This is a genomic window from Hydrogenophaga sp. FW305-3-2-15-A-LB1 (genome assembly GCF_058787875.1).
The window spans coordinates 1-43,269 of the sequence record NZ_JBYTAE010000026.1; the positions used below are offsets into that span (position 1 = coordinate 1).

Genomic DNA, 43,269 nt, shown 5'->3' on the forward strand with positions numbered 1-43,269 from the left:
CTCCTCCTTTACTTCGCTGCGCCCCTCACCCACCCTTCGCCGACCTCCGTGCGCGCATGCACAGATGTGCATTCAAACACCACCCTGGCTCGGTGATGCCCGGTGCTCTGCGCAGCGGGGTAAAGGAGGAGGCGGCACCAGCCGCCGGGGGACACCCGCGGAGCAGAGTGCCGGGCGTCGCCGGGCCCGCGAGGTCATCGAAAGAGACAAGAAGACATGAAGACAACCCAAACAAGGAGCGATACATGTCACTGACGACATACCGCGAGACAGCCCACACCAACAACTACGAATTCACCAGCGGTGCGGGCTACGTGCTGCCCGAATACGAATTCGTGCCCCCACCCGAACTGAACAGCGAAGCCCGGGTCCGCCACCCCATCGTCATCGTGGGCGGCGGCATCACCGGCCTCACCCTCGCCTGCTCCCTCGCCCGCCTGGGCGTGAAAGCCGTGCTCATCGACGAAGACAACACCGTCGGCGTCAAAGGCGCCTCCTCGCGCGGCATCTGCTACACCCAGAAATCGCTCGAAATCTTCCAGCGCCTGGGCATCTTCGAACGCATCGCCGCCAAAGGCACCCAGTGGAGCGTCGGCCGCACCTTCGCCGGCGACGACGAGGTCTACAACTTCGACCTGCGCCAACAAGGCAACTTCCACCTCTCCAGCCAGCCGCCCTTCATCAACATCCAGCAGTTCTACATCGAAGCCTTCCTCGTCGACCGCGTGCAGGAACTCGGCGCCGTCGAACTGCGCTGGCAGAACCGCCTCACCGCCTTCGAGCAAACCGCCGACGCCGCCACCCTCACCGTGGAAACGCCCGCCGGCAGCTACCGCATCGAAGCCGAACACGTCATCGACGCCACCGGCTCCAACAGCCCGCTGCGCAAATGGCTCAACGTGCCCTTCGACTCGCGCCGGGGCGACGACCGCTGGTGCATCGCCGACGTGCGCTTCACCACCCACCCGCCGGCCGAACGCCACACCTGGATCGAAGCCCCGTTCAACGAGAACCGCGCCGTCTGGCAACACCTCATGGCCGACGACGTCTGGCGCATCGACTACCAGATGGCCCCCAACGCCGACCCCGCCTACGTGAGCCGCGAAGACGTGGTGCGCGAGCGCCTGGCGCGCCAGTTCGGGCCCGACGTGGGCGTGGAGATCGTCTGGGTCGGCCCCTACGCCTACCGCAGCGAGTGCGTGCACGCCATGCGCCATGGGCGCGTCTTCCTCATGGGCGACTCGGCCAAGGTGGTCAGCCCCTTCGGCGCGCGCGGCGGCAACACCGGCGTGGCCGACGCCGACAACCTGGCCTGGAAACTCGCCGCCGTGCTGCGCGGCAAGGCCGACGCGGCCCTGCTGCAGAGCTACCAGGACGAGCGCCTGGAAGCCGCGCAGCAGAACGTGTGCGTGACCAACCGCACCGCGCGCTTCCTGCGCCCGGCCGACGGCAGCGAGCGCCTGTTCCGCCAGGCCGCCATCAGCCTGGCCAAGCAGTACCCGTTCGCGCGCAGCCTCATCAACACCGGGCGCATGGCCGTGGCCAACCCCTACAGCCAGTCCAGCGCGTGCACCTACGCAACCGGCAGCGCCGCCGGCCAGTCGGTGCAGAACGTGCCCTTCCAATGGGCCGACGGCACCCCCGGCCAGGTCAACGACCTGCTGAACTGGGCCCAGGGCGATCTGCTGGTGCTGGTGTTCGGCGACCTCGCGCCCGCCGCGCTGCAGCGCCTGCGCCGACTCTGCCTGGATGCGCCGGTGCGCAGCGTGCAGGTGCTCGGCACCGACGGCGTGCCCGCCCAGGCCCTGGAACACGTGCGCGACCCCAAGGGCCACCTGCAGGGGGCCTGCCATGTGTTCGGCCACGCCTGGGCGCTGGTGCGCCCCGACGGCTACCTCGCCGCCACCGGCGAAACCATCAACGCCCGGCTGGTCACGGCCATCGAGCGTTCCCTCGGCCTGCGCGGAGACAAAACCCCATGAGACAAGACCTGCATTTCCAGGACGCCGACGCGTTCTACGAACAGCTGCTGGACGCCCACGCCGGCCTCAGCCGCGAAGACGCCGAACTGCTCAACGCCCGCCTGATCCTGCTGCTGGCCAACCAGATCGGCGATGCGAAGGTGCTGAAAGCCTGCATCGAAGCAGCGAAGAGAACGCCTAGCTAAAATCAGGGTCTTCCCCCTGCTCTCCCAGACGGCATCCTGCGGGATGCCGTTTCCATTTTTGGCGCGCCCATGACCGACACCCTGAACCAGCCTGGCCTGCAATCCCTGGCCAAATCGTTCGAACCCGCTCCGCTCGAAGCCCGCTGGGGCCCCGAGTGGGAACAGCGCGGCTACGGCGCCGCCGGCTTCCGGGGCACGGGAGTACCGGAGGCCGGCGCGCCTTCGTTCGCGATCCAGCTGCCGCCGCCGAACGTGACCGGCACCCTGCACATGGGCCACGCGTTCAACCAGACCATCATGGACAGCCTCACGCGCTACCACCGCATGGCGGGCGCGAACACGGTCTGGGTGCCCGGCACCGACCACGCCGGCATCGCCACCCAGATCGTGGTGGAGCGCCAGCTGCAGGCCCAGGGCATCAGCCGCCACGACATGGGCCCGACCCCGGCCGAGGCGCGCAAGAACTTCGTCGCCAAGGTCTGGGAGTGGAAGGAACAGAGCGGCAACACCATCACCACGCAGATGCGCCGCATGGGCGACAGCGTGGACTGGGGCCGCGAGTACTTCACCATGGACGACAAGCTCAGCACGGTCGTCACCGAAACCTTCGTGCGCCTGTACGAACAGGGCCTGATCTACCGCGGCAAGCGCCTGGTGAACTGGGACCCGGTGCTCAAGACCGCCGTCTCCGACCTGGAGGTGGAGAGCGAGGAGGAAGACGGCTTCCTCTGGCACATCGCCTACCCGCTGAGCGACGGCAGCGGTTCGCTCACCGTGGCCACCACCCGCCCCGAGACCATGCTCGGCGACGTGGCCGTGATGGTGCACCCGGAAGACGAGCGCTACACCGCCCTGATCGGCAAGACGGTGAAGCTGCCGCTGTGCGACCGCGAGATCCCGGTGATCGCCGACGCCTACGTGGACCGCGAGTTCGGCACCGGCGTGGTCAAGGTCACGCCCGCGCACGACAACAATGACTACGCCGTCGGCCAGCGCCACGGCCTGCCCCTGATCGGCGTGCTCACGCTGGACGCGGCCATCAACGAGAACGCCCCGGCCAAGTACCGTGGCATGGACCGCTTCGTGGCCCGCAAGGCCGTGGTGGCCGACCTGGAAGCCGCCGGCCTGCTGGTGGAAACCAAGAAGCACAAGCTCATGGTGCCGCGCTGCGCGCGCACCGGCCAGGTGATCGAGCCCATGCTGACGGACCAGTGGTTCGTCGCCATGTCCAAGGTGAGCGAATCCGATCCCACCGGCAAGAGCATCGCGCAGAAGGCGATCGACGCCGTCGCCTCGGGCGAGGTCAGCTTCGTGCCGGAGAACTGGGTCAACACCTACAACCAGTGGATGAACAACATCCAGGACTGGTGCATCAGCCGCCAGCTCTGGTGGGGCCACCAGATTCCGGCCTGGTACGACGAGGCCGGCAACGTGATCGTGGCGCGCAACGAAGCCGAGGCACAGGCCAAGGCGCCGGGCCGCACGCTCACGCGCGACCCGGACGTGCTCGACACCTGGTACTCCTCGGCCCTGGTGCCTTTCAGCACCATGGGCTGGCCGAACCAGAAGGACGGCGCGACCGAAGACTACAACCTCTACCTGCCCAGCACCGTGCTGGTGACGGGCTACGACATCATCTTCTTCTGGGTCGCCCGGATGATCATGATGACCACGCACTTCACCGGCCGCGTGCCGTTCAAGCACGTCTACATCCACGGCCTGGTGCGCGACGCGCAGGGCCAGAAGATGAGCAAGAGCGAAGGCAACGTGCTCGACCCGGTGGACCTGATCGACGGCGTCGCGCTTGCGCCTCTGCTCGAGAAACGCACCACCGGCCTGCGCAAGCCCGAGACCGCGCCCAAGGTGCGCAAGCAGACCGAGAAGGAATTCCCCGACGGCATTCCCGCCTACGGCGCGGACGCGTTGCGCTTCACCTTCGCGGCGCTGGCCTCGCTGGGCCGCAGCATCAACTTCGACAGCAAGCGCTGCGAGGGCTACCGCAACTTCTGCAACAAGCTCTGGAACGCCACGCGCTTCACGCTGATGAACTGCGAAGGCCACGACTGCGGCCTGCAGGAACACACCAAGGCCGAATGCGCCGTGGGCCAGCCCTTCCACGGCTACCTGAGCTTCAGCCAGGCCGACCGCTGGATCAGCTCGGTGCTGCAGAAGGTCGAGGCCGAGGTGGCCAAGGGCTTCGCCGAGTACCGGCTCGACAACGTCGCCAACGCGATCTACGACTTCGTCTGGAACGAGTTCTGCGACTGGTACCTGGAGATCGCCAAGGTGCAGATCCAGACCGGCGATGCCTCGCAGCAGCGCGCCACGCGGCGCACGCTGATCCGCACGCTCGAAGCCATCCTGCGCCTGGCGCACCCGATCATCCCCTTCATCACCGAAGAACTTTGGCAGAAGGTCGCGCCCGTGGCCGGCCTGCCCGGCGCGTCGGTGAGCATCGCGCGCTACCCCGAGAGCCAGCCGGCCAAGATCGACGAGGCCGCCATCGCGCACGTGGTCAAGCTCAAGGCCCTGGTCGACGCCTGCCGCACGCTGCGCGGCGAGATGAACGTGTCACCCGCCACGCGCCTGCCGCTCTACGTGCTGGGCGATACCGCCTTCATGCAGGCCGCCGGCCCGGTGCTGCAGGCCCTGGCCAAGCTCAACGAGGTGCGCGTGTTCGAAGACGAGGCCGCCTGGGCCGCCGCCGCGCAGGCCGCGCCCGTGGCCGTGGTGGGCGAGGCGCGCATGTGCCTGTTCATGGAGATCGACGTCGCCGCCGAGAAGGCCCGCCTGGGCAAGGAAGCGGCCCGCCTGGAAGGCGAGATCACCAAGGCCACGGCCAAGCTGTCGAACGAAGCCTTCGTGGCCAAGGCACCGCCGGCCGTGATCGAGCAGGAGAAGAAACGCGTGGGCGACTTCAGCGCCACGCTGGACAAGGTGCGCGAGCAACTGGCCCGTTTGGGCGCCTGAGGTATCGGGTCAAGAGGCACCGCGGAACCGGCTTTGCCGGGCCGCTGGTGCCGCCCCCTGCCAGGGGGACGCGCGAAGCGCGGCGGGGGGTCAACCCCGATGCATCGCGATCGAACTCCACTGCGACGGTGACACCGCCTGCGGATCGCTCGTCGTGTCCTGGTAGTCGACGTTGTCGAGCGCCGAGAAGTCGCTCACCCGGTTCTCGTTGTGCTGCGCGGACTCCGGCGACAGGGTCTCGTGCATGCGGTGCGCCACGTACCAGCTGGCGCGCAGCTTGGCCTCACGGGTGTGCGAACCCAGGCGCGGCGTGAGGTGCAGATTGGGAATGCCGTGCAGCGGCGTGCCTTCGGCCGCGAACTGCGGGTTGGCGCCATCCAGCAGACAGGCGTCGATGCGGCCGTCGCACAGCGCCAGGGCCAGGGCCTCGGCATCGAACAGCGAGCTGCGGCTCACGCCCACCCAGAGCTGGCCGGGCTTGCAGTGGTTGAGCATGCGCTCGTTGATCCAGCCCCGGAAACGCGAGGCGTAGACCATCTGCAGCGAGATCGCGTCCGAGTGGGCCAGCAGTTCCTGCAGCGACACGGGTTCGACCTTGAGCTTGTCCCAGATGTCGGCGGCGTGGTGCACGGCCGGGTCGTAGCCCAGCAGGCGCACGCCCAGGCTGCGCAGCATGGGCGCCAGCGTGTGAGCCACCGGTGCCAGGCCCAGCAGTCCGACGGTGCTGCCCGAGAGTTCGCGGCCCATGCGCACCTGGGCGATCTTGCGCCCCAGCAACGCGCTGACCATGCCCCGGCGGTACAGCATCAGCAGGCCGTACAGCAGGTACTCGGCGTTCGAGCGCACCGTGGCGCTGCGCGCCTGCAGCACGCGCACGTTGCGCCGCGCGCAGGCGTTGAGATCGGTGTTGTCGCTGGAGATCTGCATGCGCGCCACGATCTCAAGCTTGGGCGCGAAATCCAGGAATTCGCTGGAGACCACCACGTGCGGCGGCAGCACGATGGCGCGGGTCTTGTAGGTGCTCTTGCGCAGCTCGGCGGGATCGTCGGCCAGCTCGGGCCGGAAACTCACCTCATGGCGTTCCTGCAACCAGGCCAACGCTTCGGGCACGAGCGGATCAAGCAGCAGGACTTCCATGGTGTTGGGGCAGGGCGGTGTGGAGATGAAGAAATCTGATCGCGCCTGCCTGTGCTCAGCGGCGCTTGAGCAGGGTGATGTGGTCGCCGCCCACCGTCTCCTGCTGCATCAGCAGGTTGCCCGTCTGCTTGGCAAAGGCCTGGAAATCTCGCACCGAACCCGCGTCGGTGGAGATCACCTTGAGCGTCTGGCCGCTGAGCATGTCGGCCAATGCCTTCTTCGCTTTGAGGATGGGCAAGGGGCAGTTCAAGCCGCGGGCATCGAGTTCTTTGTCGGCAGTCATGGGGTGGGGGGTATTCCTGGGTTGTCAACATTCTAAGCGGCCCACAGCGCGCGGCGGCCCCCGCGCGGGGCCCAAAGCACGCTAGCCGGCGCCGTCGGCCGGACCCGCGGCGGGTTTCTGTGACAAATCTTCCATGAAGACAGGCTCATGCCCCTGCTGGCGCAGCCATTGCGCCAGGGCCAGCCCGGTGCCGGCCCGCCAGCAGCGCACCTGTTCGGGCCGCATCAGCTTGTAGTCGACCAGCTCGGGCGAGAGCCGCACCTCGCCGTGCGCGCGCGCGTGGTAGGTGATGATGACCTGGTTCATGCGCTGGAAATCGTGCACGCCCACCAGCTCCAGCGCATCCACCTCCAGCGAGGTTTCCTCGGCGATCTCACGCCGGATGCCCTCTTCGGGCGTCTCACCGGCCTCCATGAAGCCGGTGATGAGGCCGAACATCTTGCCCGGCCAGGCCGCGTTGCGCGCCAGCAGGATGAGCCCGTCCATCTCCACGATGGCCGCGAGCACCGGCGTCGGGTTGTTCCAGTGGGTGAAGCCGCAGGCCGGGCAGCGCAGCCGCTGGGTGAAGCCGCCGTCTTCTTCCATGCCGATCAGCGCGAGCGGCGTGGCGCACACGGGGCAGAACCGGAATTCGGTGCTCATGGTCGGCCGCTGGCGCTCAGGCCGGGAAAACGCCGGTGGAGAGGTAGCGGTCGCCCCGGTCGCAGACCACGAAGACGATGGTGGCGTTCTCGACCTGGCTGGCGATCTGCTGCGCCACCCAGCAGGCGCCCGCCGCCGAGATGCCGCCGAAGATGCCCTCTTCGCGCGCCAGCTGTCGGCACATGGCCTCGGCGTCGCCCTGGCCCACGTACACCAGCTCGTCCACCGTGCTCGGGTCGTAGATCTTGGGCAGGTACTCGGTGGGCCACTTGCGGATGCCCGGGATGCGCGAGCCCTCGCTCGGCTGGGCGCCGATGATGCGCACGGCCGGGTTCTTTTCCTTCAGGAAGCGCGACACGCCGGTGATGGTGCCGGTGGTGCCCATGGCGCTCACGAAATGGGTGATGCGCCCGCCGGTCTGGGCCCAGATCTCGGGGCCGGTGGTTTCGTAGTGGATGCGCGGGTTGTCGGCGTTGGCGAACTGGTCGAGCACGCGGCCCTTGCCATCGGCCTGCATCTTCTCGGCCAGGTCGCGCGCGGATTCCATGCCGCCGCTCTTGGAGGTGAGGATCAGCTCGGCGCCGAAGGCCTTCATGGTCTGGGCGCGCTCGATGGACAGGTCCTCCGGCATGATCAGCACCATGCGGTAACCCTTGATGGCCGCGGCCATGGCCAGGGCGATGCCGGTGTTGCCCGACGTGGCTTCGATCAGGGTGTCGCCGGGCTTGATGTCGCCCCGTTCCTCGGCGCGCTTGATCATCGAGACGGCGGGCCGGTCTTTCACGGAACCGGCGGGGTTGTTGCCCTCCAGCTTGCCCAGGATCACGTTGCCTCGCGCCTGGTTGGCCGCCGCGCCAATGCGCTGCAGCGCCACCAGCGGCGTGTTGCCGATGGCGTCTTCAATCGTCGGGTAGTTCATCCCACCACTGTGCCATAATTTCGAGTCTCCCTTCTGGCAGCCCGGGTGGTGAAATTGGTAGACGCGCCGGACTCAAAATCCGGTTCCGAAAGGAGTGTCGGTTCGATTCCGACCCCGGGCACCACGACACAATCCCAAGCCGTGCAGGCAAGCCGCACGGCTTTTTTGTTGCCCGCCGCTCAGGCCAGGCCCTGCGCCACCGTGGGGTAGCGCAGGCGCAGGCCCAGCTCGCCCTTGAGGCGCTGGTTGCGCAGCCGGCGCGACTCGCTCATGAAACTCAGCAGCACCAGTGGCAGCTGGTCGCCCGCGCCCTCGCGCGCCAGGCGCGGCGGCCGGGGCAGGCCGTACAGATCGGCCGCGAGGTCGAAGTAGTCGCCCATCTTGAGTTCGGTGTCGTCCACCACGTTCACGTTGCGCTGCGGCCGGCCGCGCCAGAGCGCGAGCACGCAGGCGCGCGCCAGGTCGTCGGCGTGGATGTGGTTGGTGTACACGTCGTCCTCGGCGCGCAGCACCGGCGTGCCGCGCAGCAGGCGCTCGCGCGGCGTGCCACCGGCCCGGTCAGGCGCGTAGATGCCGGGAATGCGCAGCACCGTGGTGCGCACGCCGGTGGCGCGGCCCAGCCAGTGCACGGCGGCCTCGGCGTCCACCCGGCGCCAGGCGCGCGGCGTCTTGGGGTTCGCGGGCGAGGCTTCGTCCATCCAGCGGCCCTGGCCGTCGCCGTAGACGCCGGTGGTCGACCCGTAGACCACCGAGGCGGGCAGCGAACGCTGCGCCAGGACCCGGGTGAGCGCGCGGGTGCGCGGGTCCAGCCGCCAGTCGGCCAGCTCTTCCGAGGGTGGCGGCGCCAGGTGCAGCACGCGCGTGGCCAGGCCGGCCAGGCGGCGCAGGCTGCGCGGGTCGTCCAGGTTGCCCTGCAGCGGGGTGATGCCCAGGGCCCGCAGCTCGGGGCCGCGCGCGGCGCTGGAGGTGAGGGCCAGCAGGCGCGCGCGGGCACCGCCGCCCAGCACGCGCGCTGCGCGCTGGCCCACGTCGCCACAACCCACGATGAGAACCCGTTCACGCCGGAAGCGTGCGGGCAAAGCGCCGAGAAGGCTCATGCGAAATCCGGATTTGAGACAATGGCGGGTTGCCACACGGGGGGTCGCCCCCGTCGGCCTTTCCCGTTCCAACACGTGCCAGTATGACATTCACCATCACCGTCGAGCCCAGTGGGCGCACCTTCACCGCCGAGCCCGACGAGTCCATGCTCGCCGCCGGCATCCGCCAGGGCATCGGCCTGCCCTACGGCTGCAAGGACGGCGCCTGCGGTTCCTGCAAGTGCAAGCTGGTCTCGGGCAGCGTGACGCATGGCCACCACCAGCCCAAGGCGCTGAGCGCCGACGAGGAAGCCGCCGGCTACGTGCTCACCTGCTGCGGCGTGGCCCACAGCGACGTGGTGCTCGAATCGCGCCAGGTCACCGAGGCGGGCGCCTTCCCGATCAAGAAGATGCCGGTGCGCGTGAGCACCCTGGAGCGCGCCTCGCACGACGTGATCGTGCTGCGCCTGCAGCTGCCGGCGAGCGACGCCTTCCAGTACCACGCGGGCCAGTACGTCGAGTTCCTGCTGCGCGACGGCGACCGCCGCAGCTACTCCATGGCCAACGCACCGCACACGCAGGCCACGGCGCCCGCGCTGGAACTGCACCTGCGCCACATGCCCGGCGGCAAGTTCACCGACCACGTGTTCGGCGCCATGAAGGAAAAGGACATCCTGCGCATCGAAGGGCCCTACGGCAGCTTCTTCCTGCGCGAGGACAGCGACAAGCCCATCGTGTTCCTCGCCTCGGGCACGGGCTTCGCGCCGATCAAGGCGGTGATCGAGCACATGCAGTTCAAGGGCATCAGCCGGCCCGCCACGCTGTACTGGGGCGGCCGCCGCCCGGCCGACCTGTACCAGAGCGCCTGGATCGAGGCGCGCCTGGCCGAGATGCCCAACCTGCGCTACGTGCCCGTGGTGTCCGACGCCCTGCCCGAGGACGCCTGGACCGGCCGCACCGGCTTCGTGCACCAGGCCGTGCTGCAGGACTTCCCCGACCTCTCGGGCCACGAGGTGTACGCCTGCGGCGCGCCCATCGTGGTCGAATCGGCGCACCGCGACTATGTCGCCCAGGCCGGCCTGCCCGACGAGGCCTTCTTCGCCGACTCCTTCACCAGCGCCGCCGACAAGGTGGATTGAGCCTTCATAAAAAACCGGAGACACCCCATGCTGAACCGCCGCCAACTGATCACCCGCTCCGCCCTGGCTTCGGCCAGCCTCGCCCTGCCCGGCTTCGCGTTGGCGCAGACCACCAACACCGCGCGCATCGTGGTGCCCTTCGCGGCGGGCGGCCCGATCGACGTGACGGCGCGCATCGTGGCCGAAGCGGTCAAGGGAACGCTGGGCACGGTGATCGTGGAGAACCGGCCCGGCGCGGGCGGCAACATCGGCGTGAGCGCGGTGGCCAAGGCGCCGGCCGACGGCCTCACGCTGGGCATCGCCACCACGGCCTCGCACGGCATCAACCCCTGGCTGTTCAAGCAGCTGCCCTACGACCCGGCCAAGGACTTCGCCGCCATCACGCAGATGCTGCGCGTGCCCAACGTGCTGGTGATGAACGCCGAGACCGCCACGCGCCTGAACATCCACTCGGTCGCCGACCTGATCGCCTACGGCAAGGCCAACCCCGGCAAGCTCAACTACGGCTCGGGTGGCAACGGCAGCGCCGGCCACCTCGCGGGCGAGCTGCTGAAGAACCAGGCCGGCATCTACGCCGTGCACATCCCCTACAACGGCGGCAACCCGGCGCAGCTGGGCCTGCTGTCGGGCCAGGTCGACTTCAACATCGACAACCTCGCCACCGCCGCGGCCAACATCCGCTCGGGCAAGCTCAAGGCCCTGGCCGTGACCACGGCTCAGCGCAGCAGCGTGATGCCCGATGTGCCCACCGTGGCCGCCACCCTGCCCGGCTTCGAGATCGACACCTGGTGGGGCCTGATCGCCCCGGCCGGCACGCCGGCCGAGACGGTGCGCAAGCTCAACACCGCCTTCAACGCCGCGCTGAACTCGGCCGAGGTGAAGACGCGCTTCGCCCAGCTGCTGGCCGAGCCCGCGCCCAGCACGCCCGAGCAGTTCGACGACTTCATGAAGAACGAGCGCGCGAAGTACCAGCGCATGGTGAAGATCTCGGGCGCGACCGTGGACTGACCCCCATCACGTTCACAACGAAAAAGCCCCGCCGAAGCGGGGTTTTTTCGTTGGACGCGCGGCGCCCTTACTTGCGCGCGGCGACAGCCTTCTCGGCCTTGGTCACCAGGTCGGCACCGATCTGGTTCTTCCACTTGTCGTAGACCGGGCGCGTCACCTTGACGAACTCGGCGCGCTGCTCCGGCGTCAGCTCGGTCACGGTCACGCCCATGTCGCTGAGCTGCTTGATCAGCGGCTTGCCCGGCTCGACCAGGCCCTTGCGGGCCAGCGCCTTGCCTTCCTTGCCGGCGTCGATGGCGGCCTGCTTGACGATGGCGCGGTCGGCCTCGGTCCAGCTGGCCCAGATGTCCTTGTTCACCACGAAGATCAGCGGATCGGCCACGTAGCCCCAGAGCGTGAGGTGCTTCTGCTCCACGGTGGGCAGCTTGGCGGCGAGGAACACCGACAGCGGGTTCTCCTGGCCGTCCACGGCGCGGCTGGCCATGGCGGGCTGGGCGTCGGCCCAGCTCATCTGCGTGGGGTTGGCGCCCAGCGCGGTGAAGGTGTCCAGGAACAGCGGCGAACCCACCACGCGGATCTTCAGGCCCTTGAGGTCGGCCGGGGTCTTGATGGCGTGCTTCGAGTTGGAGATCTCGCGGTAGCCGTTCTCGCCCCAGGCCAGCGGCACGGCGCCGGCCTTTTCGATGTCCTTGAACAGCTGCGTGCCCACTTCGCCGGTGGTGAGCGCGTCGATGGCCGCGAAGTCGGGCATCAGGAAGGGCATGGAGAACAGGTTGAGCTGGCGCACCTGGGGCGACCAGTTGATGGTCGAGCCCACGGCGAGGTCGATCACGCCCTGGCGCAGGCCACTGAACTCGCGCGTCTGGTCGCCTTGCAGCAGCGACACGCCGGGGTACAGCTTGATGTTGATGCGGCCCTGGGTGCGCTCGCGCACGAGGTTGGACCAGATCTCACCGCTCTTGCCCCAGGGGAAGGCCGTGCCCAGCACCAGCGACATGCGGTACTCGGCCTTGTAGGCGCTGGTGCTCTGGGCAAAGCCCTGCGTGGTCACGGCCAGCGCGGCGGCGGCCAGCGTGGTGGTCAGGAAGGTGCGCAGTTTCATGAGTTTGTCTCCTTGGTTGAAATGGAAAATCAATAGCCCAGTCGGGCAGGCAGCCACAGCGCGAGCTGCGGGAAGGCGATCACCAGCACCATGACGAGGAACATGGCCAGCAGCATGGGCCCGACCCAGCGGATGGTGGACTCCATGCGCACCCCGGCGATGCGGCACGAGACCATGAGGTTCACGGCCAGCGGCGGCGTGAACTGGCCCAGCGCGACCTTGAGCGTGAGGATCACGCCGAACCACACCGGATCCCATTGGTAGTGCTCCATGATGGGCATGAGCAGCGGCACGAAGATCAGGAAGATCGAGATGCCGTCGAGGAACATGCCCACGGTGATGAGCAGCAGGATCAGCAGCGAGAGCACACCGTACTCGCCCAGGCCCGAGTTCACGATGGCGTTGGCCACCGGGTCGATCACGCCCAGCGTGGACAGCGAGAACGCGAAGATGCCCGCCAGCGAGACCACCAGCAGGATGATGCCGGAGAGCTCACCCGCTTCGCGCAGGATGGGGAACAGGTCGCGCACCTGGATCGTGCGGTGGATCACCATGCCCACGAACAGGCCGTAGAACACCGCGACCACGGCCGCTTCGGTCGGCGTGAACCAGCCCGCGCGCATGCCGCCCAGGATCAGCACCGGCGCGGCCAGGCCCCACAGGGCTTCGCGCAGGCTCTTCCAGAACGGCGGGCGCGGCATGGCGGCTTCGAGCGCGCCCATCTTGTGTTTGCGCGCCAGCCACACGGCCGGCACGATCAGCGCGATGCCGGCCAGCACGCCGGGCACCATGCCGGCGGCGAACAGCGCGGGCACCGAGGCGCCAGGCACCAGCACCGAGTAGATGATGAAGGCCACCGAGGGCGGGATCAGGATGTCGGTGGCGGCGGCCGCGCCGACCACGCTGGCCGAGAACGAACCCGGGTACCCCGCGCGCGCCATGGCCGCGATCATCACGCCACCCACCGCCGCCGCGTTGGCCGGGCCCGAGCCCGAGATGCCGCCGAGGAACATGGCCACCACGATGGCCACCAGCGGCAGCATGCCCGGGCCGCGCCCGACGATCGCGACCGCGAAGTTCACCAGCCGCAGCGCCACGCCCGAGCGGTCGAAGATGGAGCCGACCAGCACGAACATGGGAATGGCCAGCAGCGGGTACTTGCCCAGGCCGGCGTAGAAGTTCTGCGGCACGGCCAGCAGGCCGAACCACTGGGTGTTGAAGTCGGCCATGGCGATGGCGGCGGCGCCGGCCAGGCCCAGGGCCGCAGCGATGGGCACGCCGGCGAACATGGCGCCGAGGAAGAGCAGGAAGAGCAGCGCGGCGATCATGGCTGTTCTCCGGCGCGGCGCAGGCGGTTGAAGCGGCCCAGCGCGCGCAACGCGATCGCCAGCGAGAGGATGGGCAGCCACATCGAGTACCACCACTGCGGCAGGCCCAGGCCCGGCGAGACTTCCTCGTAGATGTAGTGGTCCCAGACCATGCGCACGCTCAGGCCCGCCATCAGCAGGAACAGCAGCACCATGGCCATCGCGCCCCACAGCGCCAGCCGGTGGCGGCGGCGCGGGGAGCCGGCGTCGGCGAAGAACTCGATGCGGATGTGGCGGTGCCGCGCGACGGCGGCCGAACTCGCCACCAGCGTGAGCACGATCATGAGGAAGATCGAGAACTCTTCGGTCCAGGCGAAGGACTGGTCGGTGAAGTAGCGCGCGATCACGTTGCCGAAGGTGATCAGGGCCAGCAGCGCCATCGAGATGACGGTCAGCCAGTCTTCGATGCGCAGCGGCACCCGGGTGTTTTCATCGTCCGGGTTGGCGGGCGTGGCGGCATCGGCGTCGTCGGCGCGCGCGTCGCGTGGGGGGTCGGTAGGTGCGGACATGGGATGTGGGAACGGCAGGCCGGCGGCCCGGCGGCCACGGCGAAAGAGCCAGGGATCATAGACGTTTTCCCCTTTTGACCCCTGTCCTGCGGGTGCCACCTCCCCATGAAAAACGGCACCCGAAGGTGCCGTTGCCATCAAAGTTGAAGCGCTCAGCCCAGTGGAACCGGCACGAAGATCTGGCTGCCGTCGCGCTGGATCAGCAGCGCCAGCGACTTGGTGGACTTGCCCAGCATGGCGCGCACCTGCTCCACGCTCTGCACCTTGGCGCCGTTGACCGCGAGCAGCACGTCGCCGGGCTGCACGCCGGCCAGCGCCGCCGGACCCTGGGCGTCTTCGACCACGAGGCCACCGTCCACCCCGACTTCGCGCTTCTCCTGCGGCGCCAGCGGGCGCAGCGCCAAGCCCAGGCGGCCCTGGTCGGCCGCCTTTTCATCGCCGGCCGTCTTCACGGCCTTGGCCGCGGCGTCGCCCAGTTGCGCCGTCAAGCTCACCGGCTTGCCCTGGCGCCACACGTCCAGCTTCACCTTTTCGCCGGGCAGGGCCTGGCCAATCAGGGCCGGCAGGTCGCCCGAACTCACGATGGGCTGGCCTTCCATCTGGCGGATCACGTCGCCCACCTGCAGGCCGGCCTTGGCGGCCGGGCTGCCCGGCTCCACGCTGGAGACCAGCGCGCCTTCGGGCTTGTCGAGCTGGAAGGACTCGGCCAGGGTCTGGTTCACCTCCTGCACCGAGACGCCCAGGCGCGCGTGGCTGGCCTTGCCGTGGGCCACGATCTGGTCTTTGACCTTGAGCGCGGTCTCCATGGGGATCGCGAACGACAGGCCTTGGTAACCGCCGGTGTGGCTGTAGATCTGCGAGTTGATGCCCACCACCTCGCCGCGCGCATTGAACAGCGGGCCGCCCGAGTTGCCCGGGTTCACCGCCACGTCGGTCTGGATGAAGGGCACGAAGCTGTCGTCGGGCAGCGAGCGGCCCTTGGCGCTGACCACGCCGGCGGTCACGCTGTTCTCGAAGCCGAACGGCGCGCCGATGGCCAGCACCCACTCGCCCACCTTCAGGTCCTTGGTGCTGCCCAGGGGCACCACGGGCAGGTCCTTGGCGTCGATGCGCAGCACCGCCACGTCGGTCTTGGGGTCCGAGCCCAGCACCTTGGCCACGAACTCGCGGCGGTCGGTGAGCTTGACGGTGACGCGCTGCGCGTTGCGCACCACGTGGGCGTTGGTCAGCACCAGGCCATCGGCGCTGATGATGAAGCCCGAGCCCTGGCCGCGCGAGGGCGCTTCGGGCGCACCACCCTGGCCGGGGCCCTGGAAGCGCTTGAAGAATTCGAAGAAGGGGTCGTTGGGGTCGATACCGGGCGGCAGGCGGTTCTGCGCCTGCTGGCCGTCTTCCGGCCCGGCCTTGCCGATCACGCTGATGTTGACCACGGCCGCGCCGTGGCGCTGCGCGATCTGCGAGAAGTCGGGCACGGCGGCGGCCGTCACCAGGGGCGCGGACTGGGTGACGACCGGTGTGGCCGCCGTGGCATGGGTACCGGAGACCAGCCCCACGCTGGCGCCGCCGACGATGCCCGCGGCCGCCAGGGACAGCACCAGGCGCGTCGCGGTGAGAGACAAGGTTTTCATGAGAGCTCCTTCAGCAAGGACAGGTTGAACATGTCCTTGAATATGGGCCCTCAGAGTTAGACGGTTCTTAAAGGCAGCCGCACCGCGATGCGCAGGCCGCCGAGGCGGGGCGAGCGGTCCAGCGCCAGCGCGGTGCCGTGCAGTTGCGCGATGGCGTTCGCGATCGCCAGACCCAGCCCGCTGCCGGTGGCGGTCGAGCCCGGCACGCGGTAGAAGCGGTCGAGCACGCGCGCACGGTCGGCCTCGGGGATGCCGGGGCCGCTGTCTTCCACCAGCAGCACCAGCTGGTCTTGGTCGCGCCGCACCGCCACGTCCACCGTGCCGCCTTCGGGCGTGTACTTCAGCGCGTTGTCCACCAGGTTGCCGAGCAGGATGCGCAGGGGCTCGGCGTGGCCGTTCACCGGCCCTTTGTCGGCCTCGCCCAGGCCGAGGTCGATGCGGCGCGTGGCCGCCAGCGGCGCCGCGTCGGCCACCACCTGGGCCGCGAGTTCGGCCAGCGACACGGGCTGCGCCGGCTCACCGCTGGAGGGCTGGGCCTGCTGGCGCGCGAGCACCAGCAGCTGCTCCACCAGCCGCGTGGCGCGGTCGATGCCGGCCAGCAGGCGCTCCGTCGCCAGTTGGCGCGTGGCGTCGTCGGGCGCGCGCTGCAGGCCCTGCACCTGCAGGCGCAGCGCGGCCAGTGGTGAACGCAGCTCGTGCGCGGCCTCGGCCACGAAGTTCTTCTGCGCGTCGAAGGCCTGGCGCACGCGGCCGAACAGCAGGTTGAGCTCGTGCACCAGCGGGCGGATCTCGTCGGGCAGGCCGGCTTCGCTCACCTCGGCCAGCTCATCGGCCTCGCGCGCGGCCACCTGGCGCCGCACCCGGGCCACGGGCGCGAGCGAGGCGCTCACCACCGCCCAGGCCACCAGCATCAGCAGCGGTGCCATCCAGGCGATGGGCAGCACGGTGCGCCAGGCCAGCGCGCGCGCCATGGTCTGGCGCGGCCGCAGGTCCTGCGCCACCTGGATCACCTGCGTGCGCGACTGCATGGAGTAGACACGGTAGGGCTTGCCGTCGACCTCGATGTTGGAGAAGCCCAGCACCGCGCGCTGCGGCAGCGCCGCGCCCGTGCCGGACTGGAACACGCGCAGACCTTCCTGCGTCCAGACCTGCACGAAGAAGTCGAACGCCTCGGCCGGCAGCGGTGGGTCGTCGCCCGGCGGCGCGGGCAGACCCGGGGGCATCACACCGGCGCGCAGGGCCTGCGCCATCTGCTCCATGTGGTAGTCGAAGATGCCGTCGGCCTCGGCGCGCGCCTGGCGGTACACCACCGCCACCTGCAGGCCCGCCGCGAGCACGATGGCCAGCAGCAGCAGGCCGATCAGGCGCGCGCGCAGCGAATGCGTGGCCAGGCGCTGAAGGTTCATGCCTTGGGCACCATGTAGCCCACGCCGCGCACGTTCTGGATCAGGCCGGCGCCGAGCTTCTTGCGCACGCCGTGGATGTAGACCTCGACCGCGTTGCTGCTCACGTCGTCCTTCCAGCCATAGAGCTTTTCCTCCAGCTGCGCGCGCGAGAGCACGCGGCCGGGCCGCGCGATCAGCGGTTCGAGCACGGCCCATTCGCGCGCCGAGAGCACCACCGGCTCGCCCTGCGCCGTCACCTCGCGCGTGGCGGTGTTGATGCTCACGCCCAGGTGCTCGTAGACCGGCTCGGCCCGCCCCGAGGCGCGGCGCAGCAGCGCGCGGATGCGCGCGAGCAGCTCGTCGAGGTCGTAGGGCTTGAGGATGTAGTCGTCGGCACCGGCGTCCAGGCCCTGCACGCGCTGCTGCACCGAGTCGCGCGCGGTGGCGATGAGCACCGGCACGCGGTTCTTGCGGGCCCGCAGTTCGCGCAGCACCTCCAGGCCGTCGCGGCGCGGCAGGCCGAGGTCGAGCAGGATGAGGTCGTAGCTCTCGGCCTGCGCCGCCGTGGCGGCCATCTCGCCGTCGCGCACCCAGTCGACCGCGTAGTGCTCCGCCCGCAGCAGGTCCAGCACCGCCTCACCGATCATGGTGTCGTCTTCGACCAGCAACAGCCTCATGGCAATGCACTCTCCAGGTCCGTGGGTTGTCGAACACCCCGGCGGGGCGCCCCGCGTCCATGGTGCGGGGCTTGGCTTAGGCCGATCTTAGGCGCCCGCGAGCAGCTTCTTCAGATCGCCCGCCAGCGCGGCCGCGCCGCTGCCGTAGCGGTTGTACAGGCGGATGCGACCCTGCGGGTCGTACACGTAGCTGCCGGCCGAGTGGTCCATGGTGTAGCTCGTGGGCGTGGGGCCTTCGACCTTCTTGTAGTAGATCTTGTAGCTCTTGGCCAGCGCGGGCAGCTCGCCCGGCGCCGCGTAGAGGGCCAGGAAGCTCGGGTCGAAGCTGGCCACGTACTGCTTCATGACCTCGGGCGTGTCGCGCTCCGGGTCCACGCTGACGAACAGGCCCTGCAGGCGCTCACCGTCGGCGCCGAGCAGGCGCTTGGCCTCGGCCAGCTCGGTCATGGAGGTGGGGCAGACGTCGGGGCACTGGGTGAAGCCGAAGAAGATCACGACCGCCTTGCCCTTGAAATCGGCCAGGGTGCGCGGCTGGCCGTTGTGGTCGGTGAGCGAGAAACCGGTGGCGTAGTCGGCGCCGGTGATGTCGATGCCGGCGAACGCGGCCGGCGCGTCGGCCTTGTCGCTGCAGGCGGTGAGGGCCACGGTGCCCAGGCTCAGGGCGAGAAGTTGTCGACGGTTCATGGCTCGGGACTCAGATATAGTGATCGATCAGCAGCGCGGCGAAGAGCACCGCGAGATGAATGAGGGAGAAACGGAAGGTCTTGCGCGCGAGCGCATCGGAGTAGTTGCGCCAGAGCGCGAAGGCATAGCCGCAGAAACCGATGCTCAGCACCACCGCGACCACGAGGTAGATCCAGCCGCTCATGCGCATCACGAAAGGCATGAGGCAGGCGGCGAACAGCACGAAGGTGTAGAGCAGGATCTGCAGGCGCGTGAACTCGGAGCCGTGCGTGACCGGCAGCATGGGCAGGCCGGACTTGCGGTAGTCCTCCACCCGGTACAGGGCCAGCGCCCAGAAGTGCGGCGGTGTCCAGAGGAAGATGATGAGGAACAGGATCAGCGCCTCGGGCGACACCACGCCGGTCATCGCGGCCCAGCCCAGCACCGGCGGCATGGCGCCCGAGGCGCCACCGATCACGATGTTCTGCGGCGTGAGCGGCTTGAGGATCACGGTGTAGACCACCGCGTAGCCCACGAAGGTGGCGAAGGTGAGCCACATGGTCAGCGGGTTGACCCAGAGGTAGAGCACGGCCGAACCGGCGACGCACAACACGGCCGAGAAGGTGAGTGTCTTGCCGTTGGTGAGCTGGCCCTTGGCGGTGGGGCGCCAGGCGGTGCGCTTCATCTTCGCGTCGATGTGCTGCTCGACCACGCAGTTGAAGGCCGCGGCGGCACCAGCCACCAGCCAGATGCCGAAGCAGGCGATGGCCGCGAGCTGCACCTGGGCCCAGGTGGGTGCGCCGGGCACGGCCAGCACCATGCCGATGAGGGCGCAGAACACGATGAGCTGGATCACGCGCGGCTTGGTCAGCGCGTGGTACTGGCGCCAGACCGAGGGCAGCGCGGCGGCAACAGGAGGGGTGGGCGCGGTGCTCATCGGATCGGTGTGGACAGGTGCAGGGAAGTGGCGGACGAAGCGGCATCGCGCTGGCGGGCGCGGCGCGTGCCGCAGAGCGCGCCGGTGAGCACGATCACCAGCGCGGCCGCGCCGCCGGTGTGGCCCACGGCGGCCAGCAGCGGCCAGTCGAGCACCACGTTGGTCAGGCCGCTGGCGAACTGCCAGGCGGCCAGCAGGAGCAGCGCGCGCGCGGCGGGTCGCATGCCGTCCACCGACCACAGGCGCCAGCCCAGCCAGAGCATGGCGGCCAGCACGAGGTAGGCCATGAGGCGGTGCACGTAGTGGATGGCGGTCAGCGCGGGAAAGGTGATGAGTTCGCCGGTGTGGTTCTGGCCCAGCTCGCGCCAGAGCGTGAAGCCCTCGCGGAAGTTCATCGCCGGCCACCAGCTGCCCTGGCAGGTGGGAAACTCGCCGCACACCAGCACGGCGTAGTTGGTGCTGACCCAGCCACCGAGGGCGATCTGCAGCCACAGCAGCACGAACACCGCGCCCAGCGCCCAACGCAGGCGGCCCGGCAGCGGCACGGGCCCGGTGTGGCCCGGCTCGGCCAGCGCGTAGCCCACCGACTGCGCGCGCAACAGCGCGAGCAGCCCCAGGCCGCCCAGCAGGTGCAGCGTGACGATGGCGGGGAACAGCTTCATGGTCACGGTCAACGCGCCGAACGCGCCCTGCAGGCAGACCCACACCAACGTGACCAGCGGCCACACGTAGGACACGCTCAGGCGCCTGCGCTCGACCCAGCTGACCATGGAGAGCACCAGGATCAGCACGCCCACGGCGGTGGCGAGGTAGCGGTGGATCATCTCGATCCAGGCCTTGGAGAAGGTGACCGGGCCGTGCGGCATGGCTTCCTGCGCGGCCGCGATCGAGGTGCTCGCGCCCACCGGACTCACGCTGCCGTAGCAACCTGGCCAATCGGGACAGCCCAGGCCGGAGTCGGTGAGGCGCGTGAAGGCACCGAACAGCACGAGGTCGAAGGTGAGGAAGAGCGTGATGAGCGTGAGCACCCGCAAGCGGTGCGCGGGCGGCGCATGGCGGTTGCGCAGCCACACCCAGGCCAGCGGCCCGAGCGCGATCACCACGCCCAGAAGCATCAGGCGCGCCACCGGCGCGAGGTCGTACAGGGGTTGGGCGTCCATGTCAGTTCGCGGGGCGACCTTCCTTGTCCCAGGACGAGGAGGCGCGCAGCAGGCGGTCCAGGTCGCGCTTGGCCTGCTTGGGGTCGAGCTTGGCGGGGAAACGCATCATCCAGTTGCCCAGCGGATCGACGACGTACAGGTGGTCCTCGATCTTCTGACCGGGCGCGGGCTGAAGCCAGCCGGCCACGGCCTGCGGGTCCACCTGCAGCACGACGGCGGGGGCCGTGGCCTTCTGCAGTGGCTCGGGCAGCGCGGCGTCCCCGGTGCGCAGCCAGACCCAGTCCAGCCGGTCCTTTTCGCGGCCCAGGGTTTCGCGCAGCTGGCGCTGCAGGTACAGATGCTCCACGCAGGCGTCGTTGCAGGCGCTGTCGGCCACGCTCACGAGCAGCCACTGGTCCTTGAGGCTGCTCATGGGGACGGCGCGGCCTTGTGCGTCGGTGCCGGTCCAGGCCGGCAGCGGGCGCTGGGGATCGATCAGCTCGCCGTAGTTCTGCCGGCCTTCGGGGCGCACCACGTAGTACATGAAGTACGACGCGATGACCGGCGCGGCGCACACCAGCATCAGGCCCAGCATCTTCCAGCGGCCCTTGCGCGTGCTGGCCGCCGCGTCCGCGCTGGCCTGGTCCAGTTGCGGCAGGCTGTGCACGGTCAGGGTCAGGGGTTCATCGGGCGTCTGTGCCATGGGATCTGCGCTTTCGGCGGGGGGAGAGGATTTGGAACCAGAGATAGAGGAAGCCCGCGAGGGCACACAGGGCGAACCACTGGAAGGCATAGCCGTGGTGCTTCTGCACGTCGATCGCGACGCGCGGCCACTCGCGCAGCAGGCCATCGGCGGCGGCATCGGTCTGCAGCACGGACACCGCCAGCAAGGGCAGCCCGGTTTCCTGCGCGAACGCCGCAAGGTCGATATTTTGCCGGATCACCCCCGTGCCCGCCGCGCCGAGCTCGTATAGCTTGCCGGGCGGGGGGGCCAATCGGCCTTCCAGCCGCACCAGGCCCGCCGGGGTGGGGACCTCGGGCACGCGGTTGCGGTCGGTGAAATCGCGCGGCACCCAGCCGCGCTGCACCAGCACCACGCGCTCGCTGCCCTCGAGCCGCAGCGGCGTCACCACGAAGAAGCCCACCCGCGTGTTCATCTGCCGGTTGTCCAGGAACACGGTGCGCCCGGGCACCCAGGTGCCGCTCAGGCGCACGGGGCGGTGCACGCCAGCCGTGGCATCGGCGGAATCCAGAAGTTCTTGCGTGTCCCAGGCGGCCAACCCGCCGCGCTCGTTGATCTGCGCCTGCAAGGCCAGTTTCTGCGCCGCGCGATCGAGCTGCCACAGGCCCAGCGAGGCCGTGGCCGCCATGGTGAGCGCGGTCGCGGCGGTCACAATCCAGAAACGCCAGGTGGAGCGCCGCATGGTCAAGCCACCCTGGCCCGGGCACGGATAATGGAGCGCATGAAGTACCTGGTCATCGCGGCATTCGTTGCCATCATTGGAAGTCTCGCCGCCGCCCTGGTGTACATGATGCGCGGCGGCAGCGACACCGAGGAGGACGGCACGCCGCGCAAGAACCACATGGCGCGCGCGCTGGCGTTTCGGGTCGGTTTTTCCATCCTGCTCTTCGTCGTGGTGCTCATCAGCTACCTGATGGGCTGGATCCAGCCCACCGGCCTGCCGCTGCGCGGCTAGAACCGTCGGGCCCCTTCAGCAAAAAAGCGCCGGAAGGCGCTTTTTTGTGGCAGTTGCCCGAGGAAGGTGGACGCACCACCCAACCCAATCACATCCAGTAGACGAGGATGTACAGGCCCAGCCACACCACGTCCACGAAGTGCCAGTACCAGGCCGCGCCTTCGAAGCCGAAGTGGCGCTGGGCCGTGAAGTGACCCTTCTGCAGGCGCAGGGTGATGAACAAGAGCATCAGCATGCCGACGAACACGTGGAAGCCGTGGAAACCGGTGAGCATGAAGAAGGTGGAGCCGAACACGCCCGAGGAGAGCTTGAGGTTCAGGTCGGCATAGGCGTGGGCGTACTCATAGCCCTGCACGAACAGGAAGACGATGCCCAGCAGCACGGTCACCCACATGAAGGCGATGGTCTTGCCACGGTTGCCGACCTGCAGCGCGTGGTGGGCAATGGTCAGCGTCACGCCCGAGGTCAGCAGCAGCGCGGTGTTGATGGTGGGCAGCCAGAACGGGCCCATGGTCTGGAAGGGCTCGACGATGCCACCGGGCGAGGCGGTGGCACCGGCCTGCAGGCTGGGCCAGACGGCCGAGAAGTCGGGCCAGATCAGCGCGTTCTCGATGTTGCCCAGCGCCGGCACGGAGTGCGTGCGCGTCCACCACAGGGCGGTGAAGAAGGCGCCGAAGAACATCACCTCCGAGAAGATGAACCAGCTCATGCTCCAGCGGTACGACAGGTCGATCTTGTGGCCATACATGCCGCTTTCGCTTTCACGCACCGACTCGCTGAACCACTGGAACAGCACGAACAGCCAGAACACCAGGCCGAACGCCAGCGAATACGCGCCCCAGCCGTGGCCGTTGATCCACTGCCCGGCACCCAGGATGACGAAGAAAAGGCCGATGGCGGCCATCACCGGATGGCGCGAGGGTCCAGGGACGAAGTAGTAGGGCGTCGTGCCGTGGGTTGCTGCTGACATGCTCACTCCTGTTGTGCTTTCGCTTGTATCTAATGTCAAAAATCAAAAATCGTCTCGGGTCGCCGTGTCTCAGCCGACGACCCAGTTCACCACCACGATCAGCACCGCCACGAACAGGATCGCCATGCCCACGCCCACCGCCATCAGGTGCAGCGGATTGAGCTTGGCGATGTCCTTCTGGTAGTCGGCGTTGCGGCGCACGCCGAGAAAGCCCCAGGCCACGGCCTTGACCGTGTCGATGAAAGAGCCCTTGCGTTGATGAGCAGGTGTGGGTGTGGTCATACGTCCCCCGTGGGTTTGAGCGTGGCCGGGCTTTGGGCCTGCGGCGCGTCATCGGTCGGCGCGGCCGGCACCTTGCCGCCCACCTCGAAGAAGGTGTACGACAGGGTGATGGTGGACACGTCCTTGGACAGCCGGGGATCGATGACGAAGGCCACCGGCCATTCTTTCTTCTCTCCGGCCTGCAGGGTGTACTGCGTGAAGCAGAAGCACTCGAGCTTGTTGAAGTGCGCGGCCGCCTGTTTGGGGGCGTAGCTGGGCACCGCCTGTGCCGCCATCGTGCGGTTCTGGATGTTCTGGAACTCGTACATCACCGTGGTGAGCTCGCCCGGATGCACCTGCAGCGAGCGCACGGCCGGCTTGAAGTGCCAGGGGCCGCGGGCGTTCGTGTCGAATTCGACGGTGATGGTGCGCGTGCGGTCCACCTGCGTGTTCGCAGGCAGGCTCGCGGCACCGGGCACACGCAGTTCCGACACCGCCAGCACGTTGATGCCCAGGGCCTCGCAGATATGCCGGTAGATCGGCACCAGCGCGTAGCCGAACGCGAACATGCCCAGCGCGATCACGCAGAGCTTGCCCACCATCTTGAGGTTTTCGCGCTGAACGGCCATGGTCAGAAGCCCAGCAGGAAGCGTTTGCCCACGAAGCCGAGGAAGAACACCACGGCCACGGACGCGAGGATCAGGCCCAGGCGGCGGTTGTTCTTCTTCTGTTCGGGTGTCATGACGTTGGCAGACATGGCGTGAAAAGGCTTAGCCGATCACCTTGGTGGCGGTCGCGTCGAGCTTGGGCGGGTTTTCGAAGGTGTGGAACGGTGCCGGCGACGGCACTTCCCACTCCAGGCCCACGGCGCCTTCCCAGGGGTTCTGGGGGGCCTTCTCGCCCTTGCCGCGCATGGCGGGCACGACCACGGCCAGGAAGAAGTACACCTGCGCCAGACCGAAGCCGAACGCGCCCACCGAGGCGATCGCGTTGAAGTCGGCGAACTGCATCGGGTAGTCGGCGTAGCGGCGGGGCATGCCGGCCAGACCCAGGAAGTGCATCGGGAAGAAGGTGATGTTGAACGAGATCATCGACCACCAGAAGTGGATCTTGCCGCGCGTTTCGCTGTACATCACGCCGGTCCACTTGGGCAGCCAGTAGTAGATGCCCGAGAACATGGCGAACAGCGAGCCGGCCACCAGCACGTAGTGGAAGTGGGCCACCACGTAGTAGGTGTCCTGCATCTGGATGTCGATCGGCGCGACCGACAGGATCAGGCCGGTGAAGCCACCGATGGTGAACACGAAGATGAAGCCGACGGCCCACAGCATGGGGGTCTCGAAGGTCATCGAGCCCTTCCACATGGTGGCGATCCAGTTGAAGATCTTCACGCCCGTGGGCACGGCGATCAGCATGGTGGAGTACATGAAGAACAGCTGGCCCGTCACCGGCATGCCGGTGGTGAACATGTGGTGGGCCCACACGACGAAGGACAGGATGGCGATGGAGCCGGTGGCGTACACCATGGAGGCGTAGCCGAACAGCTTCTTGCGCGCGAAGGCGGGCACGACCTGGCTCACGATGCCGAAGGCCGGCAGGATCATGATGTAGACCTCGGGGTGGCCGAAGAACCAGAAGATGTGCTGGTACATCACCGGGTCGCCGCCGCCGGCGGGGTTGAAGAAGCTGGTGCCGAAGTGGCGGTCGGTCAGCGTCATGGTGATGGCGCCGGCCAGCACGGGCATCACGGCGATCAGCAGGTAGGCGGTGATGAGCCAGGTCCAGCAGAACATGGGCATCTTCATCAGCGTCATGCCGGGTGCGCGCATGTTCAGGATGGTCACGATGATGTTGATCGAGCCCATGATCGAGGACGCGCCCAGGATGTGCATGGCGAAGATGCCGGCGTCCATCGAGGGGCCCATCTGCAGCGTCAGCGGCGCGTAGAGCGTCCAGCCGGCGGCGGGTGCGCCGCCGGGCATGAAGAACGAGGCCACGAGCATGATGGCCGCGGGAATCATCAGCCAGAAGCTGAAGTTGTTCATCCGCGCGAAGGCCATGTCGGACGCGCCGATCTGCAGCGGAATCATCCAGTTCGCGAAGCCCACGAAGGCCGGCATGATGGCGCCGAACACCATGATCAGGCCGTGCATGGTGGTGAGCTGGTTGAACAGCTCGGGGTTCACCAGCTGCAGGCCGGGCTGGAACAGCTCGGCGCGGATCAGCAGGGCCAGCACGCCGCCCACCATCAGCATGGTGAAGGCGAACAGCAGGTACAGCGTGCCGATGTCCTTGTGGTTGGTGGCGTAGACCCAGCGGCGCCAGCCCGTGGGGGCATGGTGGTCGTGGTGATCGTCGTGGCCGTGTGCGTCGTGGTGGTCAAGAACTGCACTCATGGTCGATTCCTTTGAGACTCAATGTTTTTCTGTCAACAGATCACTTGCGGGCGGCCAGCACTTCGGCCGGCTGCACGATCTGTTCGGTCTTGTTCGACCAGTTGTTCTTGGCGTAGGTCATGACCGCGGCCAGCTCGGTGTCGGACAGCTGCTTCCAGGCCGGCATGGCGCCGCCTGCCGCACCGTGCAGCAGCACATTGATCATCTTGGCGTGGTCGGTGTCGGTCACGATCGCGGAGCCATCGAGGGGCTTGATCGGGCCGGCGCCCTTGCCGTTGGCCTGGTGACAGGCCGCGCAGTTGGCGGCGTAGACGGACTCGCCGCGCTTGACCAGGTCGGCCAGCGTCCAGACCTTGCTCGGGTCATCGGCGGCAGCGGCCATGGCCTTCTGGCGCTCGGTCACCCAGGCGGTGTATTCCTCGGCCGACACCACCTTCACGTGGATCGGCATGTAGGCGTGCTCCTTGCCGCAGAGTTCGGCGCACTGACCGTAGAAGTCGCCGGTCTTCTCGGCGCGGAACCAAGTGTCGCGCACGAAGCCGGGAATCGCATCCTGCTTGACGCCGAAGGCCGGCACCATCCAGGCGTGGATCACGTCGTTGGCGGTCGTGATGATGCGCACCTTCTTGTTCACGGGCACCACGAGCGGGTTGTCCACCTTGAGCAGGTAGTCGTCCGTGGCTTCGGGCTTGCCGCTGTTGGACATCACGCGCTGGTTGTTGTCCAGGGTGGAGAGGAAACCGATGCCCTCGCCCTCGCCCTTGATGTAGTCGTAGCCCCACTTCCACTGCATGCCCGTGGCCTTGATGGTCAGGTCGCTGTTGGTGGTGTCCTTCTGGGCCACCAGCACCTTGGTGGCGGGCAGGGCCATGCCGATGACGATGAGCAGCGGGACGATGGTCCAGCCCAGCTCCACCCAGATCGGCTCCGGCAGCTCCTGGGCCTTGTGCCCGGCCGCCTTGCGGTGCTTCAGGATGGAATAGAACATCACGCCGAAGACGATGACGAAGATGACGGCGCACAGGACCATCATGAACCAGTGCAGCCAGTGCTGCTCCTCGGCGATGCGGGTCACCGGGGGGTGGAAGTTCAGCTGGTTGACCGCCGGGCCGCCAGCGAGGTCCTTGACCGCCTGAGCAGCGACCGTGGACCAGGCGCCTGCGCCCAAGGCCAGCGTGGTTGCCACGGCGCGGATCGTGGCCCACCGGTTTCGCAGGGAATGCACCTTTTTATTCGTCGTACTCACTTTAAGCGCCTCAAATATAAGTATTGATTTATATCAATGCCGATTAGAACAAATTTTCCGGGCACACCTACCCAAAACCCCACCATCACGCGCCACGCAAGGCCTGGCGTATCTCCCGCGCCAGCACCGGCCGCAGTTCGGGGCGCAGAAAGCGCCCCACCCTCACCGACTGGCCGCCGCAGCGGAGTTCGACCATCTGGTCGTCTTCTCCCCGCGGCTCCACCTGCACCCACTCACGGGCGAACTCGCACCGCTTCGTCCGTCCCGCCATCTCCTGCTCCACCACCAGCCGGCCTTCCAGCAAGCGGATGCGTTCGCCGTCGGTGGCGTGGCGGGCATAGGCCAGAAAGGCCACCGCCACCACGATCAACTCCAGCACCGCGAAAGGCAGCACCAGCGTTGCACCTTGCGACCAGAAGAATCCGGCCACACCCAACGACACGACACACATGGAGGCATAGAGCCATCCCAGTTGTGCGGGCGTGACCGAACAGTTGCGCTTCAGCGACCACTCCATGCCTTGTTCAGACTCGGTCGCGAAACGATGAGCGTTGCAGGTAAGGTTCACCACCCACCACCGGTTCAAGCCGCGCTGCGCCCGAAGGCGCGCGCGTTGACGCAGGGAAAATCCCCTTGAAACTTGGATCGCCTCCAATTGTAGCGGCGAGAAGGGTGCCGCCCGGCTGCAAAGCCGCCCCATCCGACTCGGACAATGCGGTATCTCCAGGCGAGAAACGGCCCGCCGCCAGCCCGGCTCAGCCCCTGCGGCCCCGCAGCATGGCACGCATGTCTTCCATCGGCACCGTCGTCGCAGGCCCCATGGGCACTCGCGGCGTGGGCTTGAAGGCGTGGCCGTAGATGATTTCGAAGGTCAGCAGCAGCCGGCCGTCGGCCGCGCGCGGCAGGCCCGTTTCGATCGCCTCGCACAGCCGCGCACGCCAGCCCCGCGACCGACAGGCGGCAAACCGGCCCGAATGAAGGTTGCGGCCCAGGCTGCGCAGCTCGGCCAGCAAGGGTTCCGCCCCACTGTACGAGAGGGTGATGCGCTCCATGTCCATCACCGGCTCGGCAAACCCGCTGTGCACCAGCATGTCGCCCCAGTCGTGCATGTCGGTGAAGGCGTGGGCCGGCTCGGGCCAGCCTTGTGCCGCGTACACCACGCGCAGTTCGCGCAGGCTGTCCGGCCCCAGGCAGGAAAACATCAGGAAGCCGTTGGTCTCGATGTGTGCGTTCCAGCGCTTGAGCAGCGTTTGCGGCCGTGGCTCGGTGTGCAAGGCCATGTTGGCCCAGAGCATGCCCACCCGGGTGTCGGCGTTCGCCGCCTGCGGGCCTCGGCTGCGCCCCCAGTTCAGGGGGTTCCAGCCCGGCCCGCCCCCTTCCCGGGTGGCCTGCAAGGCCTCGGGCAGGCGCTGTGCGGCCACGTGGCAGGGCGCGTCGGGCAACTGAGACCGGAGCTGCTGGTGCGCGAGCAGCCCGCCGCCCACGGGCTCCCAGTGCATCCAGCTGGCGGGCGGCTCGCGGAACCATTTCAGGCGTTCGGCCATGCGCGAGGCCACCTCTTCGTGCAGCCACGGACTGGTCGTCGCGGCGCGTTGCTGCCAGCGCAGGGCCGCGACCGGGTCCATGTCGGGCACGGGGGTTTCAGTGGGGGTGGAGGTGTTCAAACGGGATGCCGGCGGGCGGGACAACAAGGCCGCGCCAGTATATTGGCCCCATGCTCAACCCCTGGCGCACGCTCTGGAATTCCCTGCCCGGCACCTGCCAGGTCTGCGGCGCCTGGCCATCGAGCGCGGTGTGCGAGGCCTGCGCGGCGCGGTTCCAGGACGAGGCGCCCCGCTGCACGGCGTGTGCCGACCGCGTGCCCGTGGACGTGCCGCTGTGTGGGGCCTGTCTCACCCGGCCCACGCCGGCCGCGCTGCACGCCTGCGCGGCGGCTGTGGACTATGCCTACCCTTGGGACGGCCTGATCGCCCGCTTCAAGTTCCGCCAGGAGCCTGGCTGGGCCGGGCCTTTCGCGCGGCGGATGCTGCAGGCACCGCAGGCCGGCGCCCTGCTCTCGTCATGCAACCTCCTCGCCCCTGTGCCACTCACCCCGGCGCGCCTGGCCGGGCGCGGCTACAACCAGGCCTGGGAGCTGGTGAAAGCCCTGCGGCGCGCGAGCACGCCTGCCGCCCGGGCGCCGGCCCTGGCCGAGGCGCTGGTCCGCCTGACCGAGACCCCCGACCAGCACAGCCTGCCCCGTGAGCAGCGCCTGCGCAACCTGCAAGGCGTGTTCGCCGCCCACCCGTTGCACGCGCCCCGGCTGCACGGCCGGCACGTGCTGCTGGTGGACGACGTGACCACCACCGGCGCCACGCTGCAGGCAGCGGCCCAGGCCTTGCTGCAGGCAGGGGCGGTCCGGGTCAGCGCGCTGGTGTTCGCGCGCACGCCAGCGCGGTAAGCTCGCCCGCCACCATGTTCCACATCGTCCTCGTCCAACCTGAAATCCCGCCCAACACCGGCAACGTGATCCGGCTCAGCGCGAACACCGGGTGCACCCTGCACCTCATCGAGCCCCTGGGCTTCTCCATGGATGACCGCCACATGCGCCGCGCGGGGCTCGACTACCACGAGTACGCCGATCTGCGCCGCCACGCGGACTGGGCCAGCTTCCTGCAGACCGAAGCACCGGACCCGCAGCGCATGTTCGCCTTCACCACCCGGGGCAGCCACAGCGTGTTCGACAACACCTTCCAGGCCGGCGACTGGCTGGTGTTCGGCTCCGAGACGCGGGGGCTGCCCGACGCGCTGCGCGAGTCCTTTGCGCCCACGCAGCGCCTGCGGCTGCCCATGGTGCCTGGCCAGCGCAGCCTCAACCTGTCGAACGCCGTGGCGGTGACCGTGTTCGAGGCCTGGCGCCAGCGGCAGTTTGCGATGCCGGTTCCGTGACGCAGGTCACGCAAGTGGCGCACGGCATAGATCACATCGCGCGCGAAACGCGCAACATAGGCTTGCCAACCTGATCGGGACCGCGCGGCTCCACACCCTGTGGGCGGCGGCCCGATCGCCACTCTGCGCATCACGGACCGCCTGCATGGAGACCGCCCTGATTTCTGTCCTCACCCGGATCTTCCGCGTGAACCTCGCGTCTCGACAGCGCGCGCCCAAGAGCCCCAGCCTCAAGGAGTTGGCGCGCATCCGGCGCCATCTCGAGCGCAGCATCGAGGACTGCCCCGGCACACCCGCGATCCGGCTGCGCAAACAGATCGATCAGGCCCACACGCCGCAGGAACTCTGGCTGCTGCGCAACGACGCGTACCAGCTCATCTCGCAGCGGCACAACCAGTCGGTCGCCGCCGAGCGCATCAACCGGCTGATTCAGTACTTCGAAGGCTGGCTCGAGCCCAAGCAGCTCATCCGCATCAAGTAGGCCGGCCTGCCCGCGCGCTCAGGGGTACTGGCGCACCAGCGATTCGGCGAAGCACACCGGCTTGTCGGCCCCCTCGCGCTCCACCACCACGCCCCAGGTCATCTGCTGCCCACCCTGTTCGATGGACTCGATGGCCTGCAGCGTCAGGCGCGCGCGCAAACGGCTGCCCACCGGCACCGGCGCGGTGAAGCGCACGCGGTTCAGGCCGTAGTTCACCCCCATGCGCGTGTTCCGGATATCGAAAGAGGACTCGAAGAACACCGGCAGCAAGGACAGCGTGAGAAAGCCGTGCGCGATCGGCCCACCGAACGGCCCGGCCTTGGCGCGTTCCACGTCCACGTGGATCCATTGGTGGTCGCCAGTGGCCTCGGCGAAGCGGTTGACCTGCTCCTGGGTGATCACCACCCATTCGCTGACGGCCACTTCCTGGCCCACGCAAGCCGCCAGATCGGCCAGGGATTCAAAGGTTTTCATGCGAGCCACTGTATCGCCGGCCCCGCGCCGCGCATGTCGGGCCGGCGACACGGCACCGCCGGGTGTCAGCGATCAAGCCACTCGCAGATGCCCTGCCACTGCTTGAGGTCCTTCTCGACCCGGCTGGGCGTGACGTCGAACAGCGTGAGCCCGCGCGCCGCGAGGTGCACGTAGTTCTGCGTGTCGCGCAAGGCGCCCAGCACGGGCAGGCCCAGCCCGGTCACGAACTCGCCGAGCTTGTCGGCCGCGATGGTGCGCATGTCCACCCGCATGCCCACGATGCCCACCTGCAGCTGGCCCGCACGGCGGGACTCGGCCAACTCATCGATGAAGGCGCGCGTGGCGTAGATGTCGAAGATGCTGGGCTGCAACGGCACCAGCACCTTGTCGGCGATCTTGAGCACGTCCTTGAAGCGCCAGCCATGCAAACCAGCGGGGGTATCGAGCACCACGTGGGTGACGTCCTTGGGCGGCCGCGCGATCAGGTCCTGCGAAACCTCCCAGGTCTGGATCGGCCGGGCCTCGGGTGGGCGCAGGCGCAGCCAGAGGGCCGACGACTGCTGGCGATCGGCATCGCCCAGCATGACCGAGTGACCCTGGCGGGCAAAGTAGCCGGCGACGTTGGTCGACAGCGTGGACTTGCCAACGCCTCCTTTGGGATTCGCAACCACCACGATGGGCATGAAAAGCTCCTTTGTGTGCGGGACGCCCCACACGGACAGCGTGATGGGGAGGGGGGTATCGGGCGCTATGTTATCGCCACCGCGTCCCACACCAGTTTGCAACCGGTCAGGAACATCCCCACATAGATGAGCCGGTAGAACAGCTGAGGCTCGATGCGCTTGGCAATGTAGACCCCGAGCCAGACCCCGAACGGGGCGAACGGCAGCAGCGCCAGCGAGGTCGCCATGTTGCGCAGATCGAGCAGACCGAGCCAGGCGTACGGCACCCATTTGGCGAGGTTGACGAAGAAGAACAGGTAGGCCAGCGTGCCGGTGAAGACCGCTGGCGACAGACGCATCGGGATCACGTAGGCGTTGAGCGGCGGCCCACCGGCGTGCGCCACGAAGCTCGTGAAACCCGAGGTCACCGTGAGCAGCGCACCCACCCAGCGCGGCGGCGGCGCGCTGTCGGGGCGCGGCGGAAACAGCAGGCGCTGCGCCAGGAACACCAGGGTGAACACGCCCACCATGCCCGCCACCACGCGAGAATCGAGCCATTTGAAAAGCAAGGCCCCGACCACGAGGCCGACCAGGCTGCAGGGCACGAGGAACATCAGCAGGCGGCGGTCGAAGTTCTTGCGGAAGGCCGCCATGCCCAGCAGGTCCATCAGCAGCAGCACCGGCATCAGGATGGCGGCGGCCTGCGGCACCGTGACCGCCAGCGCCATCAAGGGCACGGCCAGGGAACCAAAGCCGGCGCCAAAGCCGCTCTTGCTGATGCCCAGCAGGAGCACCGCGGGAATCGCGACGAGGTAGAACGAGGGATCGGTGATGAGCGGGAAGTTCAAGCGCGCGATTGTCGCCGCAGGCGAATGCCCTTGCCTCCCGCCCGGCGAGAATCGGCGCATGCACAACATTCAGTTCTGGGGCGAGACCCTGCGCCTGCTGGTCGAGCTGGCGGCCACGGTGGCCTTTGCACTCTCCGGCATCCTCATGGGCGCGCGCATGCGGCTGGACGCCGTGGGCGTGGCGGTGGTGGGCTTCCTGGCCGCCTTCGGCGGCGGCACCCTGCGCGACCTGTTGCTCGATCAGCGCCCGTTCTTCTGGGTGCGCCACGTCGAGCTGCTCTGGGGCGTGCTCGGGCTGTGCGTGCTCGCCATGGTGTTCCTGCGCGGGCGCCACATGAAGCTCACCGAGCGCGCCATCCAGTGGCCCGATGCGCTGGGCCTGGGCCTGTTCACCGCCACCGGCGTGCACCAGGCCTTGCTGCTGAACATGCCGGCGCTGGTGGCCGTGCTCATGGGCCTGATCACCGGCGTGTTCGGTGGCGTGCTGCGCGACGTGGTCTGCAACGAGATCCCCACCGCCTTCAAGGACCACCGCCCCTATGCGCTCTGCGCCTTCGCCGGTGGCTGGCTTTACGTGGGACTGTGGGAGATCGAGGCCCCGGGCTGGATCGCCCTGGTGGCCTGCGTGGTGTTCACGGCCGGCCTGCGAGGCCTGGCCCTGTGGCGCAACTGGCAGCTTCCCGCGTGGAAGTTGTAGGCCCCCACGCTCCGCCGCTGCGCGGGTCGCAGCCCCCCGAGGGGGCTGAGCCCGGCCTTGGGGCGGCCCGGCGGCGGGCTCGCCCTCAGACCTTTTCGATCACGAGCGCGATGCCCTGGCCCACGCCAATGCACATGGTGCACAGCGCGTAGCGGCCACCGGTGGCGTGCAGGCGGTTGACCGCCGTGGTCGCCAGCCGCGCGCCGCTGGCGCCCAGCGGGTGGCCCAATGCGATCGCACCGCCCCAGGCGTTCACGCGCTCGTCGTCGTCCTTGAGCCCCAGCATGCGCAGCACCGCCAGGCCCTGCGCGGCAAAGGCCTCGTTGAGCTCGATCACGTCCAGCTGCTCCAGCTTCAGCCCGGTGAGCGCCAGCACCTTCTGTGTGGCCGGCGCCGGGCCAATGCCCATCACGCGCGGCGCCACGCCGGCCGTGGCCATGCCCACGATGCGCGCCTTGGGCGTCAGGCCGTTCTTCGCCGCCGTGGCCTCGTCGGCCAGCAGCAGCGCGCAGGCGCCGTCGTTCACGCCACTGGCGTTGCCTGCCGTCACCGTGCCATCGGGGCGCACCACGCCCTTGAGCTTGGCCAGCGCTTCCAGGCTGGTCTCGCGCGGGTGTTCGTCCTTGTCCACCACCAGCGGATCGCCCTTCTTCTGCGCGATGGTCACCGGCGTGATCTCGCGCGCGAGGTGGCCCGCCTTCTGCGCGGCCACGGCCTTGAGCTGGCTGGCCAGCGCCATGCGGTCCTGCGCCTCGCGCTCGATCTTGTAATCGGTCGCCACGTTCTCGGCCGTCTCGGGCATGGAGTCCACGCCGTACTGGGCCTTCATGAGCTTGTTGACGAAGCGCCAGCCGATGGTGGTGTCGTAGACCGCGTTGGCGCGGCTGAAGGCGCTCTCGGCCTTGGGCATCACGAAGGGCGCGCGGCTCATGCTCTCCACGCCGCCGGCGATCATCAGGCCGGCTTCACCGGCCTTGATGGTGCGCGCGGCCGAGCCCACGGCGTCCAGGCCGGAGCCGCACAGGCGGTTGATGGTGGCGCCGGGCAGCTCCAGCGGCAGGCCGGCGAGCAGGCCGGCCATGCGCGCGACGTTGCGGTTGTCTTCGCCGGCCTGGTTGGCGCAGCCAAAGAGGATGTCGGCCACGGCGGCCCAGTCCACGCCGGGGTTGCGCTGCATCAGCGCCTTGAGCGGGATCGCACCGAGGTCGTCGGCACGCACGCTGGAGAGGGCGCCGCCGTAGCGGCCGAAGGGGGTGCGAATCGCGTCGCAGATGAAGGCTTGGTTCATGTGTGTTCTCCTCAGGTCAACCTGCGACTGTACCCAAGCCGGGCGCAGGGGTGCGCGGCATGCGGGAGAATCCCCGCACCATGTTCAGCCCATCCCAAGCCGACGTGCGGCGCTTCTTCTGCGCCGTTCACCAGAAACAGTTGCTGCAACAACCCATGGAGGCCATCGAAACCCTGGCCGGCCAATGGATCGCCGAGCACAGCGAGTACCACGCCGAACTGTCCGACGTGGACGCGGCCCTGGCGCGCCTGGGCGAGCCCGACAGCGGCCGCGACAACCCCTTCCTGCACCTGTCCATGCACCTGTCCATCAGCGAGCAATGCAGCATCGACCAGCCCCCGGGCATCCGCCAGGCGGTGGAGCTGCTGGCCGCGCGGCGCGGCGACCTGCATGTGGCGCACCACGAGGTGATGGAGTGCCTGGGCAGCATGCTCTGGGAAAGCCAGCGCGCGGGCCGGCCACCCGACGGGCAGGCCTACATCGACGCGGTGCGGCGCAGGGCCACGCGGGACTGACCACAAAAAAAGCCGCTCGATGAGCGGCTTTCTTGATGGGTGGCGGCAGGTCAGCGGAAGCGCGATTGCGGCACGACCTTGAGTTCACCGTCCACCGTGGACAGGTACTTGGCGATCTCGCGCATTTCGGCCGGGGTGTACTGCTTGGCGATGCCGGCCATGATGCCGTTGGAGCGGCCGATCATGTTGTTGCCTTCGACCGTGTAGGCCTTGAGCGCGAAGAACAGGTAGTCGGCGTGCTGGCCGCCGATCTTGGGGTAGCTCGGGTCGATCGGCTTGCTGAAGTTGGCGCCGTGGCAGGAGGCGCAGGCGCCCTTCTCGATCAGCGCGGCGGCCGCGGTGCTGGCGGTGCGGGGCGCTTCGGGGGCGGCCTTGTCGGCCTGCGACGCGTAGTAGGCGCCCAGATCGGCCATGTCCTGCTCGCTCAGCGAGCCCGCGATGCCGCGCATGGTGGGGTGCTTGCGGTCGCCCTTCTTGTAGGCGTGGAGCGCCGCCACGATGTACTTGTCCGACTGGCCCGAGATCTTGGGGACCTTGTGGATCTCGGGGAAGCTGTTCTGGTAGCCGACGATGCCGTGGCAACCGATGCACATTTCGGCCTTCTTGTGGCCGGCTTGCACATCACCCGTGACGCCCTGGGCCTGGGCAGCGAGAGCGACGGAGAGGGTCGCAGCGGCGACAAGGGTGCGGGCGATCGTGGACAACATTGGAATCATTTTGCAAGCACAATGAATGGAACCGGCTGAGAAAATCAACCCCTGATTATATAGACTGGTCCTCAGCCCCGGCCACACCCCCGCCAACCTTCGCACAAGGCGCTTTTTCATGAAATTCCAAGGTTCCGAGAATTACGTTGCCACGCAAGACCTGATGCTGGCGGTGAACGCCGCCATCACCCTCAAGCGCCCGCTGCTCGTCAAGGGCGAGCCTGGCACCGGCAAGACCATGCTCGCCGAGGAAGTGGCCGGGGCGCTCAAGCTGCCGCTGCTGCAGTGGCACATCAAGAGCACCACCAAGGCGCAACAGGGCCTGTACGAGTACGACGCGGTGAGCCGCCTGCGCGATTCGCAGCTGGGCGACGAGCGCGTGAAGGACATCCACAACTACATCGTCAAGGGCGTGCTGTGGCAGGCCTTCACGGCGGACGAGCCGGTCGCGCTGCTGATCGACGAAATCGACAAGGCCGACATCGAGTTCCCCAACGACCTGCTGCGCGAACTCGACCGCATGGAGTTCTACTGCTACGAAACGCACGAGATGATCCGCGCCAAGCACCGCCCGCTGGTGTTCATCACCTCCAACAACGAGAAGGAACTGCCCGACGCCTTCCTGCGCCGCTGCTTCTTCCACTACATCAAGTTCCCCGACGCCGAGACCATGCAGCGCATCGTGGACGTGCACTTCCCCAAGCTCAAGAAGGAACTGCTGGCCGCGGCCATGAAGACCTTCTACGACGTGCGCAACCTGCCCGGCCTGAAGAAGAAGCCCAGCACCTCCGAGCTGCTGGACTGGCTCAAGCTGCTGATGGCCGAGGACATCCCGCTCGAAGCCCTGCAGAGCGCCGACAGCAAGGTCAGCGTGCCGCCGCTGGTGGGCGCGCTGCTCAAGAACGAGCAGGACACCACGCTCTTCGAGAAGCTGGTCTTCATGAACCAGCGCAACCGCTGAGCCCGCCATGGACAAGCAGACCCGCAATGCATTCAAGGAAGGCCTGGCCGATGCGTCGGGCTTCGTCATCGGCTCGCTGGCCGGCTGGGCCCTGGGCAAGCAGCTGGGCCTGGACTTCTTCGCCGCGCCCGATGCCTTCGGCTGGCGCGAGATGGCCGGCCTGGGCCTGATCGCCCTGGGCTGCGGCGTCGGCAAGCTGGTGGCCCGGCGCCTGATCGCGCCGCCACCGCCTCCCTCACCCTGATTTCCACGCCATGGCCTTCGTCGAACCCCTCACCCTGCGCGCCAACGGCCTTGCCCTGGTGCCGCTCGCGCTGGACCACGAGCAGGGGCTGCGCGCGGCCGCCGCCGACGGCGAGCTCTGGAAGCTGCGCATCACCTCGGTGCCCGAGCCCGGGCAGACGCGCGCCTACATCGAAACCGCGCTGCAGATGCGCGCCGAGGGCCACCGCTTTGCCTTCGCCGTGACCGACGAGGCCAGCGGCCGGGTGCTGGGCAGCACCAGCTACCACGACATCCTGCCGGCGGTGAAGCGGGTGGAGATCGGCTACACCTGGTACGCCCAGAGCGTGCAGCGCACCCACGTGAACACCACGTGCAAGCTGCTCATGATGGGCCACGCCTTCGACACGCTGGGCTGCCACGTGGTGGGCTGGCGCACCGACAATTACAACTTCGCCTCGCAGCGCGCGATCGAGCGGCTGGGCGCGAAAAAGGACGGCGTCATCCGCGGCCACGCCCTGCGCCGCGACGGCACCATCCGCGACACGGTGATGTACAGCATGCGCTCGGGCGAATGGCCCGAGGCCAAGGCCCAGCTGCTGTACCTGCGGGACATGCACGCCTGACGAACCCGGGAGATCGCCATGCTGATCGATTTCTTCTACACCCTGCGTTCGGCCAAGCTGCCGGTCTCCGTCAAAGAGTACCTGACGCTGCTCGAAGCGCTGCAGGCCGACGTGGTGGGACCGCGCAACCCAGAGGCCTGCTCCATGGACGACTTCTACTTCCTGGCGCGCACCGCGCTGGTGAAGGACGAGAAGCACTACGACAAATTCGACCGCGCCTTCGCCGCCTACTTCAAGGGCGTGGAGATGATCGCGGACTTCACCAAGCCGATCCCGGCCGACTGGCTGCGCCAGGAGATGGAGCGCATCCTCTCCGAAGAGCAGAAGGCCAACGCGCCGAAGATGGACTGGGACGAGCTCATGGAGACGCTGCGCAAGCGCCTCGAAGAGCAGAAGGAACGCCACGAGGGCGGCAGCAAGTGGATCGGCACCGGCGGCACCTCGCCGTTCGGCCACAGCGGGCAGAACCCGCAGGGCATCCGCATCGGTGGCAAGGGCGGCAACAAGACCGCCGTGAAGGTGTGGGAGCAGCGCGCCTACCGCGACTACGACGACACGCAGGAACTGGGCACGCGCAACATCAAGGTCGCGCTGCGCCGCCTGCGCAAGTTCGCGCGCGAAGGCAACGACCTCGAACTCGACCTGCCCGACACCATCCGCGCCACCGCCGCGAACGCCGGCTACCTGGACATCAAGATGATCCCGGAGCGGCACAACAACGTGAAGGTGCTGCTGCTCATGGACGTGGGCGGCACCATGGACGAACACATCCAGCGCGTGGAGGAGCTGTTCTCGGCGGTCAAGAGCGAGTTCAAGCACCTGGAGTTCTACTACTTCCACAACTGCGTCTACGACTTCATGTGGAAGAACAACCGCCGCCGCTACGCGGAGAAGTTCCCGACCTGGGACATCATCCGCAAGTACAACAAGGACTACAAACTCATCTTCGTCGGCGATGCCACGATGAGTCCTTACGAAATATTGCAACCTGGCGGCAGCGTGGAATACAACAACGAGGAGGCCGGCGCCGAGTGGCTGCAGCGCCTCACGCACGCGTTTCCGAAGTTTGCGTGGATCAACCCGGAACCCCAAGGGGTGTGGCAGTATCGACAGAGCATCAGCGTGATTCAGCAGCTGATGGGCCAGCGCATGTACCCGCTGACCTTGAAGGGGCTTGAAGACACGATGCGCCTGCTCTCGAAATAACGGCCGAATGACCTTTTCCTTTCCTGGCCATGCCCGCCGGGCATGGCCTTTCCTGTTGTGCGCGACCCTGCTGTGGCCGCTCGCCGCCCGCGCCCAGGACGACACGGATGCCGACGTGCCGCGTCCGCCGCGCGAGGCGCGCACGCCAGCCGGCGCGCGCTTCGAGATCGACATGCAGGCGCCCAGCGAGGCCATGCGCGACTTCCTGTTGCGCCACATGGAGGTGCAGCGCTACCGCGAACTGCGCAGCCTCGAAGCCAACGAACTGAGCCGCCTGCTGGCCCAGGCACCGGCCAACGTGCGCGAACTGCTGGCCACGCTCGGCCATTTCTCGCCCCAGGTCGAGGTGATCCCGCCCCCCGGGCTGGGCGAGGTGGCCGCCGCCACGAGCGATGGTGATCGCACCACCAGCCCCGCCTCGCTGGGCACCATCACCGTGAAGGTCGATCCCGGCCCGGTCACGCAGGTGGCCTCGGTCACGGTGTCCTTCGTGGGCGACATCGCCACCGCGCCCGAGGCCGAGGCGCAGCGCGCCGACATCGAGCGCGAGGCCGGCCTGATCACCGGCCTGCCCTTCTCGCAGGCCGACTGGGACCGCGCCAAGACCGCCGCGCTGCGGCGGCTGATCGCCCAGCGCTACCCCTCGGGCCGGATGCAGAACAGCCTGGCCGACATCGACACCCAGGCGCACCAGGCCCGGCTCTACATCGAACTCGATTCGGGCAAACCCATGCGCATGGGCGAGGTGGTGGTGCAAGGGGCCGAGCGCTACGACGCCGTGACCGCCGAGCGCCTGGTGCGCCTGACCGGCCTCACGCCCGGTAGCGACTACGACCTCGAGAAACTGCAGGACGCGCAACGCCGCATCGCCGAGAGCGGCTACTACGACTCGGTTTTCGTCTACGCCGAGACCTCGACCGACGGACAGACCCTGCCGGTGATGGTGCAGCTGCGCGAGAGCAAGCGGCAGAAGGTCGTGATCGGCATTGGCGGCAGCACCGACAACGGCGCTCGCCTGTCGCTGGAACACACGCACAACAGCGTGCCCGGCATCGGCTGGCGCGCGGTCAGCAAGCTGCAGCTGGAGCGCGACGACCAGCTCGCCAGCACCGACTGGAGCTCGATCCCGAACGACGACGGCTGGCGCAAGATCGCCGGCGCGCAGCTGGCCAAACAGCTCGACGACTTCACCACCACCAGCAGCCAGCGCCTGCGCGTGGGCCAGACGCAGCTGGGCGTCGAATACGACCGCAGCTTCTACCTGCAGTACGACCGCGCCCATGTGAAGAGCAGCCTGCTGTCCGCCGCGGCGCAGCAGGAAGCCAGGTCCGCCGTCAGCGCCAACTACGCGTGGACGCGGCGCCGCTTTGACGACCAGGTGTTTCCCAACCGCGGCTATGGCCTCGCGGTGGAACTGGGGGTGGGCTACACGCTGGGCAGCAGCCGCCAGCCCTTCACCCGCACGCAGGCGCGCTGGCTCACCTACTGGCCACTCGGTGCGATCGCCCGGGCCGCCGACCCGGTGCCCGGCCAGCCGCGCGACGTGAGCACGCCGTCGCGGCGCACGCAGCTGGGCCGCCTGGCCTTGCGCGTGGAAGGCGGTGCGGTGGTGGCGCGCGACTCGGCCCCCATTCCGGACACGCAGCTGTTCATCACCGGCGGCGACAACACCGTGCGCGGCTACGGCCTGCGCGACATCGGTGTGCCGCGCGCCGACGGCAGCATTGGGCCCGGCCGCTACAAAGGGGTGGTGAGCCTGGAGTGGCAGCGCCCCATCTTCAACGCCGACCAACGCTCCAACTGGGAAAACGTGCTCTTCATCGACGGCGGCGCCATCGCCAACAAGGCCGGCGACCTCAAGCCGGTGTGGGGTGTGGGCACCGGCATCCGCTACAACAGCCCGGTCGGCCCGCTCCAGCTGGACCTGGCCTATGGCCTGGAGGTCAGGCGTTTCCGCATCCACCTCAATGTGGGCTTCACGTTCTGATCGGCGCATGAACAGCGACAACGATCCCGACCGCATCGCCCCCCCGCCCTCGCGCATCGGCCGCGTGGTGCGCTGGGTGTTCGGCGGCCTGGCGGTGCTGGTGTTGCTGGTCCTGCTCGGCGTCGGCCTGTGGGCCGCCTCGCCCGGCTCGCTGGCCCAGGCCATCGGCTGGGGTCAATCGTTCATGGCCCGGCAGGGGCCGCAGGCCGGCACGCTGGAAGTGGCCGGTGTGCAGGGCAGCCTGCTGCGAGGCGGCCAGATCACGCAGTTGCAATGGGCGCGCGACGGCCTGAGCGTGCAGGCCAGCGACACGCGCATCGGCCTGAGCAACTGGTTCTGGGCCGACGCCGTGCTCGGGCGCGGCGTGCGCCTGTCGCAGCTCGACATCGGCCGCCTGCAGATCGACGACCAGCGCCCGCCCACGCCATCGGCCCCACCCGAGCCTCTGCAACCCATTACCCTGCCCCTGCCGGTCACCCTGCCCTGGTCGATCGGTGAACTGGTGCTGGCTGGCGAATCGCCGCTCACCCTCAGCGGCCTGAAAGGCCAGTACCGCTACCGCACGGCCGACCGCGCCTGGAACCTCGGCGTGACCGACGCGCACCAGTTCGACCTGGACAGCGTGGAGGTGGCCGGCGGCCGCTACCAGGCCAAGGCGGTGCTGGGCGCGCAAGCCCCGATGCCCCTGCGCGTGGACGCCAGCGGTGAGGTGCGCACCACCGTGCCGGGCGGTGAGCCCGTGACGCTGCAGGTCATCGCCAAGCTCACCGGCGTGCTGGCCACCACCGACGCCGCGCTCGACGCCAGCGCCAGCGTCAAGGCCACCGGAGGCATCGACCCGGCCCAGGCCCCCACGCTGGATGCCCAGGCCCGCCTGCGCCCATGGTGGCCGCAGCCGATCGAGACCGCCGACGCCACCATGGCCCGCATCGACCTCGCCGCCTTCTGGCCGCAGGCGCCGGTGACGCTGCTCAGCGGCACGGTGAAGGCCCAGCCCCAGGGCGAGGCCTGGCGCGCCGAGCTGAAGCTCACCAACGCCGCCAGCGGGCCGGCCGACCGGCAGCGCCTGCCGCTCGACCGGATCGAGGCCGCGCTCGAACAGCGCGGTGCGCGCTGGACGCTGACGCAACTGGACGCGCAGCTCGGCGGCGGCCGTGTGCAGGGCCAGGGCCAGTGGGAACCCGCCAGCGGCGCGCAGCCCTCGCCGCTGGGCCAGTGGCAGGGCGAGATCCAGGCCCGCCGCATCAACCCGGCCCAGCTCTGGAGCAGCATCGCCCCCGCCGCGCTCGACGGCACCGTCACGGCGCGCACGGTCGACACCGCCATCGACCTGGGCGCGCGCATCCAGCCGTCGGGCACGCAACCCCGGGGCGGCGCCCTGGCCGGCCTGCGGCTGCGCGAACTCGATGTGAAAGGCCGCTGGCGCCCCAGCGCCGACAGCGCCACGCAAGGCGTGCTCGACCTGCGCCAGGCCCGCCTGGGCGTGGCCGACGCCACGCTGGACGGCCAGGGCACGCTCGATACCCTGGCACGCAGCTTCGACGGCCAGTTCGCGCTGCAGCTGCCCGGTGCGCAGGCCCGCTGGAAGGGCAAGGCCGCGCACGCCCAAAGCAGCGGCGACCTGGACCTCAACCTGGACGACGCCAGCCGCGTGCTGGCCTGGGTGAGCAGCCTGCAGACCCTGCCCATCGTGGGCCCGTCGATCCGCACCGCGCTGGACGGCCAGCCGGGCCTGCAGGCCGAAGGCAGCGCCCGGCTCAACGCCGACTGGCAAGGTGGTCTGGGCGTGCTGGGCTACCCGCCGCCGGCGGCCGGCGCCACCCAGGCCGCCCCGCTGCGCCTGCAGCTCGGCCTGGACGCGCCGCGCCTGCGCATCGCGCGCGAGGTGGCCACCGGCGATCCGGCCAACCCCACCAGGGCGCAGGACATCCTTCTCAGCGCGCTCCAGCTGCAGGCCAACGGCCCGCCCGAGCGCCTGGCCCTCACCCTGGCCGGCCGGGCCGAACAAGGCCCCTGGCGCGCCGCCCTCGACACCCAGGGCGTGCTGCAACTGGGCAACGCCCGCCAGCCCGACATCGACACCGGCCGCCTGGAACTCAGCCGGCTGAAACTGCAGGCCACCGACAGCGCGCGGCCCGACCGCACCGTGGAATGGACGCTGGAGAGCACCAACGCGCTGGGCGTGCAATGGCAGGGCGCGCGCGGCGATACGCTGCAGGTGCAGGCCGACGCCGGCCAGCTGCGGCTGCAGCCCGTGTTCCGCCGCCGCGCAGCGCCCGCGTCCCCGGTGGCCGTGTCGGCCGCGGCCGCCGGCCCGGCCGCCCCCCCCCCCCCCCACACCCCCCCCCA

45 protein-coding genes, 1 tRNA gene and 1 pseudogene are annotated in these 43,269 nt (G+C 68.6%); 18 read left to right on the forward strand and 29 right to left on the reverse strand.

Going from position 1 to position 43,269, the window contains the following annotated elements:
- Window positions 1-245 precede the first annotated feature (245 nt).
- The 3 genes from AC3WPZ_RS10040 to AC3WPZ_RS10050 all read left to right on the forward strand — a co-directional run bounded on the left by AC3WPZ_RS10040 (window position 246) and on the right by AC3WPZ_RS10050 (window position 5,137).
- Window positions 246-1,982, forward strand: a complete 1,737-nt coding sequence (locus AC3WPZ_RS10040) for an FAD-dependent oxidoreductase (protein ID WP_492439392.1) — start codon at window positions 246-248, stop codon at window positions 1,980-1,982.
- Window positions 1,979-2,167 carry a DUF2783 domain-containing protein gene (locus tag AC3WPZ_RS10045; RefSeq protein WP_382321525.1) on the forward strand — a complete coding sequence of 63 codons (189 nt, stop codon included), beginning with the start codon at window positions 1,979-1,981 and terminating at the stop codon, window positions 2,165-2,167. The genes AC3WPZ_RS10040 and AC3WPZ_RS10045 overlap by 4 nt, the downstream gene beginning before the upstream one ends.
- A 69-nt stretch (window positions 2,168-2,236) precedes the next feature.
- Window positions 2,237-5,137, forward strand: a complete 2,901-nt coding sequence (locus AC3WPZ_RS10050; protein ID WP_492439395.1) for a valine--tRNA ligase — start codon at window positions 2,237-2,239, stop codon at window positions 5,135-5,137.
- A 90-nt stretch (window positions 5,138-5,227) separates the two neighbouring features.
- On the opposite strand, the gene AC3WPZ_RS10055 is transcribed toward AC3WPZ_RS10050, so the two are convergent.
- From AC3WPZ_RS10055 to cysM, 4 genes are all read right to left on the reverse strand, one after another.
- Entirely contained in the window at window positions 5,228-6,274 is a 1,047-nt protein-coding gene (locus AC3WPZ_RS10055) for an NAD(P)-dependent oxidoreductase (RefSeq protein WP_291121549.1), read from the reverse strand.
- Window positions 6,275-6,329: 55 nt separating this feature from the next.
- On the reverse strand, window positions 6,330-6,557 hold the full coding sequence (locus AC3WPZ_RS10060; protein ID WP_382154986.1) for a sulfurtransferase TusA family protein: 228 nt from the start codon (window positions 6,555-6,557) through the stop codon (window positions 6,330-6,332).
- Window positions 6,558-6,638: 81 nt separating this feature from the next.
- Entirely contained in the window at window positions 6,639-7,199 is a 561-nt protein-coding gene (locus AC3WPZ_RS10065; protein WP_382321529.1) for an NUDIX domain-containing protein, read from the reverse strand.
- Window positions 7,200-7,215: 16 nt separating this feature from the next.
- Complete coding sequence (gene cysM / locus AC3WPZ_RS10070) at window positions 7,216-8,118, reverse strand: cysteine synthase CysM (RefSeq protein ID WP_382154980.1); 903 nt, start codon at window positions 8,116-8,118, stop codon at window positions 7,216-7,218.
- A 39-nt stretch (window positions 8,119-8,157) separates the two neighbouring features.
- Here cysM and AC3WPZ_RS10075 point away from each other — a divergent pair.
- Window positions 8,158-8,242 (forward strand) — tRNA-Leu (locus AC3WPZ_RS10075).
- A gap of 55 nt (window positions 8,243-8,297) precedes the next feature.
- Here the strand turns inward: AC3WPZ_RS10075 and AC3WPZ_RS10080 are convergent.
- Complete coding sequence (locus AC3WPZ_RS10080) at window positions 8,298-9,215, reverse strand: SDR family oxidoreductase (RefSeq protein WP_444687266.1); 918 nt, start codon at window positions 9,213-9,215, stop codon at window positions 8,298-8,300.
- Between the two features lie 83 nt (window positions 9,216-9,298).
- On the opposite strand from AC3WPZ_RS10080, the gene AC3WPZ_RS10085 reads away from it, so the two are divergent.
- Window positions 9,299-10,333, forward strand: a complete 1,035-nt coding sequence (locus AC3WPZ_RS10085) for a CDP-6-deoxy-delta-3,4-glucoseen reductase (protein WP_492439397.1) — start codon at window positions 9,299-9,301, stop codon at window positions 10,331-10,333.
- A 27-nt stretch (window positions 10,334-10,360) separates the two neighbouring features.
- A complete protein-coding gene (locus AC3WPZ_RS10090; RefSeq protein ID WP_492439399.1) occupies window positions 10,361-11,341 on the forward strand; it encodes a tripartite tricarboxylate transporter substrate binding protein in 981 nt (326 codons plus the stop codon).
- Window positions 11,342-11,408: 67 nt separating this feature from the next.
- Here AC3WPZ_RS10090 and AC3WPZ_RS10095 read toward each other — a convergent pair whose 3' ends face one another.
- The 11 genes from AC3WPZ_RS10095 to AC3WPZ_RS10145 all read right to left on the reverse strand — a co-directional run bounded on the left by AC3WPZ_RS10095 (window position 11,409) and on the right by AC3WPZ_RS10145 (window position 22,172).
- A complete protein-coding gene (locus AC3WPZ_RS10095) occupies window positions 11,409-12,443 on the reverse strand; it encodes a DctP family TRAP transporter solute-binding subunit (RefSeq protein WP_382321535.1) in 1,035 nt (344 codons plus the stop codon).
- A 29-nt stretch (window positions 12,444-12,472) separates the two neighbouring features.
- Window positions 12,473-13,771 (reverse strand): TRAP transporter large permease, encoded by a 1,299-nt coding sequence (locus AC3WPZ_RS10100; RefSeq protein WP_444687268.1) that lies wholly within the window; start codon window positions 13,769-13,771, stop codon window positions 12,473-12,475.
- Entirely contained in the window at window positions 13,768-14,319 is a 552-nt protein-coding gene (locus AC3WPZ_RS10105; protein WP_492439401.1) for a TRAP transporter small permease, read from the reverse strand. Before AC3WPZ_RS10105 ends, AC3WPZ_RS10100 begins: the two co-directional genes overlap by 4 nt.
- Window positions 14,320-14,471: 152 nt before the next feature.
- Window positions 14,472-15,947 carry a DegQ family serine endoprotease gene (locus AC3WPZ_RS10110; RefSeq protein ID WP_492439403.1) on the reverse strand — a complete coding sequence of 492 codons (1,476 nt, stop codon included), beginning with the start codon at window positions 15,945-15,947 and terminating at the stop codon, window positions 14,472-14,474.
- Window positions 15,948-16,003: 56 nt separating this feature from the next.
- The gene (locus AC3WPZ_RS10115) at window positions 16,004-17,353 is read right to left on the reverse strand and encodes an ATP-binding protein (RefSeq protein WP_492434337.1); all 1,350 of its coding nucleotides are present in this window, start codon (window positions 17,351-17,353) and stop codon (window positions 16,004-16,006) included.
- Complete coding sequence (locus AC3WPZ_RS10120; RefSeq protein ID WP_291121563.1) at window positions 17,350-18,009, reverse strand: response regulator transcription factor; 660 nt, start codon at window positions 18,007-18,009, stop codon at window positions 17,350-17,352. The genes AC3WPZ_RS10115 and AC3WPZ_RS10120 overlap by 4 nt, the downstream gene beginning before the upstream one ends.
- A gap of 87 nt (window positions 18,010-18,096) precedes the next feature.
- On the reverse strand, window positions 18,097-18,693 hold the full coding sequence (locus AC3WPZ_RS10125) for an SCO family protein (protein ID WP_444687271.1): 597 nt from the start codon (window positions 18,691-18,693) through the stop codon (window positions 18,097-18,099).
- Between the two features lie 10 nt (window positions 18,694-18,703).
- Window positions 18,704-19,609, reverse strand: a complete 906-nt coding sequence (cyoE, locus tag AC3WPZ_RS10130; protein ID WP_492439405.1) for a heme o synthase — start codon at window positions 19,607-19,609, stop codon at window positions 18,704-18,706.
- Window positions 19,606-20,769: a COX15/CtaA family protein gene (locus tag AC3WPZ_RS10135; RefSeq protein ID WP_492439407.1), complete on the reverse strand. Its 1,164-nt coding sequence runs from the start codon at window positions 20,767-20,769 to the stop codon at window positions 19,606-19,608. The genes cyoE and AC3WPZ_RS10135 overlap by 4 nt, the downstream gene beginning before the upstream one ends.
- Before the next feature lies 1 nt (window position 20,770).
- Window positions 20,771-21,451: an SCO family protein gene (locus AC3WPZ_RS10140; RefSeq protein ID WP_382321547.1), complete on the reverse strand. Its 681-nt coding sequence runs from the start codon at window positions 21,449-21,451 to the stop codon at window positions 20,771-20,773.
- On the reverse strand, window positions 21,432-22,172 hold the full coding sequence (locus tag AC3WPZ_RS10145) for an SURF1 family protein (RefSeq protein WP_382321549.1): 741 nt from the start codon (window positions 22,170-22,172) through the stop codon (window positions 21,432-21,434). Before AC3WPZ_RS10145 ends, AC3WPZ_RS10140 begins: the two co-directional genes overlap by 20 nt.
- A gap of 39 nt (window positions 22,173-22,211) precedes the next feature.
- Between AC3WPZ_RS10145 and AC3WPZ_RS10150 the strand changes: the two genes are divergently transcribed.
- On the forward strand, window positions 22,212-22,445 hold the full coding sequence (locus tag AC3WPZ_RS10150; protein ID WP_137922029.1) for a twin transmembrane helix small protein: 234 nt from the start codon (window positions 22,212-22,214) through the stop codon (window positions 22,443-22,445).
- Between the two features lie 88 nt (window positions 22,446-22,533).
- On the opposite strand, the gene AC3WPZ_RS10155 is transcribed toward AC3WPZ_RS10150, so the two are convergent.
- From AC3WPZ_RS10155 to AC3WPZ_RS10190, 8 genes are all read right to left on the reverse strand, one after another.
- Window positions 22,534-23,415 carry a cytochrome c oxidase subunit 3 gene (locus AC3WPZ_RS10155; RefSeq protein WP_444687273.1) on the reverse strand — a complete coding sequence of 294 codons (882 nt, stop codon included), beginning with the start codon at window positions 23,413-23,415 and terminating at the stop codon, window positions 22,534-22,536.
- Between the two features lie 69 nt (window positions 23,416-23,484).
- Entirely contained in the window at window positions 23,485-23,697 is a 213-nt protein-coding gene (locus AC3WPZ_RS10160) for a DUF2970 domain-containing protein (RefSeq protein WP_291121574.1), read from the reverse strand.
- On the reverse strand, window positions 23,694-24,305 hold the full coding sequence (locus tag AC3WPZ_RS10165) for a cytochrome c oxidase assembly protein (RefSeq protein WP_366834034.1): 612 nt from the start codon (window positions 24,303-24,305) through the stop codon (window positions 23,694-23,696). Before AC3WPZ_RS10165 ends, AC3WPZ_RS10160 begins: the two co-directional genes overlap by 4 nt.
- A gap of 2 nt (window positions 24,306-24,307) precedes the next feature.
- Window positions 24,308-24,418 carry a cytochrome oxidase small assembly protein gene (locus tag AC3WPZ_RS10170; protein WP_366834041.1) on the reverse strand — a complete coding sequence of 37 codons (111 nt, stop codon included), beginning with the start codon at window positions 24,416-24,418 and terminating at the stop codon, window positions 24,308-24,310.
- A gap of 28 nt (window positions 24,419-24,446) precedes the next feature.
- Window positions 24,447-26,072, reverse strand: coding sequence for a cytochrome c oxidase subunit I (gene ctaD / locus AC3WPZ_RS10175; protein ID WP_291121576.1), 1,626 nt, complete (start codon window positions 26,070-26,072; stop codon window positions 24,447-24,449).
- Window positions 26,073-26,112: 40 nt separating this feature from the next.
- The gene (gene coxB / locus AC3WPZ_RS10180; RefSeq protein WP_382163877.1) at window positions 26,113-27,267 is read right to left on the reverse strand and encodes a cytochrome c oxidase subunit II; all 1,155 of its coding nucleotides are present in this window, start codon (window positions 27,265-27,267) and stop codon (window positions 26,113-26,115) included.
- Between the two features lie 136 nt (window positions 27,268-27,403).
- Window positions 27,404-27,835 (reverse strand): DUF2244 domain-containing protein, encoded by a 432-nt coding sequence (locus tag AC3WPZ_RS10185; RefSeq protein WP_382321551.1) that lies wholly within the window; start codon window positions 27,833-27,835, stop codon window positions 27,404-27,406.
- Between the two features lie 238 nt (window positions 27,836-28,073).
- Complete coding sequence (locus AC3WPZ_RS10190; RefSeq protein ID WP_382325713.1) at window positions 28,074-28,943, reverse strand: methyltransferase domain-containing protein; 870 nt, start codon at window positions 28,941-28,943, stop codon at window positions 28,074-28,076.
- 89 nt (window positions 28,944-29,032) lie between these two features.
- Between AC3WPZ_RS10190 and AC3WPZ_RS10195 the strand changes: the two genes are divergently transcribed.
- From AC3WPZ_RS10195 to AC3WPZ_RS10205, 3 genes are all read left to right on the forward strand, one after another.
- Entirely contained in the window at window positions 29,033-29,758 is a 726-nt protein-coding gene (locus AC3WPZ_RS10195; RefSeq protein WP_382321553.1) for a ComF family protein, read from the forward strand.
- A gap of 14 nt (window positions 29,759-29,772) precedes the next feature.
- Window positions 29,773-30,246, forward strand: coding sequence for a tRNA (uridine(34)/cytosine(34)/5-carboxymethylaminomethyluridine(34)-2'-O)-methyltransferase TrmL (gene trmL / locus AC3WPZ_RS10200; protein ID WP_382321555.1), 474 nt, complete (start codon window positions 29,773-29,775; stop codon window positions 30,244-30,246).
- Between the two features lie 145 nt (window positions 30,247-30,391).
- Window positions 30,392-30,727, forward strand: coding sequence for a hypothetical protein (locus AC3WPZ_RS10205; RefSeq protein WP_382321557.1), 336 nt, complete (start codon window positions 30,392-30,394; stop codon window positions 30,725-30,727).
- 18 nt (window positions 30,728-30,745) lie between these two features.
- Here AC3WPZ_RS10205 and AC3WPZ_RS10210 read toward each other — a convergent pair whose 3' ends face one another.
- The 3 genes from AC3WPZ_RS10210 to AC3WPZ_RS10220 all read right to left on the reverse strand — a co-directional run bounded on the left by AC3WPZ_RS10210 (window position 30,746) and on the right by AC3WPZ_RS10220 (window position 32,711).
- Window positions 30,746-31,201: a MaoC family dehydratase gene (locus tag AC3WPZ_RS10210; protein WP_382321559.1), complete on the reverse strand. Its 456-nt coding sequence runs from the start codon at window positions 31,199-31,201 to the stop codon at window positions 30,746-30,748.
- Between the two features lie 65 nt (window positions 31,202-31,266).
- On the reverse strand, window positions 31,267-31,884 hold the full coding sequence (locus AC3WPZ_RS10215; RefSeq protein ID WP_291121582.1) for a nucleotide-binding protein: 618 nt from the start codon (window positions 31,882-31,884) through the stop codon (window positions 31,267-31,269).
- Window positions 31,885-31,949: 65 nt separating this feature from the next.
- Window positions 31,950-32,711 carry a sulfite exporter TauE/SafE family protein gene (locus AC3WPZ_RS10220; protein ID WP_291121583.1) on the reverse strand — a complete coding sequence of 254 codons (762 nt, stop codon included), beginning with the start codon at window positions 32,709-32,711 and terminating at the stop codon, window positions 31,950-31,952.
- Window positions 32,712-32,769: 58 nt separating this feature from the next.
- On the opposite strand from AC3WPZ_RS10220, the gene AC3WPZ_RS10225 reads away from it, so the two are divergent.
- A complete protein-coding gene (locus tag AC3WPZ_RS10225; RefSeq protein WP_382321561.1) occupies window positions 32,770-33,408 on the forward strand; it encodes a trimeric intracellular cation channel family protein in 639 nt (212 codons plus the stop codon).
- Window positions 33,409-33,493: 85 nt separating this feature from the next.
- Here AC3WPZ_RS10225 and pcaF read toward each other — a convergent pair whose 3' ends face one another.
- A complete protein-coding gene (gene pcaF, locus AC3WPZ_RS10230; protein ID WP_382328339.1) occupies window positions 33,494-34,696 on the reverse strand; it encodes a 3-oxoadipyl-CoA thiolase in 1,203 nt (400 codons plus the stop codon).
- 80 nt (window positions 34,697-34,776) lie between these two features.
- Between pcaF and AC3WPZ_RS10235 the strand changes: the two genes are divergently transcribed.
- Window positions 34,777-35,211: a DUF1841 family protein gene (locus AC3WPZ_RS10235; RefSeq protein WP_382154903.1), complete on the forward strand. Its 435-nt coding sequence runs from the start codon at window positions 34,777-34,779 to the stop codon at window positions 35,209-35,211.
- Between the two features lie 50 nt (window positions 35,212-35,261).
- On the opposite strand, the gene AC3WPZ_RS10240 is transcribed toward AC3WPZ_RS10235, so the two are convergent.
- Window positions 35,262-35,918, reverse strand: coding sequence for a c-type cytochrome (locus AC3WPZ_RS10240; RefSeq protein ID WP_382154900.1), 657 nt, complete (start codon window positions 35,916-35,918; stop codon window positions 35,262-35,264).
- Window positions 35,919-36,036: 118 nt separating this feature from the next.
- On the opposite strand from AC3WPZ_RS10240, the gene AC3WPZ_RS10245 reads away from it, so the two are divergent.
- From AC3WPZ_RS10245 to AC3WPZ_RS10270, 6 genes and pseudogenes are all read left to right on the forward strand, one after another.
- A complete protein-coding gene (locus tag AC3WPZ_RS10245; RefSeq protein WP_382154897.1) occupies window positions 36,037-36,879 on the forward strand; it encodes an AAA family ATPase in 843 nt (280 codons plus the stop codon).
- Window positions 36,880-36,886: 7 nt separating this feature from the next.
- Complete coding sequence (locus AC3WPZ_RS10250) at window positions 36,887-37,123, forward strand: hypothetical protein (protein ID WP_382154894.1); 237 nt, start codon at window positions 36,887-36,889, stop codon at window positions 37,121-37,123.
- 10 nt (window positions 37,124-37,133) lie between these two features.
- Window positions 37,134-37,727, forward strand: coding sequence for a GNAT family N-acetyltransferase (locus AC3WPZ_RS10255; RefSeq protein ID WP_382154891.1), 594 nt, complete (start codon window positions 37,134-37,136; stop codon window positions 37,725-37,727).
- 18 nt (window positions 37,728-37,745) lie between these two features.
- On the forward strand, window positions 37,746-38,933 hold the full coding sequence (locus AC3WPZ_RS10260) for a vWA domain-containing protein (protein WP_382321565.1): 1,188 nt from the start codon (window positions 37,746-37,748) through the stop codon (window positions 38,931-38,933).
- A 7-nt stretch (window positions 38,934-38,940) separates the two neighbouring features.
- Entirely contained in the window at window positions 38,941-40,920 is a 1,980-nt protein-coding gene (locus AC3WPZ_RS10265; protein ID WP_492434321.1) for an autotransporter assembly complex protein TamA, read from the forward strand.
- Between the two features lie 7 nt (window positions 40,921-40,927).
- Window positions 40,928-43,269, forward strand: a pseudogene (locus AC3WPZ_RS10270) (hypothetical protein); the annotation flags it as partial.

Coding starts and splice junctions, on each gene's coding strand:
- AC3WPZ_RS10040 (WP_492439392.1), top strand. CDS start 246: ATGTCACTGACGACATACCGCGAGACAGCCCACACCAACAACTACGAA.
- AC3WPZ_RS10045 (WP_382321525.1), top strand. CDS start 1,979: ATGAGACAAGACCTGCATTTCCAGGACGCCGACGCGTTCTACGAACAG.
- AC3WPZ_RS10050 (WP_492439395.1), top strand. CDS start 2,237: ATGACCGACACCCTGAACCAGCCTGGCCTGCAATCCCTGGCCAAATCG.
- AC3WPZ_RS10055 (WP_291121549.1), bottom strand. CDS start 6,274: ATGGAAGTCCTGCTGCTTGATCCGCTCGTGCCCGAAGCGTTGGCCTGG.
- AC3WPZ_RS10060 (WP_382154986.1), bottom strand. CDS start 6,557: ATGACTGCCGACAAAGAACTCGATGCCCGCGGCTTGAACTGCCCCTTG.
- AC3WPZ_RS10065 (WP_382321529.1), bottom strand. CDS start 7,199: ATGAGCACCGAATTCCGGTTCTGCCCCGTGTGCGCCACGCCGCTCGCG.
- cysM (WP_382154980.1), bottom strand. CDS start 8,118: ATGAACTACCCGACGATTGAAGACGCCATCGGCAACACGCCGCTGGTG.
- AC3WPZ_RS10080 (WP_444687266.1), bottom strand. CDS start 9,215: ATGAGCCTTCTCGGCGCTTTGCCCGCACGCTTCCGGCGTGAACGGGTT.
- AC3WPZ_RS10085 (WP_492439397.1), top strand. CDS start 9,299: ATGACATTCACCATCACCGTCGAGCCCAGTGGGCGCACCTTCACCGCC.
- AC3WPZ_RS10090 (WP_492439399.1), top strand. CDS start 10,361: ATGCTGAACCGCCGCCAACTGATCACCCGCTCCGCCCTGGCTTCGGCC.
- AC3WPZ_RS10095 (WP_382321535.1), bottom strand. CDS start 12,443: ATGAAACTGCGCACCTTCCTGACCACCACGCTGGCCGCCGCCGCGCTG.
- AC3WPZ_RS10100 (WP_444687268.1), bottom strand. CDS start 13,771: ATGATCGCCGCGCTGCTCTTCCTGCTCTTCCTCGGCGCCATGTTCGCC.
- AC3WPZ_RS10105 (WP_492439401.1), bottom strand. CDS start 14,319: ATGTCCGCACCTACCGACCCCCCACGCGACGCGCGCGCCGACGACGCC.
- AC3WPZ_RS10110 (WP_492439403.1), bottom strand. CDS start 15,947: ATGAAAACCTTGTCTCTCACCGCGACGCGCCTGGTGCTGTCCCTGGCG.
- AC3WPZ_RS10115 (WP_492434337.1), bottom strand. CDS start 17,353: ATGAACCTTCAGCGCCTGGCCACGCATTCGCTGCGCGCGCGCCTGATC.
- AC3WPZ_RS10120 (WP_291121563.1), bottom strand. CDS start 18,009: ATGAGGCTGTTGCTGGTCGAAGACGACACCATGATCGGTGAGGCGGTG.
- AC3WPZ_RS10125 (WP_444687271.1), bottom strand. CDS start 18,693: ATGAACCGTCGACAACTTCTCGCCCTGAGCCTGGGCACCGTGGCCCTC.
- cyoE (WP_492439405.1), bottom strand. CDS start 19,609: ATGAGCACCGCGCCCACCCCTCCTGTTGCCGCCGCGCTGCCCTCGGTC.
- AC3WPZ_RS10135 (WP_492439407.1), bottom strand. CDS start 20,769: ATGGACGCCCAACCCCTGTACGACCTCGCGCCGGTGGCGCGCCTGATG.
- AC3WPZ_RS10140 (WP_382321547.1), bottom strand. CDS start 21,451: ATGGCACAGACGCCCGATGAACCCCTGACCCTGACCGTGCACAGCCTG.
- AC3WPZ_RS10145 (WP_382321549.1), bottom strand. CDS start 22,172: ATGCGGCGCTCCACCTGGCGTTTCTGGATTGTGACCGCCGCGACCGCG.
- AC3WPZ_RS10150 (WP_137922029.1), top strand. CDS start 22,212: ATGAAGTACCTGGTCATCGCGGCATTCGTTGCCATCATTGGAAGTCTC.
- AC3WPZ_RS10155 (WP_444687273.1), bottom strand. CDS start 23,415: ATGTCAGCAGCAACCCACGGCACGACGCCCTACTACTTCGTCCCTGGA.
- AC3WPZ_RS10160 (WP_291121574.1), bottom strand. CDS start 23,697: ATGACCACACCCACACCTGCTCATCAACGCAAGGGCTCTTTCATCGAC.
- AC3WPZ_RS10165 (WP_366834034.1), bottom strand. CDS start 24,305: ATGGCCGTTCAGCGCGAAAACCTCAAGATGGTGGGCAAGCTCTGCGTG.
- AC3WPZ_RS10170 (WP_366834041.1), bottom strand. CDS start 24,418: ATGACACCCGAACAGAAGAAGAACAACCGCCGCCTGGGCCTGATCCTC.
- ctaD (WP_291121576.1), bottom strand. CDS start 26,072: ATGAGTGCAGTTCTTGACCACCACGACGCACACGGCCACGACGATCAC.
- AC3WPZ_RS10185 (WP_382321551.1), bottom strand. CDS start 27,835: ATGGAGTGGTCGCTGAAGCGCAACTGTTCGGTCACGCCCGCACAACTG.
- AC3WPZ_RS10190 (WP_382325713.1), bottom strand. CDS start 28,943: ATGGACCCGGTCGCGGCCCTGCGCTGGCAGCAACGCGCCGCGACGACC.
- AC3WPZ_RS10195 (WP_382321553.1), top strand. CDS start 29,033: ATGCTCAACCCCTGGCGCACGCTCTGGAATTCCCTGCCCGGCACCTGC.
- trmL (WP_382321555.1), top strand. CDS start 29,773: ATGTTCCACATCGTCCTCGTCCAACCTGAAATCCCGCCCAACACCGGC.
- AC3WPZ_RS10205 (WP_382321557.1), top strand. CDS start 30,392: ATGGAGACCGCCCTGATTTCTGTCCTCACCCGGATCTTCCGCGTGAAC.
- AC3WPZ_RS10210 (WP_382321559.1), bottom strand. CDS start 31,201: ATGAAAACCTTTGAATCCCTGGCCGATCTGGCGGCTTGCGTGGGCCAG.
- AC3WPZ_RS10215 (WP_291121582.1), bottom strand. CDS start 31,884: ATGCCCATCGTGGTGGTTGCGAATCCCAAAGGAGGCGTTGGCAAGTCC.
- AC3WPZ_RS10225 (WP_382321561.1), top strand. CDS start 32,770: ATGCACAACATTCAGTTCTGGGGCGAGACCCTGCGCCTGCTGGTCGAG.
- pcaF (WP_382328339.1), bottom strand. CDS start 34,696: ATGAACCAAGCCTTCATCTGCGACGCGATTCGCACCCCCTTCGGCCGC.
- AC3WPZ_RS10235 (WP_382154903.1), top strand. CDS start 34,777: ATGTTCAGCCCATCCCAAGCCGACGTGCGGCGCTTCTTCTGCGCCGTT.
- AC3WPZ_RS10240 (WP_382154900.1), bottom strand. CDS start 35,918: ATGTTGTCCACGATCGCCCGCACCCTTGTCGCCGCTGCGACCCTCTCC.
- AC3WPZ_RS10245 (WP_382154897.1), top strand. CDS start 36,037: ATGAAATTCCAAGGTTCCGAGAATTACGTTGCCACGCAAGACCTGATG.
- AC3WPZ_RS10250 (WP_382154894.1), top strand. CDS start 36,887: ATGGACAAGCAGACCCGCAATGCATTCAAGGAAGGCCTGGCCGATGCG.
- AC3WPZ_RS10255 (WP_382154891.1), top strand. CDS start 37,134: ATGGCCTTCGTCGAACCCCTCACCCTGCGCGCCAACGGCCTTGCCCTG.
- AC3WPZ_RS10260 (WP_382321565.1), top strand. CDS start 37,746: ATGCTGATCGATTTCTTCTACACCCTGCGTTCGGCCAAGCTGCCGGTC.
- AC3WPZ_RS10265 (WP_492434321.1), top strand. CDS start 38,941: ATGACCTTTTCCTTTCCTGGCCATGCCCGCCGGGCATGGCCTTTCCTG.